This is a genomic window from Paenibacillus sp. J22P15, assembly GCF_056269345.1.
Window position 1 is genome coordinate 1 of record NZ_JBWDNT010000025.1, and the last position, 57,671, is coordinate 57,671.

Here is a 57,671-nt window from a genome sequence, read left to right on the forward strand (position 1 = left end):
TCAAACTCTCCAAATTGGTGTTTGACTTGCTCATTACTTTTTTATCGCTTTTTCTCACGATTCGTTAGAATCGTAAGGGCAGTTTATTACTCGTTGTTCAGTTTTCAAAGAACAATCTTTTCTTTCGTGTCAACCGCGTGTTTCGTATCGGCGACTTTTATAATATAACACATTCGCCCAAGTTAATGCAAGCTTTTTTTTAATTTCTTTTTTTGAAGCTCGTTCGCTTACTCTTGGCGCGAGAAGTAATATATCACATAATCAATAAATGAGTCAACCTTTTGTGCAAATCTTTTTTAATTCGTTACACGACCACCCATTGAAGGCCAACGATTAAAGCTACCCCAGGGGCACCTAAAGTAATGACGGTTCCTATTGTAAAGGGATTAAGCGGTATATACATCCCTGGAATCAGTCCTGAGTAATTCAACAAATACAATAGTCCAGCTGCCAAAACAAGATGCAATGAAAAACTGCGAAGCCATCCCCACGATAACTTATTTTTAAATAAGACTGCTGCTAATAAGAAGGAAGATACAATAAACATAGTTAGCCAAACCGCCTTCATACCATCACTCCTCTCCAAGCCGGCCAGTTATTACTTGTACGCTTTGCCAAACGAAGCAGCATCTCATATCTCTTCTCCGCTGTTATCATACAATGAATGGCATAATCGATTTGGTCTTTACCTACTGCGTAATTAAAAAAGCGGTTTGCATTCTCCCATTCCCGGTGTGCCTCTACAATTTCCGCTCGAAGCTCTTCCATATCATTGAGCTCTTTTTTTACCTCGATCGACTGCTTGTTCATCACGAAAACCCCTCCTAATATCCTGACCACATAAAGTTCTTTACTATATGTATAGGCTTGGACATCAGAATAGAACGAGATATTGATCAAAGCATCCTGCTAAAACAACAAAAGCGACAGACCGAGTAACCCTCGTCCTGCCGCTTTCTATTTTGCTTAATGTTAGTTTAATTCTCTTCGACCCTCTAATGCTTTGGATAAGGTAACCTCATCTGCATATTCAAGATCTCCGCCTACAGGCAGTCCATGTGCGATACGCGTAATCCGAATTCCAAATGGCTTTATCAACCTCGATAAATACATCGCTGTCGCTTCACCTTCAATATTTGGGTTCGTTGCAAGTATAAGCTCCTGCACTCGTTCATCGCTCAGCCTTCTTAATAACTCCGCAATGCGAATCTCATCTGGGCCAATACCTTCCATAGGTGAGATTGCCCCTTGAAGAACGTGATACTGCCCTTGATAGTCCTTCATCCGCTCGATCGCGACAAGATCCTTCGATTCTTGAACGACACATATAATGGAGTTATCGCGAGATTTATCCTGGCAGATTCTGCATGGGTCTGTATCGGTTATGTTGCAGCAAACCGAGCAATAGAACAAATTGCGCTTAACGCTTACTAGCGCCTTCGCAAAATCGATGACGTCGTCTTCTTTCATTCGAAGCACATGAAACGCCAGACGCGCGGCCGTTTTAGGTCCTATACCCGGTAATCGCGTAAAAGCATCAATTAATTTCGCTATCGGTTCGGGGTAATACAAAACTGGGTACAGCTCCTTTCAAGCAAAACCGCTTCCGCTTCCTAGAACAATCCCGGAATTTTCATTCCGCCAGTGAATTTACCCATATCCTTATTCGCCAAATCGTCCACTTTAGTTAGTGCATCGTTAACAGCAGTAAGTACAAGATCTTGTAGCATCTCTACATCTTCTGGATCTACTGCCTCAGGTTTAATTGTTATGCTTAGAAGTTTTTTGTGGCCGTTCGCAGATACGGTTACTACTCCGCCGCCTGCAGTACCTTCAACCGTCTTTGTTTCTAGCTCTTCTTGAGCTTTCATCATTTGATCCTGCATTTTTTTCACTTGCTTCATCATTTGGTTCATGTTATTCATCTAAAGTCACCTCATCATTAGAATTTAATCTTTATCTTTCACTACAACTAACTCTTCACCAAAAAGCTTTACAGCCTCTTCTACCCATACAGGGCGACTTGCAGCTTGTGGTGCAGCAGAAGATTCAGGCTCAAGCTGAAGCGTCTCACTCTTCTGTGCAGTTACACCTTGTGCTGCGGCGGCTTGCCAATCCTTCATCATAACGGTAACGATTCTGAATGATCCGCCGAGCACATCATGCATGACTTTCTCAATGATTTCACGATTGGCTGGTTTCTCCGTCGTTTCCCGGTGCATCGTATTCTTGAATGCAACGAGGATAGCATCATCAGAAGAAGCGACAGGCTCGCCATCCTTCAACCAAGCGTGAACTGTAATCTTGGCATCCTTAACGCCTTGCAGAACATCATTCCATTTCATCCTGAATTGATTGAATTCAGGACTGCCTGCTGATGCTAGGTAAGGGTCAAGCTTAACGGCAGATCGCATGACACCGCCTGATCCGCCAAATGAACTGCGAACCGCATTTGTACGTGCAGCCTGCTTGCTCGCCGCGCTGTCAGCCGATGAGGAGCCACTTCCGCCAGACAACCCATTTTGGAGAGCTGTCTCAAGCTTTCGCTCGAGCGCCTCAATCTGCTGACGCAGCCGCCCTACTTCTGCCGATTGCGCATTGGATGAAGCTGCATGAGCCGGGCTTGCAGAAGCCGGCACACTTGTAGACTGTTCGTCACCTAACGTACAAAGCTTCATAAGGGCTACCTCAAACAAAGTTTGAGGCTGCGACGCATGCTTCAGCTCAACTTGGTAACGATTCAACGTATCGATCATTAAGAACAACCTTGCAGGAGTAAATGCCTCTGCCATTGTTTTGAAGCGCTCTGGATCAACAATTCGTTCTGTTACTGCTCCTCCTTGCGGAGCTAGCTTCATAACCAATAAGTCACGGAAGTAGTAGATTAAGTTTTCCATACATTTATCCGCACTTTTACCGGCTTGCATCAAGCTTTCTACGAGCGGCATAACCGCTGCGACATGACGATCCTTAACAGCCTCAGCAAGCTTGTAGAAATGATCGGCGGCCATACCGCCTGTCACATCTACAGCAGCATCAAGTGTTATACGATCTCCCGCAAAAGCAGATACCTGCTCAAGCAAGCTTATCGCATCGCGCATACCGCCTTCTGATAGTCTTGCGATGTATGCAAGCGCATCTTCGTCAGCTTGTATGCTTTCCTCTCGGCAAATCTTAAGCAAGTGTTCTGTCTGCTCTTCAAGCGATACCTGTCTGAAGTCAAATCTCTGACAGCGCGAAATAATCGTAGCAGGCAGCTTATGCGGTTCGGTCGTCGCCAAGATAAAAATCACATGCCCCGGCGGCTCCTCCAACGTCTTAAGCAAGGCATTGAAGGCCTCAGCCGTAAGCATATGTACTTCATCTATGATATAAACCTTGAACCGCACTTCTGAAGGGGCATATCGGACTTTATCACGAATATCACGAATTTCGTCAATACCGCGGTTAGATGCAGCATCAATCTCGATTACATCCATAATATGCCCTGCGGTAATCCCTATGCAAGCATCACATTCATTACATGGTTCTTCAGCGGGACCACGTTCACAGTTAACCGCTTTGGCCAAAATTTTCGCGGCGCTTGTCTTTCCAGTTCCTCGCGGTCCATTAAAAAGATAAGCATGAGATACGCGCTGCTCGCGAATTGAATTTTGCAGTGTTTGGATAATATGCCGTTGTCCAACCATGTCCTGAAACGTCTGCGGACGCCAGGCACGGTATAAAGCGATATGTGACACGCAGACCTTTCCTTTCAAGTTAGAAAATAAAGTACCTTCTTATATTTAAAATAATTGCTAATTCCTATTATACAACAACTGTGTATCAAGCAAAACTTTCTTTTAACCGAGTTTACCCTATTAAAATAAGATGTATAAACAAAAACACCCGCATTCGCTATTTCCGACAAAAACATCGAACAGCGATCACAGGTGCTACTTTTGTTATTTAGTAATCTTATTAGAAACTTTTAGTACCGTGCACCTACTCCTGATAAATACGACCCAGGCGGCATCCTTGCACTACAGCTCGAGCCAGGCACTCCTCCGGCACATGAACTAATTTGCTTATGGCTGCTTCCTTCCGGACCTGACCAGGTTCACAAACGTCCATTGCGGAGGACCCGACTGTCAACACTGCTCGCAAGTGCCAAGACCCTACATCAGTATAACCTCAAGTAGGAATTCAACCTCGCTACAGCGGATTGCGAGTTACAGGGCACCGCTACCTCCCCATCTAGCACGGCAAAAATAAGTATAGCTGATTCTGTCCCAAAGCGCAACTCACGTATGAAAATCGATCAAATAAGGTTCAACTTATTTTTTGGCTTCTACATGAACCTTGTACCGCGGCATATTATACTCCACAACTGATTGTGCTTTAGCTCGCAGCTCTTCTACTTGAGCGTCCGACAAGGATTTATTCACTTGTACATTCACATGAAGATCCGTTCCGTTAAAATATATTTGCGTATTCTCAATGCCTGCAATCGGCTTCAACACCTGCTCAACAAAGTTCCCGTCAGCATTATAATTAAGATACTGATATCGATTCGGTAAATTGGGGTTGCTGTTGGAATATCCCATGTATCCATCATGACCGTAGGTTTTCAGCCTGTTTTCTTGCTTACTTCTCCCATTGCCACAGCCAGAGAATACCATAGCTAACAAAATCAGACTTACCGCCAAGATTGCAAATTGAAATAAACCGAATCGCTTTCTCACTTCGAATGGTTTCTTATTCAATCAAAAAACCTCCCTTCTAACCAATAGGATGGCTGAGGGAGGCTCTTGTATTCTGCCAAATAAAGGCGGAACGATTTGTAGGATTAAATACCGTATTTCTTCTTGAAACGATCGACGCGACCGCCAGCATCCAGGAACTTTTGCTTACCCGTGTAGAATGGGTGGCATTGGGAGCAAACCTCTACGCGAAGGCTCGGTTTAATCGAACCCGTCTCGAAGGAATTTCCACAAGCGCAAGTTGCTGTAATGATGTGGTATGTCGGATGAATAGCTTGTTTCATCTCGTTCACCTCTTTCTGCCCTGAATCGCATGCGGATCCAGAGTTAAATCGCACCCTCGAATTATAGCATGAACTGATTTACAGTTGCAATCCAAAATCGCTCATATGTTAATATTAGTTGAATTTACCGTTCAACTGGTACTTATCGACGATAGGCCATAGGCGGTACGTGTGTATAAGAACCAATAACAACATCTGGAAGCTCTTCGCGGAAAATTTCAAGCATTTGCTTCATTCCATATATCTCGCCTTGGGCTTTCGGAATAAGCGCCAAATAGCTCTCAGGATCGATATTTAAATTTCGCATCTGGATAAGCTTAAGTCCCGTACGCTTAACAAATCCAATCATCGCTTCAATTTCTTCCTCGCGGTCAGTAACCCCTGGGAAAATCAAATAGTTGATGGACGTATATACGCCATTATCAGATGCATATTTTAGCGACTTCTCAACATTTTGCAAATTGTATCCACGCGGTTTGTAGTATGCATTGTAATGATCATCAAGCGCACTGATCGTGCTTACGCGCATGAGATTAAGTCCTGCATCAACAATCGCTCGCATGAAATCAGTCAAACCGGCATTCGTATTAATGTTAATGTAGCCAAGTGAATTTTGACTGCGTACACGCTTCATGGCCTCGACAATAATTTTCGCTTGCGTTGAAGGTTCTCCTTCACAGCCTTGGCCAAAACTAATAATCGATTCGGGCTCGCGCAAATGCTCCAGCATAATTTCAACAATTTCATCAACAGTCGGCTTAAAGTTCATCCGTGTCTGCGGAGCGACAAAACCACTATCATCCGGTTGTTCCGAAATGCATCCGAAGCAGCCTGCATTGCAGGAGTACGACACAGGAACTGCTCCCTCCCATCTTCCTAGAAACGTGTTGGAAGAGGTTAAGCACTCGTATCCTAACGCACAGTTCGACAAATGCTTATAAAGACGATTATCCGGATATTTAGCAAGAATACGCTCTACTTGAATGCCAAGCTCGCCACGGTCGCAATTAAGTGGGTCCCATCTCTCCGGATCATCACTTTGCTCAGCCGTTACATAGAAGTTACCGTCTTTCCATACGACAGCTGTATAACCGAATAATGGAAGCTTCTCATTCTTATCTGCTTTCACATAACCCGGCAAGCAAAGACGAGTAAATCCTTGCGGAAGCAAAGCGCCGACTGCCTGAGCACCGCCCTGCAGCGCCTGCATCTCGCCTGTACTTGGATTAAGTCCGATCGGCCTAGTGAATGGCAAGCTAACGAGCGTCGCACCATTAGGAAGCGGAATCAATTCCTCCTCCATAATTTCGACGATCATATCGCCGCTTCTTCCCAAGGCTATAAAATCTGGATGGTCAAATAAATTTCCTTTTTCATCCGCATATACGAGATTCATGTTGTTCTCCTTCCTGCGGTCTTACGATCCGTGCGTAGTTCTAGGCGTAGGCCGCCTGCTGGTCGTTGTGGAACTGCTCTTAATACCGGACCGCTCCGGCTTCGCTTCAACTGTTGTATCAAGAGACATAAGAAACTGTTCGTTGTTCTCACTATCTTTAAGCTTCTTCAAGAAATTATCGACATAATCAGGTGTGTCCGTCATGCCTCGACGAATAGCCCAAACTTTCTCAAGCTCTTCTTTCGTGAGCAGCATCTCTTCACGTCTAGTGCCTGATCTGCGCAAATCAAGAGCTGGGAAAATACGACGCTCAGAAAGCTTCCGATCTAGATGAAGCTCCATATTGCCCGTACCTTTAAATTCTTCATAAATGATATCATCCATACGCGAGCCCGTTTCGATCAGCGCAGTTGCAAGTATTGTCAAGCTTCCGCCTTCTTCAACGTTTCGAGCCGAACCAAAAAACCGTTTTGGACGGTGGAACGCTGCTGGGTCAATACCGCCGCTAAGCGTACGGCCAGATGGAGGAATAACCAAGTTATACGCCCTAGCAAGACGGGTGATACTATCCATCAAGATGACAACGTCCTTCTTGTGCTCGACCAAACGAAGCGCTCGTTCAAGTACCAGCTCTGCCACTTTAATATGGTTTTCAGGCAGCTCATCAAACGTGGAGGCAATAACTTCGCCTTTCACGGAACGCTGCATATCTGTAACTTCCTCGGGACGCTCATCAATAAGCAGAACGAACAATTTGATATCGGGACGATTTTCTGAAATGCTGTGGGCGATTTCTTTGAGAAGCAATGTCTTACCCGTCTTTGGAGGGGCTACAATTAGACCGCGTTGCCCTAGTCCTACAGGAGCGAGCAAGTCCATCATTCGTGTGGAGAGTTTCGACTGTGTCGTCTCAAGCACTAGCTTCTTTTCTGGATAAAGTGGAGTAAGCGCAGGAAAGTGCAGTCGTTCAGAAGCCGTTTCTGGATTTTCACCGTTTACGGCATTTACTTGCAGCAAACCGAAGTAACGCTCATTTTCTTTTGGCGGACGGCATTTGCCTGATACGAGATCTCCGCTTCTTAGGTCAAACCTGCGAATTTGTGATGCTGAAATGTAAATGTCTTCCTTACTCGGTAAATAGTTAATAGGCCGTAGAAATCCGAAGCCCTCTGATAAAATATCAAGTATGCCTTCCATGAACATAAGGCCGCTCTTCTCTGCCTGTGCACGTAGAATTGCAAAAATCAATTCCTTCTTCTTAAGCGTTCCGTAATAGGGAACTTGAAATTGCTTCGCTAATTTGTAGAGTTCTGTCAACTTCAACTCTTCTAGATCGGCGATCTGAAGGTCTGTCATGTTCTCACCACTTTATTCAATTTTCATTATGATTTTGTATATCTAGTAAAATCATAGGATTGATTATCCATCATTGCCGAATTAGACGCCGTCTATTCCACAGCGTCTGCATCGTCCCATTCCTTATGATGAGGCTTCTGTTTCACGCCATACTTCCGCACCCAGTCGGCATAAATTTTCTACTAGATTATCATAACCTCGGTCAATATATTCGACGCCCGAAATTTCAGTAACGCCTTCTTCAACAGTCAGAGCGGCTACAACAAGTGCAGCGCCCGCGCGTAAATCAGCTGCCATTACTTTAGAAGCTGTGAGCTTTCCGCCCTCAATTACAGCGGAACGGCCCTCAACACGAATGTTGGCCCCCATGCGACTTAGCTCAGGAACATGCTTAAATCTGGTGCCATATACATAATCGGTTAAAATACTAACCCCGTTCGCTTGCGTGAGCAAGGTAGTCATCGGTGACTGCAAGTCCGTAGGGAAGCCCGGATAAACGAGTGCTTTTACATCAATGGAAGAGTAATGAGGCCCACCAATAATCCGGATGGATTCATCCATTTCAATAACTTGAACACCCATCTCTTCAAGCTTGGCGGTCATTGCTTCCAAATGCTTTGGAATGACATTATCAATAAGGACATCGCCGCGAGTTGCTGCAGCTGCAATCATATACGTACCGGCTTGGATTCGATCAGGAATAATAGAATGGCGGCAACCATGCATCTGATCGACACCTTCAATCCGAATCGTCTCAGTTCCGGCACCTTTGATTTTTGCGCCCATGGCGTTTAGGAGAGTAGCTACATCTATAATTTCAGGCTCTTTTGCCGCATTTTCAATAATCGTCAATCCCTTAGCCCGTGAGGCCGCGAGCATAATATTAATTGTGGCTCCAACACTCGATACATCGAGATAAATCTTCGCACCACGGAGCTGCTCGGCGTGAATTCGAATTGATCCATGATCATTGATTACTGTAGCACCCAATGCTTCAAATCCTTTAATATGTTGATCGATTGGCCTCGGTTCAAAGTTGCAGCCTCCAGGCAATCCAATCGTTGCTTCACCAAATCGTCCAAGCATTGCACCCATCAAATAGTACGATGCGCGCAGCAATTTCACTTTACCATTTGGCATAGGCTTCGAGACAAGTTCAGAAGGATCAATACGCATCATGTCGCCGTCACGCTTTACGACAGCGCCAAGCTCTTGCAAAATCTCACTATATACAGCTACATCACTTATAATCGGCAAATTATCCAACACAACTTCTGACTCTGCTAAAATAGCAGCAGGTACAAGTGCCACTGCACTGTTCTTGGCACCACTAATTTGAACGGTTCCGCGAAGCGGCCGTCCACCGCGTATCATCAATTTCTCCATTTAATTATATTTCCTCCCGTAGACTTGGAAGAGAATAAAGGAAAAACCGCCAAAGCAAGCGAGTGTTAAACCCACTGGCCGTTATGAGGCGGTTTAATTCCTTTGCTCCTGTTTTACTCGTGGTTGTTGCGTCCGAACAAACGGATTTTCCCTTGATTTACAGCCTACATCGCGCTGCGAGCAGGTGTCAAGTATCGACGTGGTTGCATCAGCGTTAGCTTAGAGCTCATCACGGATTGTATTTGTTAAAGCAGCTTTGTTCTCTTTGTTAACGTTAGGTCCGCTAAGCAATTGGAAGACTAACCAACTTATCATTCTGAGCCATTATAACATAATGCGCCTTGAAATAGTAAAGCTTGTTTTACGATTATCAACAAATGAAAAAAACGACATCGCCCTCAAGTAAAAGACGATGCCGTTTATTCACTAAATCAGGAACCTATTGCAAAGCGACTTGTGGAATTACCGCCTCGCAGCTGCATATTTACAGCAATTCGCATCTCATCGATGTCAAAAGGTTTCGTAAAATGCATTAACGCTCCGAGATCCGTCGCTTCTTTAATCATATCCAATTCACCATATGCGGTCATCATTATGACTTTAATGTTTCTGTCGATCGCTTTCACGTGCTTCAAAATTTCCAGACCATCCATACCAGGAATTTTCATATCCAACAGAACAAGATCTGGAGCATCGTTCTTAACGATTTCTAAAGCCAGCTTGCCATTAGACGCTTGGAACGTATTATAACCCTCGCTGCTGAAAACTTCCATAAGCAATACGCGAATACCGTTCTGATCATCAACGATCAACACTTTCTTCTTATCCAACTCCAAATCCCCCCGCAAATGAGCTTACCCATAAAAATGGCCAACTCTTCCATAATCGTTAATATATTCGCTTAAGTGGGTATATAATCCTTCTCAGTATGAGAAAAACTTATCAGATATTGTTGTAGAATATGACATTGATCGAAAATGCTGTAAATTATTCAGAATAGTTAAGCGCAGCTTGTACAAAACCGCGGAACAATGGTTGCGGACGGTTCGGTCTAGATTTGAATTCAGGGTGGAATTGAACAGCCAAGAACCAAGGATGATCAGCCATTTCCACAACTTCAACAAGGCGTCCGTCAGGGGAAGTTCCAGAAATAGTTAAACCTGCTGATTCAATTGCTTCACGGTACTCATTGTTAAACTCATACCGATGACGATGACGCTCGTAGACAAGCTCGTCGGCATATTCACGCTCTGCAAGCGTACCTGATTTCAGCTTACATGGGTAGAGACCTAGACGCATCGTACCGCCCATATCTTCAACATCCTTCTGATCCGGAAGCAAATCAATAACCGGATACGGCGTGGATGAATTAATTTCTGAACTGTTCGCACCAGCTAGTCCAGCTACATTACGAGCATATTCAATAACAGCTACTTGCATGCCTAGACAAATACCGAAGAATGGGATTTTGTTCTCGCGAGCGTATTTAATGGCTGTAATCTTGCCTTCAATACCACGATCACCAAAGCCGCCTGGAACAAGAATACCATGAATGCCCTTCAGCTGTTCCTCTACGTTCTCTTCTGTAAGCTCGTCAGCATGCAGCCAACGAATTTTCACTTCTGAATCAGAAGCAATTCCTGCATGCTCAAGAGACTCAGCAATACTTAGGTATGCATCGTGCAAGGAAACATATTTACCTACGATTGCGATTTCAATCTTCTTGTGAAGCGATTTTACGCGTTGAACCAAACTTTCCCATTCACGCATATCCGGCTGTTCTGCTGTCAGTTTCAGATGGTTGACAACGATCTCGTCAAGACCTTCCTCGCGAAGCATCAATGGCACTTCGTACAGCGTCGAAGCATCACGGCATTCCACAACAGCATTTGCATCGATATCGCAGAACAAACCAATCTTGCGTTTCAAGTCTTCTGCTAGAGGATGCTCTGTACGGCATACGATGACATTCGGCTGAATGCCAATGCTGCGCAATTCCTTAACACTATGCTGCGTAGGCTTTGTTTTCACTTCGCCTGCGGCTTTAATGTACGGAATAAGTGTAACGTGGATGTACATCACATTATCACGGCCGATATCACTTTTAATTTGACGAATGGCTTCAAGGAAAGGCAAGCTTTCGATGTCACCGACTGTGCCGCCGATTTCTGTAATGACAACGTCAGAGCCCGCTTCTTTGCCTGCGCGATACACACGGTCTTTGATTTCGTTCGTAATATGCGGGATAACCTGAACTGTTCCACCTAAGTAGTCACCGCGGCGTTCTTTGGTAATTACGTTGGAATAGATCTTGCCGGACGTCACATTATTGTTCTTCGACAGGTTAATGTCAATGAACCGTTCATAGTGACCGAGATCCAAATCCGTTTCTGCGCCATCATCGGTAACGAATACTTCTCCGTGCTGGTATGGACTCATCGTTCCTGGGTCCACGTTGATGTAAGGATCAAACTTCTGAATCGTTACCTTGAGGCCCCTGTTCTTCAACAATCGGCCGAGCGAGGCTGCTGTAATCCCTTTGCCCAAGGACGACACTACGCCGCCGGTTACAAATATATATTTGGTCACTGTGATGATACCCTCCAAGCTCTTATGGTTAATGTTTAGGTTTGCCCATTTACTCGATAAACATGGATGCAGATACACTCTGCCCATCCATCCAGTTTGTGGGAATGATTCCTACAGACCCATCCCTCACAAACAAAAAAAGTGACACCCGTAGCAACGGGGCACTTTTCCTTTTTTTGGCATATATAAAAATACAAGCAGGCACCAACCTTACGTTATGCCCTACTTCTATTTCACAGCGATACTAGACCTTCTCGCCAAAAGACGAAACTAGTCGTTTACGCTTGTATGCGTTATTTGTTAACCGAATCTTAAGCCCATGAGATAGTTTACTCTGCGCTCGTAGCACCTGTCAAGCGAAACTGACTGGATATTCCCCGCTTCTGCACAAACGACTTTACCCAACTATTGGAAGAAGGGCGCATGCCGCAGAAAAGTGTAAGCAGGGATTCAAGCCTATCGTCTAGACAGCTCTACATTTTCGGCAAACTACTTATCGTCATCCTCATCGTCGTCTTCAAATTCCTCATCATCCGACTCATCATCCGCATCGAGTTCGCCATCGACTTCTTCGCCGTCTAGCTCCTCGTCATCGATACCGACTTCCTCATCAACTTCTGCTTCCTCTTCAGCCTCTTCGAAGTCCTCACGGTCCTCGTCGAATACATCGTAGTCCTCTTCAGCCTCTGCGTAAGAATCTTCTTCTTCGTCAGCAAATACATCATCATCTTCGAGATCATCGTCATCGTTGATAATGCGCGTACGCTTCGCATTGCCTATTGGGTCTTCAGAACGCTCAACTGGATACCAGCGTTTAAGTCCCCACATGTTGCTTCCCACACATGCAAAACGTCCATCAATGTTGATTTCCGTATACACTTGGGCGATAAACTGGTTGATTCCGTCTGCGGAAAGACCGCGTATTTTAGCGATCTCCATCATTAGATCGCGATAGTAGTAAGGTGTATTAGCCGCTTTCAGCACTTCAAAGGCCAAATCGACCATAGGCATTTCCTTCATACGTTCAGGATCCAGCTTTAACGTGAAATTGCTGCTGCTCATATGGACACATCCTCTCTTGCCATTCAAATTATGTACTCGTTCTTACCTTTAAAATGCAAGGATCGTGTACGTTGACCTCTTTTACACCGCTCACATTTCATTGCGCAACGATCGGTTGCTGCCAGAGGTTGGCGCCGCCGTTTACGCTAGTCACAGTATAGTAAAACCTATTTCCTGCAAAAAAGCAAGCGGACCATGCTGCTCCGCGTACAGCTTGGACTTCTATGCAAAAAGCGAAAGGATAGTCCTTCCGCTTTGACTGTATCCATCCGACCATGACACGAGGTAACGTACCTTGGACGTAAGAGCCCCTGAGAACTCTTTGTTCATCGTATGTCCCCGGGCGATTTTTGACACGGTTTTCAGCCTAATTATGTGAAAAAAGGCAAGTGGCTCATGCGTTCTGTAGCGCTCGTTCATACAATAGTGCAGCATGGTCCGTCGGGAGGGGAAGCCAAGTTTGGACACCGTCGCTTTTATCCGTTTGTTGCAGGATACGATGGCTCGCACGGACGCAACGACTGAGAAGCGAATCATTCGCTTTCAACGTGCGAGCGACTACCGATACTTCCTAAAACAAATGCCTGAGGTTATCTTATCGCCTTCGCTGCAAAAAAACATTAGACAAATGCCTACCATTCTCGGAATAGCTTGCAAATTACCGGCCGAGGAAACGCTCGAGCAGTTCACTGGTCGTGTATGGATCGAAAAAGATTGTAAAATTAGTGTGCATGCCTCATCACATAAGTCGATTATAGTCGATAAAGGCATTCCTTGGGGCGTAAATCAGATTAAAGCCCCGCTAGCTTGGAGTACAACAACCGGCCACCGAATCAAGGTCGGCGTCATAGATACGGGTGTTGACTTCAACCACCCTGACCTCCGCCAATCGCTCTCCAGAGGCATCAATCTGCTTAATCGCAGTATGCTCCCGCATGACGACAATGGTCATGGTACGCATATCGCAGGAACCATTGCCGCAGCGAATCAACTACAGGGTATGATTGGCGTAGCCCCTCGCGCGTTAATCTCGCCCGTGAAGGCTTTTGATCATAATGGGAGCGCCTTCGTATCCGACATTATTCTCGGTATCGAGTGGTGTATCCGCAATCGCATGAACGTCATCAACATGAGCTTCGGCATGAAGACCAAGAGCAAAGCGCTGCTTGGAGCTGTTATTAATGCCCACAATGCAGGCGTTATTATCGTCGCCTCCTCAGGCAACGATGGAAAGCGCCGTTCCGTTGATTACCCAGCCCGCTACCCGCTCACGATTGCCGTTGGCGCTACAAACAAACTCCGCCGCGTCGCTCTGTTCAGCAATCGCGGAACTTATATCGATGTATATGCTCCTGGTGACAAAATCGTATCCGCATGGCTTGGCGGCAAATACAACGAAATGAGCGGAACCTCCATGGCCACATCACACGTCAGCGGAGCGATTGCACTCCTGCTAGCGCATAAGCCGGGACTTACACCCGCCGAGATCAAAGCTATTATCAAACGATCCATACAGCCCCTAAGAGGCAGCAAAGCCCGCCGAACGATCGGCGAGCTTGACGTGATGCGTATGATGCAAGCCGCGGAGAAACTTTAAATCCACGGCTTGTTTTTATGAGATACAGCCTACATACGCTCAGGAGCAGATACGCCAACCAAACGAAGTACATTAGCAATAGCAATACGAACAGCTCCAAGTAGAGCTAAACGCGCCTGTGACTGTTCAGCATCCTCTGTGATCACGCGCTCCGCTCTATAATAGCTGTGGAACTGCGAAGCCAGCTCATATACGTAGCGGATGAGACGATGCGGTGCGTATTGCGCTGCAGCCTCTGAGATTTCCTGCGGCAGCTCGCCAATTTTACGCAGAAGATCGAATTCGCCTTCCGCGGTCAGCTTGCTGAAATCAACGGCATCAGTCGATTTAAGCACAAGACCCTGCTCTTCCGCTTGTCTGAAAATACTGCAAATCCGTGCATGTGCATATTGCACGTAGAACACAGGATTCTCATTGGATGTAGAAATAGCCAAATCCATATCGAAATCAAGATGCGAATCCATACTCCGCATGGAGAAGAAATAACGAATGGCATCAATGCCAACCTCGTCCATAAGATCTTCCATCGTTACGGCTTTACCGGTACGCTTCGACATTTTCATTTTCTCGCCATTTTGGAACAAACTGACCATCTGTGCTATCAAAACAGTCAACTTCTTCGGATCATTTCCTAGTGCTTCCATTGCTGCTTTCACACGCGGGATATAGCCATGGTGATCGGCACCCCAAATGTTGATCATCTGATCAAAGCCGCGTCCGTATTTATCCATATGATAAGCGATATCGGGCGTCAAATAAGTGTACGAGCCGTCATTCTTCACGAGCACGCGGTTTTTGTCGTCGCCAAAGGTCATGGTAGACAGCCATGTCGCTCCTTCTTCTTCATAGACATGCCCTGTCGCCTTGAGCGTTGCAAGGCCTTGCTCCACTTGTCCGCTTTCATATAGAGCCGTTTCACTGTACCAAACGTCAAATCCAACGCGGAATCTTCCGAGGTCACGTTTAATTTTATCAAGCTCACGCTCAAGGCCGAACTGACGGAAAAACGTAAAACGTTCTTGATCCGGAAGTGCCAGCAGTCGATCTCCCTCTTGCTCGACGAGCAGCTTAGCGAAACCAATGATGTCCTCGCCATAATAGCCGTCCTCAGGCATTTCGGCCGTTTGTCCTAGCGCTTGACGATAACGAGCCTCGATGGAGACAGCTAGGTTCTCTACCTGTTTTCCCGCATCATTAATATAATATTCGCGAGTGACATTATAGCCTGCATAATCAAGTACATTGCACAAAGCGTCGCCAACAGCCGCGCCGCGTGCATGCCCTAGATGCAAGCTGCCTGTAGGATTCGCGCTAACGAACTCAACCTGAACGTTATTGCCGGCGCCATCCGAAGTCCGTCCATAATTCTCTCCCGCTTCAAGTGCAGCAGCCACAACCGGATAAAGATAACTGTTATCCATACGGAAGTTAATAAAGCCTGGTCCAGCAATTTCTGCTGACTGAATAGAAGCATGCTTCGTATCCAAGTTCGCAATAATCGCTTCTGCGATTTGACGAGGATTTTTCTTCGCAAGTTTAGTCAACTGCATCGCAGCATTTGTTGCCAAATCACCATGCGATTTATCCTTAGGGACCTCGATCACAAATGCCGGTAACTCTTCCCGCGCCGCTAGGCCGGCTGCTACTGCAGCATCAGCGATGGCTGCTTTGACCTGTTCATACATCTTTTCTAGTACATTTGCATTCATTAATTTTGTTCCTCCTGTATATGGAGCCGAATATGAAACCGACCCGACATTTGTTCACCAACGTACAATTCATACTCCCATTCTAGTGAAAAAGGCAGCTGTTCAGGCAAAGTGCCCATCTCCGTAGTTACACCATCTTCGCCCGGCGCATAAAGCTGCAGTTTCATCGTATCTGCTTCAAGCGATAAGGATGTCATTTGTGATTGATAGCTGCCCGCTCTCCTCTGCCCAGGAACAAAGAGCTGCTCTGACTCAATGGCGCCGCGCCGCACAATCGACATTTCATCTGGCCGGAATCGAATAAGCGTCCGTATTTCACCAGCGTCTGCATCGCCTTCTACAGCCGGCTCAATGTAGCGGATAAATATGGACTTCGCCTTGCGGAACCAATCGCCCTTGTAAGCATGAGTGTGCGAGCTTCCATCCTGCACACTCTCCAATGTAATTCGCACTTTCCTGCTATCTGCCATCATCTTGCTCCTGTTATCAGTCTAATCTTATGTAACTACTATATACAGGTAGGCTCTTAATTTCAACGCTAGAGCGCCGTTATCTTGTTGCAAACGGCACAATTTCGCTCCATGCCTCCACGCGATCCTCAAGCGTTCGCATGCGCGGAGTCGGTATTGGACTGGAGGACGGAAGCTTTAATAACGTTATATGTTGAAAACTATCATGTCCTCTATAAAATTTATGAAAGGTGTCGTATGCCTTGCTCCCATTAAAAGCGAAGCAGCGCAGCTCCGGGTATTTGGCAACAAGCTCAGGCAGCTTCTGGGGTACTATGTCACGTATATTCACATCCAAGCTTCCTTCCCGCTCACAGGACTCGATAACATCCCACAAAGCTAAACGATGCTCCTTCAGGAATGCAAGACGGTTCTCATACACGGGATCAGCGTCTGACTCATTAAATAAACGATACAAAATCCGCCACATAAAGTTTTGCGGATGCCCATAAAACTGCTGATGCTCGAGCGACTTGACGCTTGGCGCGGTACCAAGAATGAGAACGCGCGCACGCTCATCTATAACAGGCGGAAACGAATATATGCGCATAACCTATTCCCCCTCATCTTAATATTCATCTTAGTAATTGCGTCTTATTATGAGTTATGAATAGCCTCGTTCATACGCTTGCATTCTTCCCTTGTATCAAAAAAAAGACTTCGCCCTGTACAGAATATTTTCTGCATGTGACGAAGTCTAGTTAAGCGGGTTTTCTATTTCACAAAGCCTAGAAGCATTTCACGAATGACCTTCGCCGCAACGATCTGCGTTTGCTCCGTCGGATCGTAGGCTGGGGCAACCTCAACGAGGTCAAAGCCGACGATATTCACACCAGAACGAGCGATGGCATGTACCGATTCAATGAGTTCCTTCGATGTTATGCCGCCTGCTTCCGCTGTACCTGTACCAGGCGCTGCGGATGGGTCAAGCACATCGATATCAATTGTAAGATACACTGGACGTCCTTCAAGCTCTGGAAGCACCTTCTTCAGCGGCTCCAAAACCTCGAACGGATGGAAGTTAATGTTCTCGCGTGCATATTGCCACTCCTCACGGGAGCCCGAACGAATACCGAATTGGTAAATGTTCTGTCCGCCCATTAGACCAGCTGCTTTGCGAAGCGGCGTAGAGTGGGACAACGGTTCGCCTTCATACGACTCACGCAAATCAGCATGAGCGTCGAAGTGAATGATCGCAAGATCAGGATACTTCTTGTACACCTCTTGGAAGATCGGCCAAGAAACAAGATGCTCGCCGCCGAGTCCAACAGGAATTTTGCCGTCATCTAGAACTCCGCGAACGAACTCGCCGATAATTTCTAGACTGCGAGCCGCGTTGCCGAAAGGTAGCAGCAGGTCGCCGGCATCGAAATATTCGATATCCTCGAGGCTGCGATCTAGGTACGGGCTGTATTCCTCAAGCCCGATCGAAACCTCGCGGATGCGAGGAGGACCGAAACGAGAGCCTGGACGGAAGCTAACCGTGAAATCCATCGGCATACCGTAGATAACCGCCTTGGAAGCTTCATAGTTGTCAGAGCTCAGAATGAAGACATTGCCTGAATATTTTTGATCCAATTTCATGAGGTTTGTTCCTCTCCTTCTTGCAGCGTAGCCGCTCGTTACTTCACGAGGTCTTCAACAAATTTAGGAAGCACGAATGCTGCTTTGTGAAGACGAGGTGTGTAATATTTTGTATCGATTTCTGGAATAGCTGTCTCATCTACAGCAAGTGGATCATGTTTCTTGCTGCCCATTGTGAACGTCCACAGACCGCTTGGGTAAGTTGGAATGTTCGCGCCGTATACACGAACGATCGGGAATACTTCCTTCACGTCTTTGTTTACGCTTTGGATCAGGTCAGCTTTGAACCATGGGTTATCTGTTTGAGCAACGAAGATGCCATCTTCTTTCAATGCTTCATAAATACCTTGGTAGAAGCCCTTCGTAAATAGGTTTGCTGCAGGGCCTACTGGCTCTGTGGAGTCAACCATAATAACATCATATGTGTTTTTATGATCATGAATATGCATAAATCCGTCGTTTACAAGCACTTCAACACGCGGGTTGTCGAGCTCGCCAGCGATGGATGGCAAGTATTTTTTGGAGTATTCGATTACTTTACCGTCGATGTCGACAAGAACTGCCTTCTTCACCTTCGGGTGTTTCATCACTTCACGAATAACGCCGCCGTCTCCGCCGCCTACAACAAGCACGTACTCCGGATTAGGATGCGTGAAAAGAACAGGATGTGCAACCATCTCGTGGTAAACGAACTCATCCTTAACCGTGGTCATAACCATACCGTCGAGAACAAGCATCGTTCCAAACTCTTCCGTTTCGATCATATCTAGCTGTTGAAAATCTGTTTGTTCATTAACGTAAGTTTTAGTAATCTTCGCCGTTATGCCGAAGCTGTCAGTTTGTTTTTCCGTATACCACAATTCCATGGTGTTAAATCCCTTCTTTCCTTCGATTGTTCAACATGTATTATATTCAAAATACCCCCCTACTACAAGTACTCGATTCAGTCTATAATTTGATCTTTGTTTCAGGCTGCATTACCTATACTTGCTTATATGACCTAATAGCACTTTCGGTGTATGGCGCCCATCTGCAACAATCCTATTTAGCTCATATAATGGGGTTTTGCTTTTGTCCCTGCCGACCATTGCTTTGAATCCCAGCTGGTAGCCCACCTTCTTCGCCAAACGTATCGTATCTAAGCTATATTGACCATATGGATAAGCCAAGGACACAACGGGATATCCAAGTTTCTCTTCAATTCTGCTCTTAGAGCTGCTCATATCCTTTAATATCCGTTTCTCATATTGAGCCTGACTTTCCAATCTGCCATTCACATTGATCTTTCCGGACAGGACTCCCCGCTTAACACCTTTGCTTTTCTCGGTTTGATAATGTGAATCGAACGTATGTGATTGGATTAAAATGGTCCCCTTCATTTCTACCGCTTGCTTCCACGAAATTTTCGGAACTTGCTTTTCAGCATTTGAATAATCATCCTTTATCCGTCCAGCAATGACATAGAACGTTGCTTTCATTTCTAATTCTTTCAAAATCGGATAAGCATATTGATAGCCGCTTTCATATCCATCATCAAAAGTAATCAGAATGGGTTTCGACGGCAGCGATTTTTTCCCTTGCTTGTAGGCGAGCAAATCATAATCAGTAATCGTATGATATCCAGCCTTCTTCAATGCCTCCATATGCTCTTTAAATCGCTTCGGAGAGATGGTAGTGCCGCTCCCTGTGTGATCCGGTATGAGATGATGATACATCAAAATAGGTATAGCTTGATTTGCCGCTTTTGCCGAAGACGAATTAACTAAGAGTGCACATAACAATGTCATAATAACGAATGAAATGCTGGATAATTTTAAAACAGATTTCGCTTCATACCTTCTCATGAAAATAAACCAATCCCTTCAATCATGATGTTGTTCATCATTTACATGATTATCATCAGGGCAGTTGTCACGAATCATCCAGCAAATATCACCGTTGCTCCTCGACTCAGTTTACTTAGATATAACATTTATGTATATAAATTCCATGCTATTTTTACGACATCTATAAATGATTTCACTTCATTTATTTATCTCTATGATTACAAATATTTATTTATTTCGCGCCTCTTTGTGAATAGGGTGTTCTTCACTTTTCCATACTAAGGAAAAGTGAAGTTTTGTACGGAAGGGAGCCCGCTCCATGAAGAAGTCTAATAACCAGCAGGGAAAGCTGCGTCGGCGACCTGCTTTTCCATTAATAACGGAGAGATTCCTCCCCCACGTTCTAAAAATGAAACGATGGCTTCGCTGGTCAGTTGCCTTATTTACCCTATTCATACTCATCATGGCCGGTACGCTCATCTATTTGCGTACACAATCTTTGCCCGTCACCGCCATTAGCCAAACTTCGCAAATGATTGATATTCAAGGCAATGTAATTGATACGTTCCACGCGGGAGAGAACCGCCGTTCTGTACAGCTGTCGGATATTTCTCACTTTGTCATTGAAGCAACCTTAGCAATTGAGGATCGCCGCTTCTACGATCATCGCGGCTTTGATATGAAGGGAATGGCGCGAGCCGTCATGGTTAATGTTCAAAGCTTCTCAGCCAAGCAAGGCGCAAGCACGCTCACTCAACAGCTCGCACGGAATCTTTATTTGACACATGAGCGAACCTGGCAGCGCAAAATGAAGGAAGCGATGTATACCGTTCAGCTTGAAATGAACTACTCCAAGGACGAAATTCTTGGTATGTACTTAAATCAAATCTATTACGGTCACGGCTCCTATGGCATTGAAGCGGCTGCAATGATGTACTTCAATAAACATGCGTCCGAACTCACGCTAGCAGAAAGCGCCATGTTAGCCGGCATTCCGAAGGGGCCAAAATATTATTCGCCGTACCTGAATATGAAAAACGCGAAGGACCGTCAGCTTACCATTTTGCAAGCGATGCTGGAGGGCGGCTCCATTACGTCCGAGCAGGCCGATGCCGCCTATACGGAATTGCTTAATTTCCAGACGCTCGGTTCTAGTTCGCAGGAGGGCTTTGCCCCGTATTTTCGCGATTATATAAGGTATGTGGCAGTCGACAAGCTAGGAATTAATGAACATCTGCTCAACGAGGGCGGCATTACCATTTACACGACACTTGATCCTGCGGCGCAAGCAACCGCCGAAGAGGTCATTGCGAAGGGGATTCCAGAGAACTCTGAGCAGCAGGCTGCGTTAATTTCCATTGATCCGCGCAATGGATATATCAAAGCGATGGTTGGCGGTAGAAACTACAAACAAAATCAATATAACCGCGTGTTTGCCAAAACCCGTCAACCCGGCTCTTCTTTCAAGCCTTTCCTGTATTTAACCGCCTTGCAAAGCGGCTTCATGTCACCTGTCACCAAATATAAGAGTGAACCAACGGTGTTCACCTATGATGAGGGACGTAAAACCTATGAGCCTCGCAACTACGGAGATAAATATTTGAATGAGCTGATTGATATGCGGCAGGCGATTGCTTCCTCAGATAATATTTATGCGGTCAACACCATCATGACCGTGGGCGCTGAGAAGGTGATCGAAGCAGCGAGGAAGCTTGGAATTACAAGCACAATGAAACCTGTCCCTTCGCTTGCGCTGGGTACCTTCCCTGTCAGTCCGTTCGAAATGGCATCCGCTTTCGGTACATTCGCGAACGGCGGGATTCATATAGAGCCGATTGCGATTATCCGTATTGAGGATCGCAAGGGACAGGTATTATATGAAGCAAAGCAAAAATCGGAGCAAGCCGTAACCCCCGCAGAGGCTTATGTAATGACTAGCTTAATGGAGAGCGTCTTTGAAGAAGGCGGCACTGCATTTCGCGTATCATCTATTATTAAACGACCGATAGCGGGTAAGACCGGTACAACAACCACAGACGCATGGCTGGTCGGATATACGCCTGAATTAGCGACTGCTGTATGGGTGGGCTACGATAAGGATCGCAAATTAACTGTTGCCGAAGCCTATCGCGCTGCTCCCATCTTCGCTAAATTTACGGAGGAGGCTCTTCGTGCCATACCGCCTAAGATCTTTCCGATTCCTGAAGGAATCGTCAATGTGTATATAGACCCAATCAGCGGCAAGCTTGCGGAAAGCAGCTGCCCGCAGAAACGACTAGAAACCTTTATTAGCGGAACAGAGCCTACCGAGGTTTGCGGTGAACCTGCTGGGGCGGGCAATGTAGACGGCAATTCTTCTCCAGATGAATCCAAAGCACGCGGACGCAGCTCTTGGTGGACTGACTTGAAGCGCTGGTGGACAGACTAAAAAAGCAGCAGCCCTTCTTCAAGTAAGGAGGCTGCTGCTCCTTTCAATGATGCAAAAGACATGACCTTCGTACATTTTTGTCCGATTTATGATCAAAAAGTGAATTTTCTTTGAACAAAAGGATGGTGTTGTGGTATAGTAAGCATAATAAAACACTTACATTTGAACGGGAGTGTTCAATATGACAACGAAAACAGCAACAATCAGTAGGATCCAACCTTCAAACAAAGATGTCAAGCGTCTAACAAAGGCAATGACTGCCATTTCTTGGGTAGTTCTATCCATCGGCGTTTTACTTTGCCTAATTAACCTAAGCCATTTCAGCGATAAAAATGTTGGACTTATGGTCGGCATCGGATTCCTAATCGGCAGCGTTCATATTTATGTGATTGGCACGGCGATCGGACTCGTTCATGCTCGCCTCAATCCAGAACAGCCGCAAAATGATTTTGACGAGCATCACTCGTAAAGATTGGAAAGCTCAGTCTCTGTCTTCAACAGCAAAGCGCATAAACTCAGACAGCCTCATTTGGTCAATGACCAAATGAGGCTGTCTGTTTGCTATAACATCGTCTTTTTTGAGCATAACTAAAATTTCCTCTTCATTGTAAAATTAATAGGGACAATAACCTTTAAAATGGGTAAGAATAAACAAAGGTAAAGAAAAACAGCTGTAAAGTCGCTTCTAATTCTAACAGTTGTCTAAGCAGTGAACTTTCTATTACAGAAAAGAGACGAATTATTGACGTAATTGTTAACCCAGCAGTTATTGTCTTGAGTATCTGCTATTGTAATCGTAAGCAGTAATTTTGAGGAGTTGAACAGATTATGAGACCGTTTCTTCGTTTGCTGACACCCGTTCTGATTATGCTAATGGCCGTTTTGCTTTCCGGCTGCGGCGAGCAATACATCGTGCTCGATCCTAAAGGGCCAATCGGCGAGTCTCAGAAAGATTTGATTTATTTTTCAACCATTCTGTGTTCGGTTATTATCGTGCCTGTACTGATCCTGACAGCTATTATCGTCTGGAGATACCGTGATAAGCCCGGCAGAAAAGCTCCCTATAATCCTAATTGGGAGCACAGCACGAAGCTAGAGATTACATGGTGGAGCATTCCGATTGTAGCAATCCTCATCCTGGCTATCGTCACCGTTAAATACACGCATTTATTGGAGCCTTCCAAGCCGATTGAGTCCGCGAAGGCGCCGATCACCATTCAGGTTACGTCACTTGATTGGAAATGGCTGTTTAAATATCCGGGAGAGGATATTGCGACTGTCAACTATATTAAGATCCCTGAGGATACACCGATTAAATTCCAATTGACATCGGACACAGCGATGAACTCCTTCTGGATTCCACAGCTTGGTGGACAAATCTATTCCATGTCAGGAATGGCGATGACCTTATTCCTCCAAGCCGATGAGCAGGGCACTTATTACGGCTCTGGTGCGAACTTCACAGGAAAAGATTTTGCAAAAATGACGTTTAATGTTGATGCTACGTCCGAGGAAGAGTATAAAGCCTGGGTAGCTGAAATTAAGGAAACGTCACCTGCACTAACGATGGAAGGCTACGAGAAATTGACGGAGCCAAGTTCTTCTGGTGTCCAGCTGTTCTCCAGCTTCCCAGAAGGATTGTTCGATAAAATTGTCACACAATATGTAAATGGCGGCGGTGGCGGTGCCCACGCTCATCATGGCGGCGGAGACGCAGAGCCAGACGTAGAAACGGATAAATCAGAGTCGCCAAGTCCAGTAGACAGCAATACAGATTCAAATGCTAATAGTCATGCGGGTCATTAACCCGCTTATAAGCAAAAGCTTAAGAGGCGAGTTTGTACCACAAACTTTTAGGAGGACCCCCAATGTTAGACAAAATTAAAGATTTCGCGTCCGAATTTTTCGTCACCGGCGATCCGCTTATTTTAGGGGCTCAGGTGTCCATCGGCTTATCGGTCGTGGCGATCATATTCACGCTCACATTTTTCAAAAAATGGCGTTGGCTATGGACGGAATGGTTGACCAGCGTTGATCATAAAAAGATCGGTATTATGTATATCATCGCATCCATTCTTATGTTGTTCCGCGGCGGTGTCGATGCGCTTCTTATGCGGGTTCAGCTCGCTGCTCCTGCAACCGAGTTTTTAGCACCGGAACATTATAACCAAATTTTCACCACGCATGGCGTAATCATGATTTTGTTCATGGCCATGCCGCTTATGTTCGGATTATTCAATATCGTCGTTCCGCTGCACATCGGTGCACGCGACGTCGCATTCCCGTTCTTGAACTCCCTTAGCTTCTGGATGTTCTTCTTCGGTGCCATGCTGTTTAACGTATCCTTTATTATCGGCGGTTCACCTGATGCAGGCTGGCTCGCTTATCCGCCGCTCTCGGAGCTCTCGGGCAGTCCAGGTCTCGGTCAGGACTTCTATATATGGGGTATTCAAATCTCAGGTATCGGATCATTGGCTACAGGTATTAACTTTATCGTTACGATCTTAAAAATGCGCGCGCCAGGCATGAAGCTTATGCAAATGCCGATGTTCGTATGGTCGGTACTATCGTCTTGCGTAACAATTATATTCGCTTTCCCTATTTTGACCGTTACTTTGTTCCTTCTGTTCATTGACCGTTATCTGGGCGCGCATTTCTTCACGCTCGACGGCGGGGGCAACCCGATGATGTATATCAACCTCATCTGGATGTGGGGACATCCTGAAGTTTATATCGTTATATTACCTGCATTTGGTATATTCTCTGAAATTGTATCCACCTTCGCGAAGAAAAAACTGTTCGGCTATAAGTCGATGGTATTCGCGCTTATGTCCATCAGCTTCTTCTCGTTCTTTACTTGGGCGCATCACTTCTTCACAATGGGCTCCGGCGCTAACGTCAACGCGTTCTTCGCATTAACGACGATGATTATCGCCATACCAACCGGGGTAAAAGTATTTAACTGGCTGTTCACCATGTATCGCGGCCGAATTTCCTTCTCGACTCCAATGATGTGGACGATCGCCTTCATTCCATGTTTCGTTGTCGGGGGAATGACCGGGGTGCTCTTATCCGTAGCACCTGCTGACTTCCAGTTCCATAACAGCTACTTCCTGATTGCGCATTTCCATCAGGTGCTTATCGGGGGCGTTGTGTTCGGATACTTCGCAGGCCTTTACTACTGGTGGCCAAAAATGTTCGGCTTCCGTTTGCACGAGGGTCTTGGCAAATGGGCATTCTGGTTCTGGAACATCGGTTTCTACGTTTGTTTCATGCCGCAATATGCGCTTGGTTTGATGGGAATGACACGTCGTTTCAACGAATACAACTTCGATATGGGTTGGCAGCCGCTGAACGTCGTATCTACTGTTGGTGCATTCCTAATGGGTATCGCGTTTATTTTCCAAGTATGGCAAATTGCGCACAGTATCAGATTCTTCAAGAAAGAAAAAGACGGCGATGCATGGGATGGTCGTACGCTTGAATGGTCGATTCCATCACCAGCGCCGTTATATAACTTTGCTCGCTTGCCGCAGGTTACTAGCCAAGACGAGTGGTGGGAAGAAAAGCAGCGTATTGCGAATGGCGAACCTGCCAAACCGCTTGCACCGCTTGAACCGATTCATATGCCGAAAAATTCAGGTATTCCGTTCATCATGTCGGTCTGCTGGTTTATTGCGGGCTTCGGCTTTGTATGGGATTGGCTATGGATGGCGATACCAGGTCTTATCGGCGTAGCCGTATGTATGCTTGCTCGTTCGTTCTCCTACGATACCGACTATTACATTCCGGTGGATGAAATCGAACGCACGGAAGCAGCTTTAAGGGGGACAAAATAATGGCACATGCAGTTTCCAAACAAGCAGGAGCGCATGGCGGACACGGTGGCGATCACCATGACGACCATCACGATCAAGAATCGTTGAAACTGTTCGGCTTCTGGCTGTTTCTTATAACCGACGTTATTTTGTTCGGTACGTTATTTGCTACCTATGTCGTTCTCCGTCTCAACACCGACGGCGGACCGACAGGTGCGGAATTGCTTGAGATGAACGGTATTATTGCTTCGACCTTCATTCTACTAACAAGCAGCTTTACAAGCGGTCTAGCCGTTCTCCAAATGAACAAGGGCAACAAGCGCGGGCTGATTCTCTGGCTCGCCATTACAGCCTTGCTTGGCGCTTCCTTTATCTATCTAGAAGTAACGGAGTTCATCCATTTGGTACACGAGGGCGCAAACATTGGAACGAGTGCCTACTGGTCAGCCTTCTTCGTTCTAGTCGGCACCCACGGACTTCACGTTTCGCTCGGCCTCGTCTGGATGATCGCGCTCATGATTCAAATCAATCGCCGCGGCATCACGCCAGTCACGAAGCGCAAAGTTGGCGTTATCAGCTTGTACTGGCATTTCTTGGACGTCGTATGGATATTCGTATTCTCAATCGTTTATTTAATGGGGGTGATGTAGGATGGAAAAGCATAATACGCATGATACACACGACTCCCATGGCGGGTCGATGAAGGCTTATGTGATCGGCTTCCTATTCTCCATCATTCTGACGATCATCCCGCTCGTAGTTGTTATGAATGACATGCTTGGCAAAACAGCAACAACCTTGCTCATCCTCGTGACGGCGGTTTTGCAATTTGCCGTTCAGCTAATCTTCTTCATGCACATTCGGGATGAGGAGAAACCGCGCTTCAACCTTATGGCGCTTATCTTCGGCCTCGTTATTTTGCTGACGATCGTCGCTGGCTCCGTCTGGATTATGACTTACAATGCCGTTGCAACCTAATCGGCATTACGGCTAAATACAAGCTATCACCAAAGTCTGCGTTAAAGTTGATTAGACTTTAGCGCAGCCTTTTTGTTGACTCTTTAAGCAGTCGATAGCCGCCTCGTTTGTTCTTTATTAGTTATAACCAAACTCTCCCTATCATCAGCCTCTGTCTCAATGCCATAATCAGAATATGTGATTAGATAATGAAAGCGAGCAAAAGCTGTATGAAATTTATAAAGAGACGCTAGTAGACATACCCGGTTATCTCGGAGAGGTTCCTGAATTTTCCGAGTGGCGCAAATGGTATTTGAAGGTGGACGGTTAAAGCTCGGTTATATTCCTCTTCGCGGCTCTTATCGGCTCATCGCCCCTCTTCATGAGGTATTAAATACATTACCTTCTGAAGTGGAGCATTGAACGGTTGAGTTTTACTCCCCCTAAGTGTAAACGGCGTCGCCGTCCTATGGCGGCATACGCTCGTTTCACGAAAAATATAGGCATAGGTATAAGCGTAAAACCTATACTTTCCTATATTTTAATAAAAAGCAGTTTGAATCAAGAGTGCCTCGATTCAAACTGCTTTTCCATTTTCCCTATTTACATCACTGCTCCACAATCTCTATTCCTTCAGGAACAATTAATGTCAGTTCCGGACTAACTGTATCTGAAATAAAACCTCCGTCTCGGTGATCAACAGAACCGACCATGACGTACATCGTTGTACCAACGATATCGGTTTGCAGCATTTTATTGTCTAATCGCTCATACTTCTCGGCTGACCAGTAACGAATCTGTCCAAATAGCTTCAGCTCGCGTGTATCCGTTCGGTCAAGCGTCACTCCATTCGACGAGTGAACAACGATTTTCTTTATTTCAGCAGGCACCTTGACGCTCTTCGTATCCACGAAAGCAGAGCGCTGCGTCATATGTAGCCCTCTCTGCAGCTCATCGAATAAGCCCGTTGACATCAGTAGAGCAAGTCCGAGGCTAGCCATGCCAATCGTTCCTACAAAAAACACACTCATCCAATCGTAACGAACAATTGTCCGTTCACTTCTTGAGAATTTCAAATAAAACAGCAGCTCTGCTCCAAGCATAATGAATACGACTGGCGCTACCCACATGAGCACTTCATAGGCTTCGATATCCTGCCACAGAGATACCGCTAATGCGGTACCCATTAGCATCAGCGTTATACCCATTGATAATGAGCCCACGCGCCAAGTCCGTTTACCTTCCGGCAGATGAACGGTTGGATTGGACAAATTTACGGTGCTTTCTGTGTTCATTGCTTTTCCTCCTCAACCCTTTTGGGTATCGTCGTAAGGCGCTCTGGCGTCTTCCCTCTTGTGCTCTGCACAGCTTCCTTGCTTCCAAATGCGAGGCGCATGCCTAAAATAATCATAATAAAAGAGACGACCACCGTTGGAATCATATATTTAAACTGCATGTATTGTGCATACAATTGTCCTGAGAGATGTGTAATAACTTCGGAAGCTACACGATCGAGCAAATAATATACGCCAAATCCCAGCAATCCAAAACCGAGCCAGCGCTGATAAGGCACAAGCTGCGTCAGCAATGGATCATCGGAGAGCTCTTGGCGCTCATAACGTGACGTCTGCTGCAGGGCATCGAAGAAAGCAAAGCACCAGAACAGCGGAAGCAGGAAGAAAAATAGCGTTAAGCGCATATTGTCCATAATATAAATAGCAATGAGAAAGCCGCCCATAAGCTGCAGCCCGCGTTTCTGCAAGCCGAGATAGAGATGACCTGCACCTGGGAATATCGATAAGGCAATTGCCAGCACCTTGCTCTTGCGCCCTGAGGAGATATACGATTCCATATCTTCAAATATGGCACGGTCTACAAGCTGTTCCCCGCGCTGCTTAGCATGCAGCAGGCTAATCGCGTCAAACATGCTATATATCCAAATGACAGGCAGTGCGAGCAGGAACACAAGCAGCACTGCTCTGTTCGTAATCGTGCTCAAGAAAACGATAATCGCAAACCAGCCAATGAACGAAATAAGCAACGTAATTCCGCGCTGCATCAACCCCAGATTCATATGCCCTAAACCTGGCACAAGCGAGAAAAGGATTGTCCGAGATTTTTCTTGCTGATACTCCCGCTCCGATTGTACAAACCCCGCGCCTAAAGCATTAGTGGAATGCTCTTGCGTAGGCTGGTGAGACTTATACGTCGATCCTAATTTCCCTTGGAGCAGAAAAACGACCATATCCAGCATATTAATAATCCCGGACAAAGCTGCTACAAACATCAAGAAAATAAAGATCCCATCATCTCCAGAACCCATCATTCCAATTAAAAAAAGCAATCCCAGCGATCCAAAGAAAGCTCCCCCATACAACACTGCACGGACGGGACGACCAGCATAGGCATGCCCTGCGCCGGGTAAAAACGAAAGAAAGAACGCCGCTAACGGGCTTTTATTCATCATGATTTCATTCCCTTCTATTTCTAATTTTCATTTAGTTGAAACGAGAGGCCTTCAGCCCATCGAGCCACGATCCGGTTTGATCGACTATTTTGTCCGACCATGATTCAGTCGGCTTGCCTGTACCTGTTGAGTAGCTGGGCGGTTTAACCTGCTGTATATTCTCATTCATATCATGCTGAGCCAGCTTCTGCGAGAAGGAGGAGAATGTACCGTTAACGAGCAGCAGCAGCGTTATTGAGGCAGCAATCGTATAGTGCGTCACTGGATGCTGAAGCCACGTGCGAAGACGGTGAGGCTTCTCATGTATAGCAGGCACATCAAGCCCAATCTCCTGAACATGAATCATTCTCTGCTCGTTCATTAATTGCCCCACGACACGCTGCTCTAGCAGCTCCATGTCTGGGAGCGGTACCTGAGTAATATTTCTTAATGGCGGATATTCTGATTGCAGCCTGCTCTCAACAGATTCGACTGCGGTCATAAAGAGCTGCAAACAGAAATCACAAACAGCTAGCTGCTGCTCTACCTGTATACGCTCTGCTTCCGTTAGCTCGTCGTTTACGTAGAGGGACATTTGACCCGGTGATATATGTTCATTCATCATTCGAAGTCCTCCTTCCGCCAATGGCGCTTCATCCAGTTTCTTGCACGATACAGCCTAGACTCAACGCTTTTGAGCTCTAGTCCTGTTTCGGCTGCAATCTGTTCGTAAGACTTGTCTTCCATATAGTAAGCTGTTATGACCTCACGATAATTATTCGGCATCTCTTCTACAAAACTGCGAACCTGCTGCTTATCAACTTGTTCAATAGCCAGCCATTCAGCTGCCGGCGCAGCCGCGGTGTCTTCATGGATTTGTTCAGATATCGCTTCGCTGTCCATTAGCTCCTCCGGCCTGCGTGCTCGGCTCCGTTTGAAATCGATCGCTCGATTAACGGCAATACGGGTAATCCATGTCTTCAGCCCATCCAATCGACACTCCGGAAGGGAGCGATAAATTTGCAGCAGCACTTCCTGTGTAATATCCTCCGCATCATGCGGTGAATGAAGCACTGCGAAGACTGTCCTATATATATAAGGACCATAAGCTTGTACGAAAGGGCCATAATGCTCGGGCCCGCCCTTTTGCACAGTTCTGATCCAATCCTCGTCTTGAATGTCGCTCCCCTCCTTCCCAATCTAATAGACGTTAACAAGTTCCGCTTCCCCTGCACTTGTTGCCAAAAACTTTTTTTCATGGCTCGAACAGCCTCTAACAACGCGGAAAACCTCATCATTCGATAGGACTGGCCTACGAACGATGAGGTTCTCATCCTTTATTAACAATAGCGTTGATTCCTTACGGGTGAGCGCCTGCTGCTAGACGTTCAAAGCTTGCTTAAGCTCATCCGGGGAACGATCCCACCACTCCAGGTTATGCTCCACGAGCAGCTTGCGCAGAGCTGCTCGCTCCACATCGCCAAGCTCATTCAAATTATAGCGGCGTTTGAGAGATTGATCCAGCTTGTTCACGTGGTCCGGAAGCAACTTCCATCCGCGGCGAGCCTCGGAATCAATCAGCATCTCACACGCTGTAGCTCCCGCGTAATAGGAACCTTCCTCATTACGATCAATGGCAACCCAGACGATCCAGCATTGACGACCGTTCGGCGTATCCTCTTTATTCGGAGTAAATTTAATTCCGCGCTCAATTTTGCTCTTCGCGTGCATTGCTCCAACATCGATATAAGCGACGCCATCATCAATAATGACACAGGATACCGCACTCAAATCAATCGTTCCTGCTCCAAAACCTTTATGTTGTTTGCTGCTCACTACGTTGAGCGACAGTGATTTCTTTTCTTTCTTTTCCGGCTGAGCCGGCTGTCCTTGTTCTTCCGTCATGCGTATTCACACCTTCCCCGATACAATAATTCCATTTTAGCTAATAATCATCGAAAAGCAAACATATACATGCTGTAGATGCTTGTCAACGGGAGGGAAACGTTCAATGACTCCACGCTATTTCAAACGAATTTTACTCGTAATACTCGCAGCCGCACTGCTCGGCCTGTCTGTGCAGCACGACTTCGGGACTGCTTGGCAATCCCAATATACTTATGCTTTCGCCCCCGCCGCTATCGCCAAGCAAGCACCACCTCCTGCCCAAAAGTCGGTCAAGCCGCCTGCTGTTCAGGAGCCTAATACAGTCATGACACCTAAACCGCAAGAGCTCAGCAAACGTGTCGTTGAGTACCATATCAACGTACATTTGACTAATGAAGCGAAGCAGTTGAACGGTGAGCAGACGGTAACCTGGACCAACCCCGGCAAAAAAACAGTGTCCGAGCTCTATTTCCATCTATATCCCAATGCGTTTCAATCGGACAAAACGACGTTTATGAAGGAGTCCGGCGGCAAGCTGCGTCAGGACAAAGCAACTACAAACAGCCAAGGCTATATGAACCTGCTCACGCTAGAAACACTTAACGGAGAGAGCCTGCTGCCACGTCTTCAATATGTACAACCTGACGATGGCAATGCCAATGACTACACGTTGGCCAAAATCCGCTTGCCAGAGCCCGTGGCTCCCGGCGCTTCCGTAACACTGCGAATGAGCTATGAGGTTAAGCTGCCAGAGGTATTCGCAAGAATGGGCTATTCCGGAAACTTTGTCATGGCCGGGCAGTGGTTTCCTAAGCTTGCTGTCTACGAAACCGCCGGTATGCGGGGACGAACAGCCGAAGGCTGGAATGTGCATCAATACCATGGAAACTCTGAATTTTACAGCGACTTTGGTATATACAGCGTACGGATTAAAGTACCCGAGGACTACACCGTTGCCGCAACAGGTTTCCAGACCAAACCGATCGAAATCAAAGAACAGATGAAAATTTATCAGTTCTATGCTGATGATATTCATGATTTTGCTTGGTCAGCATCGCCGGATTTCGTCTATGAGGAGACGGCCTATTCCGACACTGGCATTCCGGGTGTACGCATTAAGCTTTATCTGGACCCCGCGCATGCTGCATTAAAGGATCGCTACATGCATGCAGCCAAGTCAGCTCTCTCAAGCTATGCAAAATGGTATGGCGAATATCCTTATAGTACCCTGTCCATTGTTGTTCCACCCAAGGGCGCAAATGGCGCTGGCGGCATGGAATATCCAACGCTCATCACCGCTTTCGCCGCAGAAAGCGATAACCCCGGCTACGATCTAGAGCGTACGGTCGTGCACGAGATTGGACACCAATATTGGTACGGCATGGTCGCCTCCAATGAGTTCGAGGAGGCATGGCTCGACGAGGGCTTTACGTCTTATGCCGAGGACAAAGTCATGGAGGCTGCATATGGTTTAGAGCCAAACCTGCGGATAGAAGCCAGCTATATGACCGATCCTGCACCGCTCAAGCAGCCATCTTGGGCATATGCCAGCCACTCGCAATACGCCGAGAATGTTTATATGCGAGCAAAGCTTGTGCTGATTGGCATCGAGAATCAAGTAGGCTCACGAACGATGCAGAAAATTTTACGTACCTATTTCCAGAAGTTTAAGTTCAAGCATCCATCTACCGCAGATTTTCAGCGTGTCGTCGAACAAGTCACCAAGGCAAAATGGCATAATTACTTCAGCCAATATGTGTATAACAATCAAATGGCTGACTTCTCGATTGAATCCATACGTGTACACCCGGTTGACCAAGATGGTGAAAAAATGTATGAATCTATCGTGCTTGTGAAGAAAAACGGCGGCAGCAATGGCGAGATTAAGGTCGTGATGAAGTTCACTGACGGCGCCCAAGTCACAAAGGTTTGGGATACCGAGGAATCACACATGCAATATAAACAGCTGCATTCCGCTCCGCTTGAGTGGGCTGTCATTGATCCAAGCTACAGCAATGTACTCGACAATAAGCTCATTAACAACTACATGCAGGCTCAGCTCCCAGAGGATAAACGTACGAGATGGAGCCTCGGCGTTGTCCAACTAATCGAAGGACTGCTCGGGTCGTTGAGCTGGTAAGTAATTGCGTTCAAGGAGCGATAAACAATGAAGATACATTTGAAGCAAGGCTGGCGGCTGGCGATCAAACATTTTCACCTTGTTATTTTATTATTTCTGTATCAGCTGCTCTGGGGATTTTTCCTCTATCGTTTCATTGATTCGGTCGTTGCACCGCTGCTGCGGAGATACCCAAGCTCCTCCCATTCAGAAACAGCTGTTCAACTCTTCATGACCGAAGCACAGTTTCAGTTGTTCAAGACTGACTTGATTAATCCGTATGTGTGGACGCTGGGCGGTCTTCTGGTTGCCCGAATGCTGGTCACACCCTTATTAAATGCCGGTCTATTCTATTCCCTTAATCAGAGTAGATCGGAGGGAGGAACACGGTTTCTGGAGGGTATCCGGAAAGCTTGGAAGCCCGTTGTTCTGCTTTACTGGATTGAGGTTGTCTTATCAATGGCACCGGCTTGGTATGTGCTCCCACGTTCACTCGACGCACTTCTAGAGAGCGGGTCCACTCCAGAGCTGCTGCAAACGGTACTGCCTGGCGCCCTGCTCTGGCTGCTGTGGGGCACGGTGCTTCATCTATTATTTCTTTCCATGCAATTTGGCGCTGCATCAGGTGAAGGGGTGTTTCGTTCCTTATGGCGTGCTCTACGCAACTTTCTCTCTTACGCAGCCATCTCACTCATCATGTGGGGGATCGGAGCCGCTGCCGGGCTTGTCGTGACCAGTGTCTCAATGCTGTGGGCCGGATTGTTCGCGCTCATCCTGCATCAGGGCTATCATCTCATTCGAACATTAATGAAGGTTTGGACGATAGCCTCACAATATGATCTCCTGCAAACGAAACAAATTTAACAGGAAATAACCTTCGTTCCACACTATTCTGTGTGTGCGAAGGTTTTTTTTCGGCTGACCGCAACTAAATGATGGTATTTTTGTATAAATAACTGAAAGAAAATCAAAATTGGGGGACTTTCACAAATGATGCGTAAAAGACTAATTATTATATCCATGGTATTGCTCTTATCGGGCGGTTCATTGGTTGCAGCGGACAAACTATTTCAAAGAGTAACGCTCCTTTATAATAATACGCAATCTACCGATGAAGCTGTAGTTGTAGATGATAAGGTATATATCAGTATCCGTTCTTTGAACGACTATCTTCAAGCCTTTGTCCAGTACAAGAGCAATGATAAGAAGCTGATTATTCAGAAGCCCAATGTACACATGTTTCTAATGAACGAGAAACGAACCATGTTCGGGCAGGTTGATAAAGGCAGCGTTCAGAAATTTATGGTGCAGGCCCAAATCGATAATTTAAATATGACCATTTCAGAATTCAAAGTTACCATCGTTGACCCTAATGATAAAGAAACTTCAATTGATAGCCGCAGCCAGGACGATAATGATTTTAAAGAATTCGTTGAAAAAGACACCTTTTGGTTCAGCTCCAAACTATTCTCCTACGACTTCAAATATGCAGGGAAATACAAGGTACAGTTCTGGATGAAGCAGAAAAACAACGATCCGCAGCTCATTTCCGAAAAAGTTATCACCGCAAAATAAATTTCTTCTCCATCATCCAAGGAGGTTGTTCTCAGGAACAGCCTCCTTTGTCTATTCTTGTTGCTTAATTCACAGCAGTCCATCGCCTTGCTGAATCCGCTCTTATTCCCGAGTAAAATAGATGAGATTTTTCTAATTTTCGGCTAATATTATGGCGAAATTCCGCTGTATACGGAGCTTCAAGCTAGTCCTTGCGATTTAATACCAAGGGGACAAATCGGTATATTTTACACAACATCCACATAATTAATGAAATTGACTCCTTGCATTTAGTTAGAAAGCACTATTACCTTTTGTTTATATTACACAAAGAACGGATAAACGAACCTAAATGTCAAAAGGTTACATGAGAATTATTAGAAATTGCCGCTAAAGGCAGGAGATCATTGAAAATAATCGAATTACCTTCAAGAGCAATAAAAAAACTGCCTAATTCCCTATTGGGATACGGGGGAACCACTTTGGGTGAATTGATTCCGACGTTTGTGTATTTGCAAACGCCTGAGGAATCATAGGGAGCCTTCAACCGAACCCCACAGCTAACCTCGTCGGCATTGGAAGGAGTTTCACAATTGAAAAAGTTTACCTCAATACTCCTGGGTCTCGTTCTCGTACTTGCTTTCCAAGCGGGAAGCGCTTTCGCAGACTCAAAACTAAACGGAATTGTCGATGATCTTATCGGTACTCCGTACAAAAGCGGCGGGACGACGTCGAGGGGCTTTGATTGCTCCGGCTTCACGAGCTATGTGTTCGAGAAAATGGGCATTGATCTTACACGTACTTCTGGCTCGCAAGCAAAAGAAGGTACAAAGGTCGCTAAGACTGACCTCATTCCGGGAGACCTTGTGTTCTTCGACACAGTTGGCGGCAACAACAGCGCCATATCCCATGTTGGCATTTACATAGGAGACGGTAAGTTTGTACATTCGTCCTCTAGCAGAGGCGTTGTAACAGACAAACTTAACTCCGATTACTATGAAGGACGGTATGTTACTTCTCGTCGTATCATGGATGCTAATTAATAACAAGCCAACATTGAAGTGAAATAGAGCAACCTAATCCCTCTCCTTGAGGGTTGAACGGGTAGACTCATCAAGCAAAGCCGCAGTTATTTGTCCTCTGACGACAAATAACTTGCGGCTTTGCTGTTTCAATCTACGCTGCATAACGACCGTTCATAGCTGCTTTTTTTTAGGGAAGGAGCTGTACCTGATGTACTTGTTTATTCATCGTAAGGATTTGCGTGTTGCAGATTTGCGCGCTTTTGATTATTTAAGAAAAAGAGATATGCAGGGCATTCATTTGCTAATTATAGATCCTATTCTAATAGGTGACGGTCGTTTAACAAGTCATAGCGGCCGAAATTTCATGGCGCAAGCCGCCTCACTGCTGGACAGCTACTCGAGTGCAAGAAAGGAACTTCATGTGCTGTATGGAGATCCTGTCACTATTACTGAGGCTTTGCTGCAGTCGCATCCCATTGAAGAGGTTATCGTCCACTCAGACTATACACCCTATGCGCGTTCCCGCGATGAGCAGCTTAAGCTGGCAACACATGGTTTAGGTCGGCGCTGGACGTCTATTGCGGATTCTCCGCTTGCTGATTTAAACGCGTTCCCAACGTTTGCTCGGAGATCCGAGCCTTACAAGGTATTTACGCCCTTCTACCGCATGTGGAGCAGCTTCATGCTGGAATGTTATAGTCCAGCGAGCCAAACGACGTTAGATGAGCTTACCACCATAAGTGAAATCAATACCAAGGTCGCACTTACTTTTACCTTGCCAGAAGCCGTTTCTTGCGCACTTGGCGGTACACACGTACAAGGTTCACCAAAAGCGTCAGCTAAACTGGATCGATTCGTTCGTGAGCGTCTTGCTTCTTACGCGGACAGCCGCGATGCTTACGCGGAGGAACCTACGAGCAAACTCGCACGCTTCCTCAATACAGGCGCCCTCTCAGCCCGTCACGCCTATGAACTGACCCAAGGGCTTCCAGGTTCAGAAACGTGGATACGTCAGCTCGCATGGCGTGATTTCTATTTATACCAAGCGATGTACCATGATGAATATTTCCGTTATGAACAACGGGTTAATATGTCCAATCTGTCAGACACTCATCTCGAAGCGTGGGCAACAGCTGCTACTGGCATTCCCATTATTGATGCGGCCATGACGCAGCTGAACCGTACAGGAGAACTGCCCAATCGCCTGAGAATGGTAACCGCGATGTTTCTAACAAAAAACCTGTTATGCCCCTTTACCCTTGGCGAGCAGTATTTCCGCCTTCATCTAAGTGATTACGACAATACAATTAACCGCGGAGGCTGGCTCTGGTGCTCGTCACTCGGGTACGACGCCGCACCTTATTTCCGAATTATGAATCCCGCAAGGCAGTCCCAAACGCATGATCCTAGCGGCAGCTATATTAGGCGCTGGCTGCCTCATTTGGATCATCTTTCAGACAAAGAGATTCATCAGCCGCAGAGCGGTGCCATTGTCGATCTGAAGGCATCCAGGGCAAGAGCAATAGAGGTATACAAAACGATTCTGAAATGATTAGTAAGGAAACTATAATAATAAATAAACCTCCACCGCCGCTGCGAAACAGCGAATGTGGAGGTTTATTTCTGAAAAAAATATTTCACTTAAGCTCTGGACGCGATACCTTGCGATTGTTTTCTTCCAAGTAGAAGCATCGATACTAGCAGAAGCAACATCACAATAACCAATCCGCTAATATACCACAATGTAGACTGCACGTTGAACTGATCCATAATCCAACCGGTTACTCGCGGGAAAATCGCACCACCAAGTCCCCCAAAAGCGACAAGCAGACTCGTTGTCCTCTCCGTCATGCCCGGAATAAGCTCATTCGCGTAAACGAGTGCAATACCAAAAATACCCGAGAAGAACAACCCGCTAAGCGCGACGAGTGCAAGCATCCAGCTTAGCTGTCCCATAATCGCCATCAATACGAAAATAACCGAAGCCCCTACCGTTGCAATAAATAAGTATCGTGAGTACCCTACCCGATCAGCCAACACGCCAGCAAATAAACGGCCAAGCACCATTGTTCCCCAGAACAAGCTGAGTACAGCTGCAGCACTGGAATCCTCTACGCCTGAGCGAACGATGAGAATCGAGGGCAGATAGTTAGAGAAGCTCATTTCCATTCCGACATAAATCATAAAAAATAAAGCCGATAATAATAGGAATGGCAGCGCTTTGCGCGGGTAGCCAAAAAAGACGGATACTTCTGCGCCGCGAGCAGATAACGATCCTTCCGATTCCTTAGACTTGCCCTGCTTCTCACCTGGCGCACGAGCAATATAACCAAGCTCATCATCGATCTCTCCAAAGGACATCGTCAGCCAGAGAACAAAGGTGATGCCAGACATCGCAGCCAGTATAGGGAAAGAAAGCTGCCAAATATTTTTCTGAATGAGGTATGCTGCTGCAATCGGAATCAACAGCGCGCCTACGCCAAAAAAGGTTTCCAAACGGCTCATCGCCGAGGCTTTGCCGTTTTTCGCCATGTCTATGATCATCGCACCGACGATCGCTTCCGTCATACCAAAGCCAAGTCCCGCCAGTGGAGCAATCCCCAGCATCCAGCCCCATGGAAGCAACAGGCTGTATGCCGCTTCACTTACCGTCAGTATGCCAATGGCGATAAGTACCCCGCCTCTTTTTCCTACTCTCGCAGTGATTGACGGCGCGAACAAAACGCCTACTAGAAAGCCAAGAAATTGATTCATAATCCATTGCCCGCCATCTTTATAGGTTAAACCATAATGAGCGATGAGCTGTTCCAGAATAGATCCGCCAACAACATGGGCAACCCCAATGACTAAATAGGACAAGCAGCCAAGCCAAATTAACTTCTTCATTATGATGCTTCTCCTTAATTACACACGATCAACGCATGCCTATCTGTTATAATAAATTCAATTCGTTCGTCATTCTATCTACCTAACTACTTATTCTAGCGGAGGGACTTTACCAATGACAATCCATCAAAACTCTAATCATTATAATCCAGATGGAACCCATATGACCATATGTCCACTCGAAACCAATCATGCTCAGGAAATATGCAGCTGGCGCTACATGGCGCCATTCGATATATATAATTGGCCCTCTTGGGAACAAATGAAAAAGGACGAAATCGAATTTGGCGATTCCGTCCTTCGTGCAGCTCAATATGCCGCTGTGCTGGATTATCAATCCAATCTCATTGGATTTGCACAGTTTTTCCCGATTACAGGCGTAACGCGGCTAGGTCTCGGCTTGCGGCCCGACCTATGCGGCCAAGGACTTGGTCCTGCCTTCACACGACTCATTGTCGCAGAGGCAAAACGTCGTGCCCCCCAGAATGAAATTGATTTGGAGGTCATCGCTTGGAACACCCGAGCCTTGCGCGCATATGAACAAGCTGGCTTCCGAATAACAGACACTTATTCGAGGGCAACTGCCGCAGGCTTTGCCGAATGCCATTGTATGGTTTACGATTCTGCCTCCACTTAAAGATCTGATAACATCAGCGATTACGTGAAGTTATCTGCCCAGAACTATATCAGTCTAATAATTTGTGTCACCTTGTCGTCCTGTGATACTTCAATGATGTGATGTTTGCTGTTATAAGTAATCACACCGCTGCCTACCTCAATAACCGGATTCTCTCCGAGTCCAAAGAAAACATCATCCGCCAAAGCTTCCATAACCTCATGCCGATCATCAACAGGCAGTTCCGCCCATTCCGCTGGTTCCATTTCAAAAAAAGTATAGCTGTTCTCAATTTCAGCCACCGCTGCTGTAAAATCCTTCAATATATCTGAATATTCCCTTGCATGTCTTACGCCCATTTGCGTATACCACCTTTGCTATCGTCATTTTTTGTACACATCTCTCTACTATTCTACCGCATTTTATCAAATTTTAACGCGTTCTCGTGAAATCATTCCAATTACTCTAACTTCAGAATACCTATTTGTCGATAATATAAAAAGTAGAGAAATGTCGAAAATGTATTGGACGGGGTGTATGATGAAAAATTCAACAATTATTGGTCTTGTGCTAGGATTAATCGCTGTACTTGGAGGCATGGTTTTGAAGGGAGCAAGCCTGTCTTCTCTTGCAAATCCAGCTGCTTATATGATCATTATTTTAGGTACGTTAGCCTCTGTCATGATTGCCTTTCCAATGTCCGAGCTATCCAAAGTCGGCAAGCTGTTCAAAATGGTATTCACTGAGCAAAAGCTGCCTCAACGTGATGAACTGATTCAACGTTTTATGGAATGGGCTTCGATTACACGCCGTGAAGGCTTGCTTGCTCTTGAAGCAAAGGTTGATGAAATTGAGGATGCGTTTCTTCGCAACGGCATGCGTATGATTATTGACGGTAACGACCAAGACTTTGTACGCGATGTATTACTAGAAGACATTGCTGCAACAGAAGACCGCCACAAAGCAGGCGCACTTATTTTTACACAAGCAGGTACATATGCTCCTACACTCGGGGTACTCGGAGCGGTTGTCGGCCTCGTCGCCGCACTTGCTGATATGAGCGACATGAACAAGCTTGCACATGCGATTGCTGGAGCTTTTATCGCAACTTTGCTCGGTATCTTTACAGGTTATGTATTATGGCACCCTATTGCCAATAAACTGAAGCGTATGTCTAAGAAAGAAATTCAAATCCGCCTTATGATGGTAGAAGGTCTTCTTTCTATTCAATCTGGCGTTTCAACGATTGCGATTAATCAGAAGCTGTCTGTTTTCCTTACACCTACAGAAAGATTGAAGATGAGGGAAAAGGAGGAAGGCGCCGGTGAGCAGAAAGCATAGACACGAAGAACATGAGGAGCATGTAGACGAATCTTGGCTCATTCCATATGCCGATTTACTCACCCTGTTGCTAGCACTCTTTATCGTGCTGTATTCCATGAACTCCGTTGACGTGAAGAAGTTTGAAGAAATGTCGAAAGCATTCAGCGTTGCGCTCAGCACGGGAAGCGGAATTCTTACAGAAATGTCCCCTGTAAAAACCGGTGATGATGACGGGAAGAAACAAGATGAAGCTGGCGGTAAGATTCCTGCCAAGGATGAAAGCAATGATCAATCCAATGAAGAGAAGGCCCGCGAGGAGCTGATCAAGCAAGAGCAGAAGGAACTCGAGGATTTGAAGAAAAAAGTAGATGCTTATATCGAGAAAAACGGTCTAACATCTGATCTCGAGACGAAACTTAATCTTACACAGCTCATGATCACCATCAGCGACAACGCTTTGTTCGCGCCGGCACAAGCAACCGTTAAGCCGGAATCAAGAGACCTTGCTGTCGCAATCAGCAAAATGCTTCAGCAATATCCTGATTACGAGGTCATCGTATCCGGTCACACTGATACAACGCCGATCTCGAACTATCTCTTCAAATCGAACTGGGATTTGAGCTCTATGCGAGCTATTCGTTTCTTGGATGTTATGCTTGAGAATAAACAAGTAAAACCCGAGCGTTTCAGCGCTATCGGCTACGGTGAATACCGTCCGGTGGCCGATAACGATTCAGTTGCTGGCAAAGCTAAAAACCGTCGTGTCGAGGTTTCAATCATTCACACCTATGCCGATCCTACGAATGCACAACAGCTAAATGTGAAGAGCAAATAGTGAAAAAACCTGAATCGTACGCTTCAAGCGTATAATTCAGGTTTTTTTTGCATTTTAATGAATGAATTAACATTCTATACTGGCTCGTAGCTTAAAGTTTCGAATAACGTCGCTTTCTCCGCTTCGCTCAAATCACGCCATTTTCCGACCTGAAGCCCCCCGAGCTGAATATTCATAATGCGCTGCCGCTGCAGCCTCCGCACATGATAGCCGAACACCTCGCACATTCTACGAATTTGACGATTACGGCCTTCCGTTAAAATAATGCGGAATACGCGGTCCGTCACCTTCGTCACGACGCAGGGCAATGTCATGCTTCCTAAAATATGAACTCCACTTGCCATCCCTTTCAGGAACTCTTCTGTCATCGGCTTATCTACCGTGACCAAATACTCCTTCTCATGCTTGCCTTCCGAACGCAGAATTGGGTTAACGACATCCCCGTCATTAGTCAAAAGAATTAATCCCTCTGAATCCTTATCCAGCCTGCCGATGGGGAAGATACGCTCAGTATGGCCAACAAAATCAACAATATTTCCTTTGATATGAAGCTCAGTCGTACAGGTAATTCCTACCGGCTTGTTCAGCGCGATATAAACATGATTTTTTTGTTCGCCGATTACTTGTCCGTCGACACGGACATCATCCCCGAGCTCAGCTTGACTGCCCAGTTGTGCCTTAACCCCGTTAATCGTAACTCGTCCGCTGTCTACCAGCTTATCTGCCTCACGTCTGGAGCAATAACCCGTTTCACTAATAAACTTATTGATTCTCAAAGCTGATTCACCCCGTTGTATGTAATGCCAAATCGGCGATTTTGTCCGATGGATAATAATTCACAACCGTTGACTTGCTTAATGTATTGATCTTCATGGCTTGATCCGCTGCGCGGCTCATCGCCAAAGCTACATCCTCGCCTTTAATCGGCCGATACTTTCGCATGGGGCCAACCAGCGCGAATTGCACACCTTTCGACATTATAGCTCCAAAGGTTTCGCCAGGTCGAGACTGTATCCTCTCACCAAGCAGAAGAGAAGGCTGAAATACGTGAACCATAGGAATACTTAGCTTGGCAATCGCATCTTGTAATTCGCCTTTTACTCTACTATAAAATATTTTCGAGCTTGACGATGCTCCCATTGCAGTCACGATGGAAAACAAAGAAGCGTTCGTACGTTCAGAAAACTTCGCTAATGTAAGCGGGTACTCGTAGTCCACCTGACGGAATACTTCTCGAGTTTTCGCAATCTTAATCGTCGTGCCTAATGTGCAAAATACCGCGTCAGCACTTACCTGCTCCAAAGTCTCTTCCAGTTCATCAAATGAACTGACAATGACATGAAGTTTAGCCCGCTCACTTTCGCTGCCCAGATCATTAATCTGGATTGGCCGCCTTACAATTACCGTCACCGTTCTCACCAATGGATCACGTATCAGCTGCTTTAGCAAGGCAGAACCGATCAAGCCAGTAGCTCCGACAAGCAAGGCAGTGTAGCCTGTCGCTTCGTCAGAAATAACATTCCCATTTGATCCTAATCCATTAACAGCGGACTCATGCTTCAACGAAAATCCCTCCTATTGCACTTCCGTTAGAAGACCTAAACGTGCTTATGCTTCCAGTATACCGCTCTCCCTTGCTTCTTTCAAAGCCGGAAGCATCAAATGTATCGTTGTTCCGACATTAACTAGACGCAGCTTGAATATGAAAGGCCCTCCTCCTGAGAAAAACGCACAGAAAGAAGACCTTTTTTATTGTTTTACTGTGTATTGATTAATATGAGCCTAAAGCTCCTCACGCTTAATGAGACGCTCCGTAAAGAAAGACATGCCCCGTTTAAAAGCAGTCATTCCGTATAACATGGAACTCCAGTCAATTAGCGTTATCTTCGTCGGATACCAACGCACATAATAATTTGCGGCTGACCGAAGATAACAATTTGTTTGTTTTTGATTTCTATTAAATTCGTTTCCTTCCTTTTACCTATTTCATAGGTTAAAATCGTAATGAAATAGAAAGGTGAAACGTTTCGATTTTATTTGGTGTACGATCCATATTTAGTGATTTGAAAAAAATGTAAAAATTCCGGATTAATTGCTTTACCATGCACCTTAGCTATCAGGACAAAAACAATTAGTCCGGCATCTTCTTACTACATCTACGAATTTATTTCATTAAATTTTTTAACAGAATCACGCAAAACCAACTTGGTAGGAAAGTTATAATAGTTTTCAATTGTTTTACCTTCAATAATCTGAAATATCAAATGGGCCGCTAATGCTCCGCGCTCATATTTCGGCTGCATAACTGTCGTAAGTGCAGGGCGGACATACTGCGCCAATTCAATATCGTCAAAACCAATAATAGAAACATCAGACGGCACTTTGATACCATTCTCTTTGAACGCATTGATGCCCCCAATCGCCATTTCATCATTAGCGTACATAATAGCGGTTGGCAAATTTCCCTGAGCAATAAGCATTTGGGTCATGTTGTAGCCGTTATCCCGGTCAAAAGCACCGAATTGATGCAATCGACTTTTCCCGTCCAACCCATGCTTACGTAATGCGCTTTCGTATCCTCGAAGTCTCATGGCATGAAGGCCGCCTATTGGCTTACCACTTATATATGCAATTTCTCGGTGTCCCTGCTCTATCAAATATTCCGCCGCCCTGTGGGTTCCTGCTTCATTATCAACCTCGATGCTGACCACAAACTCGCTGTCAACCTTTCGGTCAAGCAGAATGATCGGAAATTCTTTTCTCGCGGATAGAGTAATAATTTCCTCGCTTATGTTGTAAGCGAGTACGATGGCACCATCGACCCGCTTCTCCGTCAAAAATTTAACCGCAGTGGACATTTCTTCGCCAACCGAGCTGCAGGCAAGCAAGTCATATCCCTTGGAAAGAGTAACTTCTTGTATGCCTTTAACCAATTCTGCATAATAAGGACCGGCTAAATCCGTAACAAGAATAGCAATCGTCCGAGTGCTATTTTTTTTCAAATCAGATGCGAGGCCGTTTTTCTGGTAATTTAACTGGCGTGCAACTTCCATTATTTTTTGTTTGGTTTTATTGCTTACTTTGGTATTGTTGCTCAAGGCGTACGATACAGTCGAAATCGAAACACCTGCCATCTTAGCGACATCTTTAATCGTAGCCATTCTTTTCTCTCCGTTCATCTTCTTCAAAATACTTGCACCCATTAATTATTCGTTTCGGAAGGATAGACTTCCTCTACTTAAATGAGCGAAAGCAAGCCTTTTTTTTACTAATCTAACCGCACCTCATGCCCTGTCCGTGCGGATTCGTAAATAGCTGATAAAATCTTGATCATATCGACCCCGTGCTCTGGTCTGAAAATCGGTTGCACACGTCCTCGGACAACATCGATAAAGTGATGAATATTGCCCGCGTGATCACCTAAATGATGATTGTGGATTTCTGGATCCACATTCCACAGCTTACCTTCAACTTCCGTAATAAGCTTTAGCTTCCCATTCTTGAAAGAGGCTCCTGCCTTTGTTCCACGCAGCTCATAGAATGTGGCTTCCTCTTCAATGTTGGACGCCCAACTGAATTCAATTTGTAAAGTCGCCCCATTTTCAAATCGGATAAAACCGGTTGCCAAATCTTCGACATCGAATGTGCCGTCATTCTTCTTCTCACCAAATTGGCTGTGTACCGAGTCTGAAATATCGGTACCCGCAAATTTTGTGTAAGCTGCACCCACAACAGAAACCGGACGAGGATTTCCCATTAGCCATACGGACAAATCGATGAAATGAACGCCTAAATCGATTAATGGACCGCCTCCAGACAATTCTTTCGTTGTGAACCATCCTCCCTTGCCCGGAATTCCCCGACGACGAAGCCAACCGCAACGCCCAGTATAAATCTCACCCATATGGCCCTGCTCTATGTACTGCTTCATATATTGCGACGCAGCGCTGAAACGATTGTTTCTCATCACGATTAGCGTGTTTCCTGTTTGTTCAGCTGCCGCAGCCATTTTTACCGCTTCCTCTACACTAACGGCATCTGGTTTTTCGCATAACACGTGCTTGCCCGCTTCGAGAGCCGCAACGCTATATGGCGAGTGGTACAAATTCGGTGTACAAATATCAACAATGTCGATTTCTTCATGGTTCAGTAAATCTTGATAGTCCGTATAAACATGTGGAATATTGAATTGCTTTGCCGCTTCTTCTGCCCTTTCACGGTTCACATCACATATAGCTGTAAATTCCACTTCTTCGTGCGCTTCCCATGCAGGTCCGTGAACGTATTTGAAAATGCCTCCTGCACCTATAATTCCTAGTTTTAATTTTGTATCATTCATCTGTATAACTCCTCCGAATTATATTATTTTTTTAGAATGAAAACCTTTACTCCCCAGCCAATCCTCCACAATCTCGACGAACCTTAGGTTGTACGAACAGGCTCGGAGCCGATATTCTCATAGCGTAACAATCGTTTGGCTTTTTCAGAAAGTTGATCGTAGGTCTCTTGAGGAATTTGAATACTTCCTTTTGACCCATTAACAGCAGCCGTATAAATGAGTGCAATATTGGGTCTCGGTTGATTAGATTGATTCGGAGTGCCCCGATGCCACATTCTATCATCTCTAATCATTATTGATCCTGCAGGCATCAATGCTTTAAAAGATTGCATATGTTCGGCAAGTTTAGATTTGTCATGGGCGTTCGGACCATACCAGTTATCAGGGTGCATATGTGTTCCGCCTGACCAGACTTCCATAGGTCCATTGTTTTCATTCACATCGACAAGCGGAAAATTAACGACTAAATGTGTCATTGGCAGATTAGCCGTGCATCTGTCGCCAAACCTCGCGCCCATGTCGGAGTGCACTTGTTGCGGTTTTTTGCCCCCTGGCAAAGAGGTATTCGATGCAAAATAGGTTAACAAGCAATCATCGCCCAAAAGCTGCTCCACTATACTAGTCACGAATGGATGAGCAATAATCGCTTCATCAATATAGGGCTGCTCGAATGGCAAATGCATGCCAACATGATTTGTTTCATGATGAAATCCAATGTTAATATCGAGCTGATGCTCCTCCATATAACGCTCTAATAGCTTTACAAATTTGCTATACAAATCTTCGACTTGCGATCTAGGCAGCACTTCTTCAAACAACACATAACCGTTGACTTTTACCAAATTAACAGCTAACTCCACGGTCTCTGGCAGTAGTTTCCCATCAGCTATTTCTTGTGCACTAATTTTCATTTTATCTCCACCATTCATGCAAATTTTATTCATCCATTCCTATCCATATTGAAACGTTTCGAATTTGAGCTAGCGGTTTAAAGTTTTTGCAACTTTATTCATCATCGTCATAGCATCAAAGCAAGCGACTCGGACAAGAAAACAACCTCATCTGCAGTTACTTCTCTGCCCAGACGTCCTGAAATATAAATCCCTTCGCTAATCAGCATAACTCAACCCTGCCTTGAAGAGCGGCTATCCAATGATGCTGTGACGAATCACTACGGGATCATGCTTGAATGGGTATTAGCCATTCACCATGTTTATGTCCATATGTACTCGTTTCATCATGAGATCCGGCCTAGTTTATAAATAATCGATCGGTTCGTCTGCTTCACCTCCTTCAAAGGCAGGATGATTCGAAACGTTTCACTTTTATTCCAAAAAAATATTAATACTTCAAACAGTCACCTGGCACGTTGTATATGTAATTAATTTAAATAAATTTAATATATTCCCAGAAATATATCACTGCTTTGTTTTTTGTAAACCCTTTCATTTTGTTTTTTAGTTCATTGCACTATGCTAGACAATATCGGCCCCTGTTTATGCTCGAACATGTATATTCTCGTCTAGAACGGCCTCTATTGAGGCCGCGATAGAACCCGTTCCCGCCACCATTCAATTATTTTCGCTTGCTGTCTCTACTTCTTTCAAAGCTGGAAGCATCAAATGTATCGTAGTTCCGACATTAACCTGGCTTTTGATATCCATTGTCCCTCGATGGCTATTAATAATACGCTGACTCACCATAATACCGAGGCCCGTTCCCGTTTCTTTGGCTGTAAAAAAAGGATCGCCGATTTTTGGAATCATCTCTTCAGGTATGCCCATACCTTGATCGGTGATCGTAATCGAAATATATTCTCGTTTATTCGTAATGTGAATATGAATTTGCCCCCCGCTCGGCATCGCTTCAATTGCGTTTTTCAGTATATTAATAAATACCTGCTTTAATTGATTTTCCTCGCAGGAAATGAGACAGGTTTCCTCTGTAAAGGAAATACAGAACTCGATATTGTGAAGAAGAGCCTCGCTGTTCATTAAGGCGATCACATCCTGCAGCACAACTCTAATGTCCTTTGTGACAAACCTCGTGGCTTGCGGCTTAGCCAAAATTAGAAACTCTCCAACAATCAGATTTATTCGGTCGAGCTCCGATAACATGAGAGTGACGTGAGAGAGCGCGAGCTTCTTGCTCTCTTGCTGAAGCTGTAGAAATCCTCGCAGTGTCGTCAGTGGATTTCGAATTTCATGTGCTACGCCTGCTGCAAGCTGTCCTACCGTCGTCAGCTTCTCTGACCTGCGCAGCAGCTCCTCCATCTTATTACGGCTCCTCATGTCTCTTGAAATACTTGCAAACGCACGAATTGTTCCGTCCGAATCACGAATAGGTGAAATTGTCACGCTTACAGGAATTAACTCTCCTAGCTTCGTGATACGCATCGTTTCCTGTGCTGATAGTACTTTCCCCGATAAGATTTCGCTCAACATACCATTCATTTCTGCTTGATGAGAAACCGGAAGAATAGGGTCAATGAGCCCAGTTGCCTCCTCCTCCTCATAGCCAAAGAGCAGCTCAAAAGCACGATTTACTTGAATGACCTTACCATCCAAGTCGATGAGATGGATAGCATCACTCGTGTGATTGATAAATGACTCCAAATGCTCTTTCATCCGGCGATTTTCCTCAAATGCTCTGCGTAGCTTGTTCATATATATACTTAGATTTTGCGACATCGCATTAACCTTAAGCGCGAGCAGTCCAAATTCATCCTTGCGTTTAATACGAATAGGCCGCTGAAACCTTGCGGAGGAAACCTCATTTACTTTCCACAAAATATCTTTTAAAGGCCTAATCATAACGCCAACCATCCAATAACTAATGATAAGGACGAGCAGCATCGTTATACCTGTATAGATAAGTGAGTCGTTACGTTTCTCAGCAATCAAATGGTTAATTCCTTCACTATCATAAACAATACTTATAATATAATTGCCCATCTGCTTCGTATAATAATAACTTCGAAAATAGGTTTTTCCGTTGATGCCCATTTTTTGCAGCTCAAAGCCTGATTTCTTTACATCGGTTATAATAGAATGATCGCTTGTGGCATCCAGATAGGAGTAGGTACCATAACGCACGTCTAATGAATCTTGTTCAAACACGGTGATTTCACGTATATTTGGATTTAATGTTTTTATAATGTCTAAGATGTGCCCAGGGCCTGAACGGTCTTTCTCTGGAAAAACGTAACCTAAACCTGACTGTTTCTCGTATGTGGAAAACGTACTGGCCACGTGCATAGAGGTATCATGCATCGCACGTCGCGCTTGTTCCCGCATGCTTTGGATGATCGAGTATTCACTCAAGATGTGTTGAAAGATGAAAAATGTCAAAACAATAAGCGTGATCAAGACCGAGAATTTCATTTTTATAGACAATGAATATCACATCCTTATACACAAGAGCTTAGTTATCAACAGCTTATACACATTGTCCACAATTGTTGTGCACACCACTGAATAAAATGTGAGTATTTATGTGCATATTACATTAGTTATCCACAATTTTATCCACGACATGTTAACAACAGAATATTTGTTCGTTGTATAATGATTAAATTATAAAGGAGTTATTGTTCATGACTAGAGAGCAAGAAGATCAGAAATGGATGCTGGAAGCTATTGAAGAAGCCAAAAAAGCCGAACAAATCGGAGAGGTTCCTATCGGGGCTGTTATCGTTAGAAACAATGAAATCATCGGAAGAGGCTATAATTTACGTGAGACGCGGTTTGATCCGACGGCTCATGCCGAAATGGTAGCCATTCGTGACGCCTGCGATCGCATCGGCGCATGGAGATTGTTGGATTGTACGTTATATGTCACATTGGAGCCTTGTCCAATGTGTGCCGGTGCCATTGTTCAATCTCGGGTTAAACGTGTCGTTTACGGTACAACAGATCCTAAGGCTGGATGTGCAGGAACGCTCATGAACTTACTGCAAGAGCCCCGTTTCAATCATGAAACGGAGCTCACTAATGGTATTTTGCAACCTGAATGTTCAAGCTTGTTAACGCAATTCTTCCGCAAACTTCGTGAGAGATAATATGCTCTACAAATCGTCGCGGTGAATTGAAATATGTGTTAGCTCATCTCTTTGTATTTGCTGTAACGCAACAATAAGTTGATCGGCCTCTTCACTAATCGCTAGAACATCCGGATCTGTTAAGCTGCCGCGTGCTTCGGCTACCTCATGAAGCTTTAGCTGCAACGACTGCAATTGTTTAAGCATGTGTTTTTTGTCCATAGCTCGCCTCGGGGCACGCTCCTTATCTAGCACTCATGTGGTAATGCTTCTATTATACTCTTAGAGCTATAAGGAGTTTGTAAAAAATTGTCGACGAATACAGACAATTTTCGGGCATCATTCGACAAAAAGAAGTTAATTTATCCATTTTATAGTTCTTTTTTACCAGAAAAATCAATCAATTTATGGTAAAAAATACTTTTGGTTATTAGAGATTAGTAAAATATTTATATATGTGATTTTTACGAATGTAGAAAAAAAATGCTGTAAATGAGACTTTTATACGCTGCCAAAAGGACTTTAAAATCTCCCGTATTATTGCTCTTCTTTTCGTATATTATGAGGATAAATCAATTTGTATTATAGGAAAGTATGAAGTAAAATTATTTAAAACATTAGTCGTAATACGCTGAAATAAACATAAATTTGGATGTCAGGATGTGCCTTTGTGAATAAAGCAGTTATTCTAGGTTGTAATTATTATATAGGTTTAAGTACTATTCGTTGTCTGGGCATTAACGGTGTACATACCGTGGCTGTAGATTATTCTACTAAAGATACCTACGGCGCGGATTCAAAATATACGTCCGAGAGACTTATCTCACCTCATTATAAAGAAGATACGGCGGCGTTCATTCGTTTCTTGAAAGAATATGCCCGCAAGCAAAGCGCACCTCCTGTTCTTATTCCTTGCCACGATTCTTACCTTGAAGTAATCGATGAGCATTTGGAAGAGCTCAGAGAGCATTATCTCATTCCGCAAGATATTCCGGGTATCTACTCTGATATGATGAATAAGGAAATACTGCAGCGCCTGTCTTTAGAGAATGGTGTTGCGGTTCCTGAAACGGTTCGTGTAGATGAAGATCGTTTTTTCGAGAAAATAGATGAAACGATCAAATATCCCTGTATCGTAAAGCCGACGGACTCTCCGTCCTTCGTTGCCAAGTTTAGACGGAAGCTATTCAAAGTCAACAATCGCACGGAGCTTGAACAAGCGCTGGCAAAAGCGAATGAAGCGAGCTTAGAGGTTATCGTTCAACGTATCATTCCAGGTTTTGACGATCATATGTATACGTTTGATGCTTACTTAAACCAAGATTCTAAAGTGACTCATTGGGTAACTTGCCAAAAGTTCCGCCAATATCCGATTAACTTCGGCGCATCTGTGTATACAGGGCAGAGATACGTGCAAGAGCTATTCGATATCGGCGCTCCGTTCTTAGAGAAGATGAAGTGGAAGGGCTTTGCGGAAATTGAATTCAAAAAAGATGCCGAAACGGGCCGTTTTTACTTAATTGAAGTCAACTGCCGGATTACTAATCTAAACAACCTGCTGTACAGAGTGGGCGTAAATATTCCATGGATTACTTACCAAGAGTTAACTGGCGGCAACCTTGTACCCCCTAAAGCCGTCAAAGAGAATACGAACCGTGTATTTTGGTACGGCTATGAGGACATGCTTGCTGTTCGCGACTACATTAAGACCGGTCAACTGACTTGGAAGCAAGTATTCGTATCGTTGTTTAAACCGAAGGCTTATGCGATTTGGGATTGGAAGGACCCGAAACCAGCCTTCTCCTATGCTGCCATCATTGGCGGCAAGCTAACGAAGAAGCTTCTAAGAAAATAGTCTACCAAAATAGGAATAGGTAATAGAATGGAGCGGATCGCATGTTATTGACCTCCTTACTGAAAGAACTTGATTACACGCACGTGCAAGGCGATTTGCATATTGAAGTAAGCTCCATTGCCTTTGATTCAAGGGAAGCTTCAGCTAATAGCGTATTTGTCGCGATAACTGGTTTCTCGGTTGATGGACACCGTTTCATTGATAAAGCGATCGCACTAGGTGCGACCGTTGTTATCGTAGAGAAGGATGTTCACGTGCCAGCAGGCATAACTGTACTGCTCGTTAACGATACACGTGAGGCGCTTGCCCTAGTATCCGCTAACTTCTATCATCGTCCGACGGAGCAAATGAATCTTCTCGGTATTACCGGAACAAACGGCAAGACGTCGACTACTTATTTTTTAAAGTCAATTTTCGAACAAGCCGGGACATCCCTCGGTATCATCGGAACGATCGGCACCGTCATCGGTGATAAATTGATTCAAAATAAAAACACGACGCCCGAATCGCTTTATTTGCAACGAATTTTCGCTCATATGATTGAAGCTCATACGAAGCATTGTGTCATGGAAGTATCATCGCATGCACTTAATTTGAAGCGTGTCGCTCATTCCAGCTTCAAAACGGGCATCTTTACAAATCTAACGCCGGATCATCTAGAGCTTCATCATACGATGGAGGAATATTTCGAAGCGAAGGCTTTGCTATTCGACATGACAACGGACTATAACATTATTAATGCGGATGATAAATACGGAAAAATTCTGATTGATCGGCTGCAAAACAAAATTCCAAAGCTGATTACCTACGGAATCGAGCAAAGTGCGGATATTTACGCAACGGACATTACCTATTTTGCCGACTATACGACCTATAATGTAAATACACCAAAGGGCAGCATTGCCATTAAGGTAAATCTCCCTGGGGCTATCTACGTTTATAACAGTCTAGCGGCTATCGCCACCGCATATTGCAACCAGTTTACCCTTCAACAAATCGCTGACGGCATTTTGGCTGTCGATGGCATTAAAGGACGGCTGGAAGTTGTTTATCAAGACGAAGATACGAAAATAATCGTCGATTTCGCTCATACCGAGGACAGCTTAGAGAAAGCTTTGACCACGATAAGACCCTTTACAAAGGGTAAAATCATTCTCGTGTTCGGCGTTTACGCATCGGATGGGGAATCCGGTACGGATAAACGCAGGGCAATGGCTAAAGTAGCTGCTACATTTGCTGATTTCGCCGTTATTACTTCTGATAATCCGAAGGAACAAGATAATAACCTGATAATTAGAGAAATTATTGAAGGTGTCGAAGCCTATAACGGTGCATACGAGGCCGTTGTCGACCGTAGAGACGCTATTGCTTTTGCCATTGATATTGCTCGGAAAGGCGACGTCATTCTTATCGCCGGCAAAGGACATGAAACATCGCAAATTATTGGTAAGACGGAAATTCCATTTAATGAAGCGGAAATCGTCAGAGAGATTAAGTTAAAAACAGTGTAATTAAATCAGTTCAATTAAACACTTAATTAAAAGTAGGTTGGAACAATGGAAGCTAAAAGCTTAGGCGTCATAGGCGGGATGGGCCCCAAAGCAACATCCGTATTTTTCGACATGATTATCGAGCAAACTGCGGCGGACCGCGATCAGGAGCATATTGATATCGTCATACTCAATCATGCTACTTTGCCTGATCGTACTGGTGTCATTTTAGACAACAAAGGCGAGTTGTTTCTCCAAGCGGTTGCTAAAGATTTGAAAATTCTTGAGGCGGCTGGCGTATCGAATATAGCCATCCCTTGCAATACGTCACATTATTTTTATGATGATATGCAGCAGATGACTAGCATCAATATAATCAATATGGTGGACGAGACTCTGAGAACGATCCACGACACCTATGGTGAACACTGTAAAATTGGTATTTTGGCAACTAACGGAACGGTTAGCAGCGGCGTATACCGCCATGGCTGCAATCAGTATAATATGCAGCTTCACGAGCCCGCAGCAGCCATTCAAGAGCATGTGATGGATATTATCTATAACAAGGTGAAACGTAATTTGCCTGTTGAACCTTCTGAATTCGAAGGTATTATTAACCATCTGCTCGTTCAGGATGAATGTCAGTGTGTCATCATTGCATGCACGGAGCTATCTTGTATTCCGATTGGGAAACAGGTCTCCGCATTTTGTGTCGATGCAATGAGTGTACTTGTGCAAAGATCAATTGAGTTGTCCGGCAAGCAGATCATCTCGAAATAAATTATGTTGTTTCAAACACAAAGAAAAATCCGGAGAATCTTCTCCGGATTTTTTTGTATGCTGCTTATCTTGCTTCCCTTAAAGCACCCATGCTATAATCAATGTTGCCGCGCGTCCGTAGCTCATCCGGATAGAGCAAACGTTTCCTAAACGTTAGGTGGGAGGTTCGAGCCCTCTCGGGCGCGCCATTTTTTCCATACGATTTTAAGCTTATTGCTAAGTTCAGCAGTAAGCTTTTTTTTATTGCCTGGCTATAATCCTCCTCAATCCCTTCGTTAGGCTGATGTGAATAATCTTTATTCAAATTTTCGTAAGACAGCGGAGCCGAACCTGTTGACTTAGGAACATGCGTTCGCATATAATGTGCATGAGGTGATTTACAAATGGCCATGCCGTTGTCCAAAGTAAACAATTCATACCTGTACCATCCGCCTGCTCACGATGAGATACAACTTATACACGAAGCAATTATCCTTCCTCTAGCGCTCATTGCTGTTGAACGCAATAGACGTGAGCTGGAGAGAAAAGCCCGAACTTTACGTTCTATTTTTACACGGGCTGCCGATATTATGATTGTACGAATGAAATCAGATATAACACTAAACACGCAGCAGCTCATTTATAAAGGAATCACAGTAGGTGTGTGTGCCAGTACTGCTTCCGATAAGCTTACATATAACTATAATTGCCGCGGTTTTGAAGAGCAGATTGCTTACTCGCACGATTACATACGTAATGAAATAAATAAGCGTATTTCAACTTACAGTGCTGAGATCTTCACAAAGAAGACCCGGTAGCTTCAAATCAAAGGGCTATCCTGCTATAGATTTTCTACAGTAGGATAGCCCTTATATTATTGTTTATCGCAATGGCTCGCGGTTGATAAAACTAATCATATTCTTTCTTCGATGTACACTCAGCACCAAGCCCATAACCACTAATTCAATAATACCATTCATTCCGCCAAACGATACGAAGGGCATCGTCATTCCATTCATCGGCATTAATCCGACCGACATCAGAATATTCCATACGAAATGCAGACCAATAATTGAAAATAAGCCAACGACAAGGCCCTTTGCGTACGCATCCTTGAGCGTTCTTACCATGCCGATTACTTTTCCAATCAGTAATACTGTTAACATGACAATAGCGATACCAAAAACCCATCCAAGGCTATAGATCAAATAAGTAAATACCATTTCACTATAGATATAACGAATCGTTGGGCTTTCAACGCCAAACCCTTGCCCCCACATTCCTCCTGCACGTATAAGCTCCAAGGAACGATGCATCATATAACTTGCATCCTCGGACGCATTGGGCCTTAGAAACGCAGTGTAACGCTCCCATACGAATGTAAAACGATATGGATTCATTGTTATAAGCACCACGCTTGCAGCTGCTAACGACCCCATACAGGCTAGAAACAGCGTGTATGCTTTGGCAACAAACAGCATCAAGACCATCAGTCCGAAGAAATATAGGATGAAATCTAGAAAGGAGTTTGATTGACTATAGAGGATAGCCGGCACGAGCACATATAAGAGAACCATTTTACCAATGTAAAATGACTTGTTGAACTGCCCTTGCTGCACCTTCTGCTTAGCAAGCAGCGTCCCTGCCAAAGCAATCATCAACAAATAGGAGGAGATACTATAAACGTCCAAGTAAAAACCCCCTACTCCAATCCAGCTTTTTATACCATTAATTTCGATACCGATAAAGGCGCAAGCTATCATCAGTAAGACCGTTCCGCTATAGATGTGCCACGAATACTTTTGCCATTTCTGATAGTCCAGAAAATAAATAACAACAATAAATAGAACGCCTACCGCTGAATAAAATGCCTTCTTCAGAAAAAATTGAAATCCACTATAAGCAGTATTGTCCGTATAAGCGAATTCCATTGCATACATAGCAAGCAGGCCAATACCGACCAGAATCCCGACTAGTACGGCTAAGCCCCACTCCATAATTGGTTTATGGGCAGCATGCAGCTGCTTACCGAGCTGGTCAGGGTCACCCATCTGCGCTAATGCCTCTCGTACAGCCTCCTCCTCTGATAACCCCTCACTGATCTTATCTTCCACCAGCTCGTCCAAGTGGTTTGTCATTTCACACTTAATGTCGCGATGTACTTCCCTTGCTTTCACATGTCCGCAAACCTGAGCTAAATATTGTTTAATGGATTCATTCGGGATGTACTTTTATTCATGCATGGCCCTCCCCGATTACTCGATCTACCGTCGTCCGAAACAGCGTCCATTCCTGCTTCTTCTCTTCCAGCTGCCCTCTACCGCGCTCCGTGATGCGATAATATTTTCGTTTGCGGCTGCCTTCCTCATTCCAGTACGACTCAACAAGCTGCTCTACCTCAAGCGTATGTAAAATCGGGTACAGAGTACCTTCCTTAAAAGTAAATACACCGCTCGAGCTTTTCTCGATTTCTTTAGTCATTTCATAACCGTACATTTCCTTGCGATCAAGTAATGTCAGAATGAGAATAACGGTGCTGCCCTTCATAAGCTCCTTATTAATTTTCATGACTTCCTCCTCTTATACATCGAATATCTATACATCGTAAATCTATGTATAAGTATATCGTTGCAATTTGTAAATGACAACATTTTTTTAAGAAGCGGTACCCATTTTTGTAATTGGGTGATATATTATGCATATCTTATCGTTCAGCAAACGTATAAGTACATAAGACACTTTTGTAAGCTGTTCTTAAGCATAAGGGAGGAAATAAGAAATGAATCAACCGTTCGGGCTGCATAAAGAAGAAAAGACGTACGGCATGTTATGTCATCTACTCGCATTCAGCGGAATCATCATTCCGTTTGGCAACATTCTTGGGCCGCTCGTCATCTGGCTTTTAAAGAAGGATCAATCCAGCTATGTAGATATGCAAGGCAAGGAATCACTTAATTTTCAGATTAGCAATATGATTTACACCTTCATCTCCAGTCTGCTCATGTTTGTACTCATCGGCTTTATCACTACACCGCTATTATTTGTATTCTGGATCGTATTCACCATTATTGGATCCATTCGCGCTTCAGAGGGGAACGGCTACCGTTACCCGTTAACGATTCGGTTTTTCAAATAATACAATGATGTGCTCACAACAGAAGCCGCCCCTGATTATCAGGAGCGGCTTCTATATGTGTAAATTTACATTCCAACCGGAAGCTGGAACATCTTTGTCAGTTCATCAAGCGTAATCGC

General features: G+C 45.0%; 57 protein-coding genes, 1 tRNA gene, 1 other RNA gene and 1 riboswitch (1 of these 60 running past the window's edge). Of the genes, 22 read left to right on the forward strand and 37 right to left on the reverse strand.

The genetic code is table 11. The annotated features are described in order from the left end of the window. Positions 1 to 304: 304 nt before the first annotated feature. The 14 genes from AC0YN6_RS27180 to rpoE form a co-directional block, all read right to left on the reverse strand. Positions 305 to 568 carry a pro-sigmaK processing inhibitor BofA family protein gene (locus tag AC0YN6_RS27180; RefSeq protein WP_475750947.1) on the reverse strand — a complete coding sequence of 88 codons (264 nt, stop codon included), beginning with the start codon at positions 566 to 568 and terminating at the stop codon, positions 305 to 307. After that, complete coding sequence (locus AC0YN6_RS27185; protein ID WP_475751050.1) at positions 565 to 810, reverse strand: DUF2508 family protein; 246 nt, start codon at positions 808 to 810, stop codon at positions 565 to 567. Before AC0YN6_RS27185 ends, AC0YN6_RS27180 begins: the two co-directional genes overlap by 4 nt. Before the next feature lie 162 nt (positions 811 to 972). Continuing rightward, entirely contained in the window at positions 973 to 1,572 is a 600-nt protein-coding gene (gene recR / locus AC0YN6_RS27190; RefSeq protein ID WP_475750949.1) for a recombination mediator RecR, read from the reverse strand. Between the two features lie 41 nt (positions 1,573 to 1,613). After that, positions 1,614 to 1,925, reverse strand: a complete 312-nt coding sequence (locus tag AC0YN6_RS27195; protein ID WP_054025909.1) for a YbaB/EbfC family nucleoid-associated protein — start codon at positions 1,923 to 1,925, stop codon at positions 1,614 to 1,616. Positions 1,926 to 1,949: 24 nt separating this feature from the next. Further along, entirely contained in the window at positions 1,950 to 3,740 is a 1,791-nt protein-coding gene (gene dnaX, locus AC0YN6_RS27200; protein WP_475750951.1) for a DNA polymerase III subunit gamma/tau, read from the reverse strand. A gap of 236 nt (positions 3,741 to 3,976) precedes the next feature. After that, positions 3,977 to 4,245: signal recognition particle sRNA large type (gene ffs / locus AC0YN6_RS27205), an RNA gene on the reverse strand. A 71-nt stretch (positions 4,246 to 4,316) separates the two neighbouring features. After that, entirely contained in the window at positions 4,317 to 4,745 is a 429-nt protein-coding gene (locus AC0YN6_RS27210; RefSeq protein ID WP_475750953.1) for a hypothetical protein, read from the reverse strand. An 83-nt stretch (positions 4,746 to 4,828) separates the two neighbouring features. Then, on the reverse strand, positions 4,829 to 5,026 hold the full coding sequence (gene rpmE, locus AC0YN6_RS27215) for a 50S ribosomal protein L31 (RefSeq protein WP_053373265.1): 198 nt from the start codon (positions 5,024 to 5,026) through the stop codon (positions 4,829 to 4,831). 142 nt (positions 5,027 to 5,168) lie between these two features. Continuing rightward, the gene (locus tag AC0YN6_RS27220) at positions 5,169 to 6,422 is read right to left on the reverse strand and encodes a radical SAM family protein (protein WP_475750956.1); all 1,254 of its coding nucleotides are present in this window, start codon (positions 6,420 to 6,422) and stop codon (positions 5,169 to 5,171) included. Between the two features lie 21 nt (positions 6,423 to 6,443). Beyond that, positions 6,444 to 7,778 carry a transcription termination factor Rho gene (gene rho / locus AC0YN6_RS27225; protein ID WP_475750958.1) on the reverse strand — a complete coding sequence of 445 codons (1,335 nt, stop codon included), beginning with the start codon at positions 7,776 to 7,778 and terminating at the stop codon, positions 6,444 to 6,446. 123 nt (positions 7,779 to 7,901) lie between these two features. Further along, entirely contained in the window at positions 7,902 to 9,164 is a 1,263-nt protein-coding gene (locus AC0YN6_RS27230) for a UDP-N-acetylglucosamine 1-carboxyvinyltransferase (RefSeq protein WP_475750960.1), read from the reverse strand. A 431-nt stretch (positions 9,165 to 9,595) separates the two neighbouring features. Beyond that, positions 9,596 to 9,994: a response regulator gene (locus AC0YN6_RS27235; protein ID WP_076271590.1), complete on the reverse strand. Its 399-nt coding sequence runs from the start codon at positions 9,992 to 9,994 to the stop codon at positions 9,596 to 9,598. Between the two features lie 157 nt (positions 9,995 to 10,151). Then, positions 10,152 to 11,753 (reverse strand): CTP synthase, encoded by a 1,602-nt coding sequence (locus tag AC0YN6_RS27240; protein WP_475750962.1) that lies wholly within the window; start codon positions 11,751 to 11,753, stop codon positions 10,152 to 10,154. A gap of 489 nt (positions 11,754 to 12,242) precedes the next feature. Continuing rightward, on the reverse strand, positions 12,243 to 12,815 hold the full coding sequence (rpoE, locus tag AC0YN6_RS27245) for a DNA-directed RNA polymerase subunit delta (protein ID WP_475750964.1): 573 nt from the start codon (positions 12,813 to 12,815) through the stop codon (positions 12,243 to 12,245). A 460-nt stretch (positions 12,816 to 13,275) separates the two neighbouring features. On the opposite strand from rpoE, the gene AC0YN6_RS27250 reads away from it, so the two are divergent. After that, complete coding sequence (locus tag AC0YN6_RS27250) at positions 13,276 to 14,412, forward strand: S8 family peptidase (protein WP_475750966.1); 1,137 nt, start codon at positions 13,276 to 13,278, stop codon at positions 14,410 to 14,412. 29 nt (positions 14,413 to 14,441) lie between these two features. Here the strand turns inward: AC0YN6_RS27250 and argS are convergent, their stop codons facing one another. From argS to AC0YN6_RS27280, 6 genes are all read right to left on the reverse strand, one after another. Beyond that, complete coding sequence (gene argS / locus AC0YN6_RS27255; protein ID WP_475750968.1) at positions 14,442 to 16,121, reverse strand: arginine--tRNA ligase; 1,680 nt, start codon at positions 16,119 to 16,121, stop codon at positions 14,442 to 14,444. Continuing rightward, positions 16,121 to 16,594 (reverse strand): YwiB family protein, encoded by a 474-nt coding sequence (locus AC0YN6_RS27260; protein WP_475750970.1) that lies wholly within the window; start codon positions 16,592 to 16,594, stop codon positions 16,121 to 16,123. Before AC0YN6_RS27260 ends, argS begins: the two co-directional genes overlap by 1 nt. Before the next feature lie 76 nt (positions 16,595 to 16,670). Further along, positions 16,671 to 17,180 carry a DNA-deoxyinosine glycosylase gene (locus AC0YN6_RS27265; protein ID WP_475750972.1) on the reverse strand — a complete coding sequence of 170 codons (510 nt, stop codon included), beginning with the start codon at positions 17,178 to 17,180 and terminating at the stop codon, positions 16,671 to 16,673. A 164-nt stretch (positions 17,181 to 17,344) separates the two neighbouring features. Further along, positions 17,345 to 18,214, reverse strand: a complete 870-nt coding sequence (gene speB / locus AC0YN6_RS27270; protein WP_475750974.1) for an agmatinase — start codon at positions 18,212 to 18,214, stop codon at positions 17,345 to 17,347. Between the two features lie 38 nt (positions 18,215 to 18,252). Continuing rightward, complete coding sequence (gene speE / locus AC0YN6_RS27275) at positions 18,253 to 19,080, reverse strand: polyamine aminopropyltransferase (RefSeq protein ID WP_054025894.1); 828 nt, start codon at positions 19,078 to 19,080, stop codon at positions 18,253 to 18,255. 111 nt (positions 19,081 to 19,191) lie between these two features. Continuing rightward, positions 19,192 to 20,058, reverse strand: a complete 867-nt coding sequence (locus AC0YN6_RS27280) for a polysaccharide deacetylase family protein (RefSeq protein WP_475750976.1) — start codon at positions 20,056 to 20,058, stop codon at positions 19,192 to 19,194. Between the two features lie 301 nt (positions 20,059 to 20,359). Between AC0YN6_RS27280 and AC0YN6_RS27285 the strand changes: the two genes are divergently transcribed. The 6 genes from AC0YN6_RS27285 (at position 20,360) to cyoD (ending at position 27,264) form a co-directional block, all read left to right on the forward strand. Beyond that, positions 20,360 to 22,468: a transglycosylase domain-containing protein gene (locus AC0YN6_RS27285; protein ID WP_475750977.1), complete on the forward strand. Its 2,109-nt coding sequence runs from the start codon at positions 20,360 to 20,362 to the stop codon at positions 22,466 to 22,468. A 181-nt stretch (positions 22,469 to 22,649) separates the two neighbouring features. Then, complete coding sequence (locus tag AC0YN6_RS27290) at positions 22,650 to 22,937, forward strand: hypothetical protein (RefSeq protein ID WP_475750978.1); 288 nt, start codon at positions 22,650 to 22,652, stop codon at positions 22,935 to 22,937. Between the two features lie 359 nt (positions 22,938 to 23,296). Beyond that, the gene (cyoA, locus tag AC0YN6_RS27295) at positions 23,297 to 24,274 is read left to right on the forward strand and encodes a ubiquinol oxidase subunit II (RefSeq protein WP_475750979.1); all 978 of its coding nucleotides are present in this window, start codon (positions 23,297 to 23,299) and stop codon (positions 24,272 to 24,274) included. 62 nt (positions 24,275 to 24,336) lie between these two features. After that, positions 24,337 to 26,307 carry a cbb3-type cytochrome c oxidase subunit I gene (locus AC0YN6_RS27300; RefSeq protein ID WP_475750980.1) on the forward strand — a complete coding sequence of 657 codons (1,971 nt, stop codon included), beginning with the start codon at positions 24,337 to 24,339 and terminating at the stop codon, positions 26,305 to 26,307. Further along, the gene (gene cyoC, locus AC0YN6_RS27305; RefSeq protein ID WP_475750982.1) at positions 26,307 to 26,936 is read left to right on the forward strand and encodes a cytochrome o ubiquinol oxidase subunit III; all 630 of its coding nucleotides are present in this window, start codon (positions 26,307 to 26,309) and stop codon (positions 26,934 to 26,936) included. Before AC0YN6_RS27300 ends, cyoC begins: the two co-directional genes overlap by 1 nt. A gap of 1 nt (position 26,937) precedes the next feature. Beyond that, a complete protein-coding gene (cyoD, locus tag AC0YN6_RS27310; RefSeq protein WP_475750983.1) occupies positions 26,938 to 27,264 on the forward strand; it encodes a cytochrome o ubiquinol oxidase subunit IV in 327 nt (108 codons plus the stop codon). A gap of 587 nt (positions 27,265 to 27,851) precedes the next feature. On the opposite strand, the gene AC0YN6_RS27315 is transcribed toward cyoD, so the two are convergent. The 5 genes from AC0YN6_RS27315 to AC0YN6_RS27335 form a co-directional block, all read right to left on the reverse strand. Continuing rightward, on the reverse strand, positions 27,852 to 28,538 hold the full coding sequence (locus AC0YN6_RS27315) for a hypothetical protein (protein WP_475750985.1): 687 nt from the start codon (positions 28,536 to 28,538) through the stop codon (positions 27,852 to 27,854). Then, positions 28,535 to 29,710, reverse strand: a complete 1,176-nt coding sequence (locus tag AC0YN6_RS27320; protein ID WP_475750987.1) for a hypothetical protein — start codon at positions 29,708 to 29,710, stop codon at positions 28,535 to 28,537. Before AC0YN6_RS27320 ends, AC0YN6_RS27315 begins: the two co-directional genes overlap by 4 nt. 31 nt (positions 29,711 to 29,741) lie before the next feature. Then, complete coding sequence (locus tag AC0YN6_RS27325; RefSeq protein WP_475750989.1) at positions 29,742 to 30,314, reverse strand: anti-sigma factor family protein; 573 nt, start codon at positions 30,312 to 30,314, stop codon at positions 29,742 to 29,744. Then, complete coding sequence (locus AC0YN6_RS27330; protein ID WP_475750991.1) at positions 30,311 to 30,841, reverse strand: RNA polymerase sigma factor; 531 nt, start codon at positions 30,839 to 30,841, stop codon at positions 30,311 to 30,313. Before AC0YN6_RS27330 ends, AC0YN6_RS27325 begins: the two co-directional genes overlap by 4 nt. 228 nt (positions 30,842 to 31,069) lie before the next feature. Next, positions 31,070 to 31,594, reverse strand: coding sequence for a YwhD family protein (locus tag AC0YN6_RS27335; protein WP_475750993.1), 525 nt, complete (start codon positions 31,592 to 31,594; stop codon positions 31,070 to 31,072). 106 nt (positions 31,595 to 31,700) lie between these two features. On the opposite strand from AC0YN6_RS27335, the gene AC0YN6_RS27340 reads away from it, so the two are divergent. From AC0YN6_RS27340 to AC0YN6_RS27360, 5 genes are all read left to right on the forward strand, one after another. Next, complete coding sequence (locus tag AC0YN6_RS27340) at positions 31,701 to 33,716, forward strand: M1 family metallopeptidase (protein ID WP_475750994.1); 2,016 nt, start codon at positions 31,701 to 31,703, stop codon at positions 33,714 to 33,716. Positions 33,717 to 33,743: 27 nt separating this feature from the next. Beyond that, positions 33,744 to 34,559, forward strand: a complete 816-nt coding sequence (locus AC0YN6_RS27345) for a hypothetical protein (RefSeq protein ID WP_475750996.1) — start codon at positions 33,744 to 33,746, stop codon at positions 34,557 to 34,559. Positions 34,560 to 34,685: 126 nt separating this feature from the next. Then, positions 34,686 to 35,270 (forward strand): copper amine oxidase, encoded by a 585-nt coding sequence (locus AC0YN6_RS27350; RefSeq protein WP_475750998.1) that lies wholly within the window; start codon positions 34,686 to 34,688, stop codon positions 35,268 to 35,270. Between the two features lie 416 nt (positions 35,271 to 35,686). Beyond that, positions 35,687 to 35,839: riboswitch (cyclic di-AMP (ydaO/yuaA leader) on the forward strand. A 3-nt stretch (positions 35,840 to 35,842) separates the two neighbouring features. Beyond that, positions 35,843 to 36,292, forward strand: coding sequence for a C40 family peptidase (locus tag AC0YN6_RS27355; RefSeq protein ID WP_475751000.1), 450 nt, complete (start codon positions 35,843 to 35,845; stop codon positions 36,290 to 36,292). A gap of 190 nt (positions 36,293 to 36,482) precedes the next feature. After that, complete coding sequence (locus tag AC0YN6_RS27360) at positions 36,483 to 37,826, forward strand: cryptochrome/photolyase family protein (protein ID WP_475751002.1); 1,344 nt, start codon at positions 36,483 to 36,485, stop codon at positions 37,824 to 37,826. An 89-nt stretch (positions 37,827 to 37,915) separates the two neighbouring features. On the opposite strand, the gene AC0YN6_RS27365 is transcribed toward AC0YN6_RS27360, so the two are convergent. Then, positions 37,916 to 39,160, reverse strand: a complete 1,245-nt coding sequence (locus tag AC0YN6_RS27365) for an MFS transporter (RefSeq protein WP_475751004.1) — start codon at positions 39,158 to 39,160, stop codon at positions 37,916 to 37,918. 115 nt (positions 39,161 to 39,275) lie between these two features. On the opposite strand from AC0YN6_RS27365, the gene AC0YN6_RS27370 reads away from it, so the two are divergent. After that, the gene (locus AC0YN6_RS27370) at positions 39,276 to 39,797 is read left to right on the forward strand and encodes a GNAT family N-acetyltransferase (RefSeq protein ID WP_475751006.1); all 522 of its coding nucleotides are present in this window, start codon (positions 39,276 to 39,278) and stop codon (positions 39,795 to 39,797) included. A 44-nt stretch (positions 39,798 to 39,841) separates the two neighbouring features. Here AC0YN6_RS27370 and AC0YN6_RS27375 read toward each other — a convergent pair whose 3' ends face one another. Continuing rightward, complete coding sequence (locus AC0YN6_RS27375) at positions 39,842 to 40,135, reverse strand: hypothetical protein (RefSeq protein ID WP_475751008.1); 294 nt, start codon at positions 40,133 to 40,135, stop codon at positions 39,842 to 39,844. 181 nt (positions 40,136 to 40,316) lie between these two features. Between AC0YN6_RS27375 and motA the strand changes: the two genes are divergently transcribed. After that, positions 40,317 to 41,117, forward strand: a complete 801-nt coding sequence (gene motA / locus AC0YN6_RS27380; RefSeq protein WP_475751052.1) for a flagellar motor stator protein MotA — start codon at positions 40,317 to 40,319, stop codon at positions 41,115 to 41,117. Next, entirely contained in the window at positions 41,101 to 41,934 is an 834-nt protein-coding gene (locus tag AC0YN6_RS27385) for a flagellar motor protein MotB (RefSeq protein ID WP_475751010.1), read from the forward strand. The genes motA and AC0YN6_RS27385 overlap by 17 nt, the downstream gene beginning before the upstream one ends. A gap of 74 nt (positions 41,935 to 42,008) precedes the next feature. Here AC0YN6_RS27385 and rluF read toward each other — a convergent pair whose 3' ends face one another. The 6 genes from rluF to AC0YN6_RS27415 form a co-directional block, all read right to left on the reverse strand. Beyond that, positions 42,009 to 42,710 carry a 23S rRNA pseudouridine(2604) synthase RluF gene (gene rluF, locus AC0YN6_RS27390; protein ID WP_475751012.1) on the reverse strand — a complete coding sequence of 234 codons (702 nt, stop codon included), beginning with the start codon at positions 42,708 to 42,710 and terminating at the stop codon, positions 42,009 to 42,011. Between the two features lie 7 nt (positions 42,711 to 42,717). Then, a complete protein-coding gene (locus AC0YN6_RS27395; protein WP_475751014.1) occupies positions 42,718 to 43,497 on the reverse strand; it encodes an NAD(P)H-binding protein in 780 nt (259 codons plus the stop codon). Positions 43,498 to 44,090: 593 nt separating this feature from the next. After that, the gene (locus tag AC0YN6_RS27400; protein WP_475751016.1) at positions 44,091 to 45,095 is read right to left on the reverse strand and encodes a LacI family DNA-binding transcriptional regulator; all 1,005 of its coding nucleotides are present in this window, start codon (positions 45,093 to 45,095) and stop codon (positions 44,091 to 44,093) included. A gap of 107 nt (positions 45,096 to 45,202) precedes the next feature. Further along, positions 45,203 to 46,273 carry a Gfo/Idh/MocA family protein gene (locus AC0YN6_RS27405; protein WP_475751018.1) on the reverse strand — a complete coding sequence of 357 codons (1,071 nt, stop codon included), beginning with the start codon at positions 46,271 to 46,273 and terminating at the stop codon, positions 45,203 to 45,205. Between the two features lie 83 nt (positions 46,274 to 46,356). Further along, positions 46,357 to 47,184, reverse strand: coding sequence for a phytanoyl-CoA dioxygenase family protein (locus AC0YN6_RS27410; protein WP_475751020.1), 828 nt, complete (start codon positions 47,182 to 47,184; stop codon positions 46,357 to 46,359). Positions 47,185 to 47,844: 660 nt separating this feature from the next. Continuing rightward, on the reverse strand, positions 47,845 to 49,668 hold the full coding sequence (locus AC0YN6_RS27415; RefSeq protein WP_475751022.1) for an ATP-binding protein: 1,824 nt from the start codon (positions 49,666 to 49,668) through the stop codon (positions 47,845 to 47,847). 200 nt (positions 49,669 to 49,868) lie between these two features. Between AC0YN6_RS27415 and tadA the strand changes: the two genes are divergently transcribed. Beyond that, positions 49,869 to 50,333, forward strand: coding sequence for a tRNA adenosine(34) deaminase TadA (tadA, locus tag AC0YN6_RS27420; protein WP_475751024.1), 465 nt, complete (start codon positions 49,869 to 49,871; stop codon positions 50,331 to 50,333). A gap of 6 nt (positions 50,334 to 50,339) precedes the next feature. Here tadA and AC0YN6_RS27425 read toward each other — a convergent pair whose 3' ends face one another. Further along, positions 50,340 to 50,534 (reverse strand): Spo0E family sporulation regulatory protein-aspartic acid phosphatase, encoded by a 195-nt coding sequence (locus AC0YN6_RS27425; protein ID WP_475751025.1) that lies wholly within the window; start codon positions 50,532 to 50,534, stop codon positions 50,340 to 50,342. A 448-nt stretch (positions 50,535 to 50,982) separates the two neighbouring features. On the opposite strand from AC0YN6_RS27425, the gene AC0YN6_RS27430 reads away from it, so the two are divergent. The 5 genes from AC0YN6_RS27430 (at position 50,983) to AC0YN6_RS27450 (ending at position 55,234) form a co-directional block, all read left to right on the forward strand. After that, complete coding sequence (locus AC0YN6_RS27430) at positions 50,983 to 52,167, forward strand: carboxylate--amine ligase (RefSeq protein ID WP_475751027.1); 1,185 nt, start codon at positions 50,983 to 50,985, stop codon at positions 52,165 to 52,167. 41 nt (positions 52,168 to 52,208) lie between these two features. Then, positions 52,209 to 53,678, forward strand: a complete 1,470-nt coding sequence (locus AC0YN6_RS27435; protein ID WP_475751029.1) for a UDP-N-acetylmuramoyl-L-alanyl-D-glutamate--2,6-diaminopimelate ligase — start codon at positions 52,209 to 52,211, stop codon at positions 53,676 to 53,678. Between the two features lie 45 nt (positions 53,679 to 53,723). Further along, complete coding sequence (locus tag AC0YN6_RS27440) at positions 53,724 to 54,437, forward strand: aspartate/glutamate racemase family protein (RefSeq protein ID WP_475751030.1); 714 nt, start codon at positions 53,724 to 53,726, stop codon at positions 54,435 to 54,437. Between the two features lie 111 nt (positions 54,438 to 54,548). Continuing rightward, positions 54,549 to 54,625: transfer RNA gene (locus AC0YN6_RS27445), tRNA-Arg, on the forward strand. A gap of 195 nt (positions 54,626 to 54,820) precedes the next feature. After that, positions 54,821 to 55,234, forward strand: a complete 414-nt coding sequence (locus tag AC0YN6_RS27450) for a YhjD family protein (protein WP_475751032.1) — start codon at positions 54,821 to 54,823, stop codon at positions 55,232 to 55,234. 63 nt (positions 55,235 to 55,297) lie between these two features. Here the strand turns inward: AC0YN6_RS27450 and AC0YN6_RS27455 are convergent, their stop codons facing one another. Then, a complete protein-coding gene (locus tag AC0YN6_RS27455; RefSeq protein WP_475751034.1) occupies positions 55,298 to 56,593 on the reverse strand; it encodes an FtsW/RodA/SpoVE family cell cycle protein in 1,296 nt (431 codons plus the stop codon). Between the two features lie 58 nt (positions 56,594 to 56,651). Further along, positions 56,652 to 56,984, reverse strand: a complete 333-nt coding sequence (locus AC0YN6_RS27460) for a PadR family transcriptional regulator (protein WP_475751036.1) — start codon at positions 56,982 to 56,984, stop codon at positions 56,652 to 56,654. Positions 56,985 to 57,195: 211 nt separating this feature from the next. Here AC0YN6_RS27460 and AC0YN6_RS27465 point away from each other — a divergent pair, with 211 nt between their 5' ends. Beyond that, positions 57,196 to 57,552: a DUF4870 domain-containing protein gene (locus AC0YN6_RS27465; protein ID WP_475751037.1), complete on the forward strand. Its 357-nt coding sequence runs from the start codon at positions 57,196 to 57,198 to the stop codon at positions 57,550 to 57,552. A 65-nt stretch (positions 57,553 to 57,617) separates the two neighbouring features. On the opposite strand, the gene AC0YN6_RS27470 is transcribed toward AC0YN6_RS27465, so the two are convergent. Beyond that, positions 57,618 to 57,671: the 3' end of a hypothetical protein gene (locus AC0YN6_RS27470; RefSeq protein WP_475751038.1), read on the reverse strand. Its footprint extends 1,005 nt past the window's final position; only the last 54 of its 1,059 coding nucleotides appear in the window; the start codon falls outside the window, past its right edge; its stop codon occupies positions 57,618 to 57,620.

What these genes read in the sequence shown, in the direction of transcription:
- AC0YN6_RS27180 (WP_475750947.1), bottom strand. Translation starts at nt 568, where the DNA reads ATGAAGGCGGTTTGGCTAACTATGTTTATTGTATCTTCCTTCTTATTA.
- AC0YN6_RS27185 (WP_475751050.1), bottom strand. Translation starts at nt 810, where the DNA reads ATGAACAAGCAGTCGATCGAGGTAAAAAAAGAGCTCAATGATATGGAA.
- AC0YN6_RS27195 (WP_054025909.1), bottom strand. Translation starts at nt 1,925, where the DNA reads ATGAATAACATGAACCAAATGATGAAGCAAGTGAAAAAAATGCAGGAT.
- rpmE (WP_053373265.1), bottom strand. Translation starts at nt 5,026, where the DNA reads ATGAAACAAGCTATTCATCCGACATACCACATCATTACAGCAACTTGC.
- AC0YN6_RS27220 (WP_475750956.1), bottom strand. Translation starts at nt 6,422, where the DNA reads ATGAATCTCGTATATGCGGATGAAAAAGGAAATTTATTTGACCATCCA.
- rho (WP_475750958.1), bottom strand. Translation starts at nt 7,778, where the DNA reads ATGACAGACCTTCAGATCGCCGATCTAGAAGAGTTGAAGTTGACAGAA.
- AC0YN6_RS27230 (WP_475750960.1), bottom strand. Translation starts at nt 9,164, where the DNA reads ATGGAGAAATTGATGATACGCGGTGGACGGCCGCTTCGCGGAACCGTT.
- rpoE (WP_475750964.1), bottom strand. Translation starts at nt 12,815, where the DNA reads ATGAGCAGCAGCAATTTCACGTTAAAGCTGGATCCTGAACGTATGAAG.
- argS (WP_475750968.1), bottom strand. Translation starts at nt 16,121, where the DNA reads ATGAATGCAAATGTACTAGAAAAGATGTATGAACAGGTCAAAGCAGCC.
- AC0YN6_RS27260 (WP_475750970.1), bottom strand. Translation starts at nt 16,594, where the DNA reads ATGATGGCAGATAGCAGGAAAGTGCGAATTACATTGGAGAGTGTGCAG.
- AC0YN6_RS27265 (WP_475750972.1), bottom strand. Translation starts at nt 17,180, where the DNA reads ATGCGCATATATTCGTTTCCGCCTGTTATAGATGAGCGTGCGCGCGTT.
- speB (WP_475750974.1), bottom strand. Translation starts at nt 18,214, where the DNA reads ATGAAATTGGATCAAAAATATTCAGGCAATGTCTTCATTCTGAGCTCT.
- speE (WP_054025894.1), bottom strand. Translation starts at nt 19,080, where the DNA reads ATGGAATTGTGGTATACGGAAAAACAAACTGACAGCTTCGGCATAACG.
- AC0YN6_RS27280 (WP_475750976.1), bottom strand. Translation starts at nt 20,058, where the DNA reads ATGAGAAGGTATGAAGCGAAATCTGTTTTAAAATTATCCAGCATTTCA.
- AC0YN6_RS27285 (WP_475750977.1), top strand. Translation starts at nt 20,360, where the DNA reads ATGAAGAAGTCTAATAACCAGCAGGGAAAGCTGCGTCGGCGACCTGCT.
- AC0YN6_RS27290 (WP_475750978.1), top strand. Translation starts at nt 22,650, where the DNA reads ATGACAACGAAAACAGCAACAATCAGTAGGATCCAACCTTCAAACAAA.
- cyoA (WP_475750979.1), top strand. Translation starts at nt 23,297, where the DNA reads ATGAGACCGTTTCTTCGTTTGCTGACACCCGTTCTGATTATGCTAATG.
- AC0YN6_RS27300 (WP_475750980.1), top strand. Translation starts at nt 24,337, where the DNA reads ATGTTAGACAAAATTAAAGATTTCGCGTCCGAATTTTTCGTCACCGGC.
- cyoC (WP_475750982.1), top strand. Translation starts at nt 26,307, where the DNA reads ATGGCACATGCAGTTTCCAAACAAGCAGGAGCGCATGGCGGACACGGT.
- cyoD (WP_475750983.1), top strand. Translation starts at nt 26,938, where the DNA reads ATGGAAAAGCATAATACGCATGATACACACGACTCCCATGGCGGGTCG.
- AC0YN6_RS27315 (WP_475750985.1), bottom strand. Translation starts at nt 28,538, where the DNA reads ATGAACACAGAAAGCACCGTAAATTTGTCCAATCCAACCGTTCATCTG.
- AC0YN6_RS27320 (WP_475750987.1), bottom strand. Translation starts at nt 29,710, where the DNA reads ATGATGAATAAAAGCCCGTTAGCGGCGTTCTTTCTTTCGTTTTTACCC.
- AC0YN6_RS27325 (WP_475750989.1), bottom strand. Translation starts at nt 30,314, where the DNA reads ATGATGAATGAACATATATCACCGGGTCAAATGTCCCTCTACGTAAAC.
- AC0YN6_RS27335 (WP_475750993.1), bottom strand. Translation starts at nt 31,594, where the DNA reads ATGACGGAAGAACAAGGACAGCCGGCTCAGCCGGAAAAGAAAGAAAAG.
- AC0YN6_RS27340 (WP_475750994.1), top strand. Translation starts at nt 31,701, where the DNA reads ATGACTCCACGCTATTTCAAACGAATTTTACTCGTAATACTCGCAGCC.
- AC0YN6_RS27345 (WP_475750996.1), top strand. Translation starts at nt 33,744, where the DNA reads ATGAAGATACATTTGAAGCAAGGCTGGCGGCTGGCGATCAAACATTTT.
- AC0YN6_RS27350 (WP_475750998.1), top strand. Translation starts at nt 34,686, where the DNA reads ATGATGCGTAAAAGACTAATTATTATATCCATGGTATTGCTCTTATCG.
- AC0YN6_RS27360 (WP_475751002.1), top strand. Translation starts at nt 36,483, where the DNA reads ATGTACTTGTTTATTCATCGTAAGGATTTGCGTGTTGCAGATTTGCGC.
- AC0YN6_RS27365 (WP_475751004.1), bottom strand. Translation starts at nt 39,160, where the DNA reads ATGAAGAAGTTAATTTGGCTTGGCTGCTTGTCCTATTTAGTCATTGGG.
- AC0YN6_RS27370 (WP_475751006.1), top strand. Translation starts at nt 39,276, where the DNA reads ATGACAATCCATCAAAACTCTAATCATTATAATCCAGATGGAACCCAT.
- AC0YN6_RS27375 (WP_475751008.1), bottom strand. Translation starts at nt 40,135, where the DNA reads ATGGGCGTAAGACATGCAAGGGAATATTCAGATATATTGAAGGATTTT.
- motA (WP_475751052.1), top strand. Translation starts at nt 40,317, where the DNA reads ATGAAAAATTCAACAATTATTGGTCTTGTGCTAGGATTAATCGCTGTA.
- AC0YN6_RS27400 (WP_475751016.1), bottom strand. Translation starts at nt 45,095, where the DNA reads ATGGCTACGATTAAAGATGTCGCTAAGATGGCAGGTGTTTCGATTTCG.
- AC0YN6_RS27405 (WP_475751018.1), bottom strand. Translation starts at nt 46,273, where the DNA reads ATGAATGATACAAAATTAAAACTAGGAATTATAGGTGCAGGAGGCATT.
- AC0YN6_RS27410 (WP_475751020.1), bottom strand. Translation starts at nt 47,184, where the DNA reads ATGAAAATTAGTGCACAAGAAATAGCTGATGGGAAACTACTGCCAGAG.
- tadA (WP_475751024.1), top strand. Translation starts at nt 49,869, where the DNA reads ATGACTAGAGAGCAAGAAGATCAGAAATGGATGCTGGAAGCTATTGAA.
- AC0YN6_RS27425 (WP_475751025.1), bottom strand. Translation starts at nt 50,534, where the DNA reads ATGGACAAAAAACACATGCTTAAACAATTGCAGTCGTTGCAGCTAAAG.
- AC0YN6_RS27435 (WP_475751029.1), top strand. Translation starts at nt 52,209, where the DNA reads ATGTTATTGACCTCCTTACTGAAAGAACTTGATTACACGCACGTGCAA.
- AC0YN6_RS27440 (WP_475751030.1), top strand. Translation starts at nt 53,724, where the DNA reads ATGGAAGCTAAAAGCTTAGGCGTCATAGGCGGGATGGGCCCCAAAGCA.
- AC0YN6_RS27450 (WP_475751032.1), top strand. Translation starts at nt 54,821, where the DNA reads ATGGCCATGCCGTTGTCCAAAGTAAACAATTCATACCTGTACCATCCG.
- AC0YN6_RS27460 (WP_475751036.1), bottom strand. Translation starts at nt 56,984, where the DNA reads ATGAAAATTAATAAGGAGCTTATGAAGGGCAGCACCGTTATTCTCATT.
- AC0YN6_RS27465 (WP_475751037.1), top strand. Translation starts at nt 57,196, where the DNA reads ATGAATCAACCGTTCGGGCTGCATAAAGAAGAAAAGACGTACGGCATG.